Annotated in this window: 54 protein-coding genes (1 of these 54 cut by a window edge); 34 read left to right on the forward strand and 20 right to left on the reverse strand. The window is 69.8% G+C overall.

Annotated elements, in window-relative coordinates; all coding sequences use genetic code 11:
* Positions 1-345, forward strand: a 345-nt coding sequence (locus DFR41_RS17070) for a 3-hydroxyacyl-CoA dehydrogenase family protein (RefSeq protein WP_244917783.1), incomplete at its 5' end; no start/stop codon positions are given.
* 26 nt (positions 346-371) lie between these two features.
* On the opposite strand, the gene DFR41_RS17075 is transcribed toward DFR41_RS17070, so the two are convergent.
* Positions 372-1,082: a hypothetical protein gene (locus tag DFR41_RS17075; protein WP_114803621.1), complete on the reverse strand. Its 711-nt coding sequence runs from the start codon at positions 1,080-1,082 to the stop codon at positions 372-374.
* A gap of 14 nt (positions 1,083-1,096) precedes the next feature.
* Positions 1,097-2,191, reverse strand: a complete 1,095-nt coding sequence (locus DFR41_RS17080; RefSeq protein ID WP_114803622.1) for a phosphotransferase — start codon at positions 2,189-2,191, stop codon at positions 1,097-1,099.
* Positions 2,192-2,291: 100 nt separating this feature from the next.
* On the opposite strand from DFR41_RS17080, the gene DFR41_RS17085 reads away from it, so the two are divergent.
* From DFR41_RS17085 to DFR41_RS17140, 11 genes are all read left to right on the forward strand, one after another.
* On the forward strand, positions 2,292-3,194 hold the full coding sequence (locus tag DFR41_RS17085; RefSeq protein ID WP_114803623.1) for a LysR family transcriptional regulator: 903 nt from the start codon (positions 2,292-2,294) through the stop codon (positions 3,192-3,194).
* A 174-nt stretch (positions 3,195-3,368) separates the two neighbouring features.
* The gene (locus tag DFR41_RS17090) at positions 3,369-4,619 is read left to right on the forward strand and encodes an ABC transporter substrate-binding protein (protein WP_017761335.1); all 1,251 of its coding nucleotides are present in this window, start codon (positions 3,369-3,371) and stop codon (positions 4,617-4,619) included.
* 11 nt (positions 4,620-4,630) lie between these two features.
* Complete coding sequence (locus DFR41_RS17095) at positions 4,631-5,884, forward strand: ABC transporter substrate-binding protein (protein WP_114803624.1); 1,254 nt, start codon at positions 4,631-4,633, stop codon at positions 5,882-5,884.
* A 4-nt stretch (positions 5,885-5,888) separates the two neighbouring features.
* On the forward strand, positions 5,889-7,862 hold the full coding sequence (locus tag DFR41_RS27885) for an ABC transporter permease (protein ID WP_211322614.1): 1,974 nt from the start codon (positions 5,889-5,891) through the stop codon (positions 7,860-7,862).
* Entirely contained in the window at positions 7,859-8,632 is a 774-nt protein-coding gene (locus tag DFR41_RS17110; protein WP_114803625.1) for an ABC transporter ATP-binding protein, read from the forward strand. Before DFR41_RS27885 ends, DFR41_RS17110 begins: the two co-directional genes overlap by 4 nt.
* Entirely contained in the window at positions 8,625-9,329 is a 705-nt protein-coding gene (locus tag DFR41_RS17115; RefSeq protein ID WP_017759107.1) for an ABC transporter ATP-binding protein, read from the forward strand. Before DFR41_RS17110 ends, DFR41_RS17115 begins: the two co-directional genes overlap by 8 nt.
* A gap of 19 nt (positions 9,330-9,348) precedes the next feature.
* On the forward strand, positions 9,349-10,485 hold the full coding sequence (locus DFR41_RS17120; protein WP_114803626.1) for an acyl-CoA dehydrogenase family protein: 1,137 nt from the start codon (positions 9,349-9,351) through the stop codon (positions 10,483-10,485).
* A 10-nt stretch (positions 10,486-10,495) separates the two neighbouring features.
* Positions 10,496-11,695, forward strand: coding sequence for an acyl-CoA dehydrogenase family protein (locus DFR41_RS17125; protein WP_114803627.1), 1,200 nt, complete (start codon positions 10,496-10,498; stop codon positions 11,693-11,695).
* 197 nt (positions 11,696-11,892) lie between these two features.
* Positions 11,893-13,503: an AMP-binding protein gene (locus DFR41_RS17130; protein ID WP_114803628.1), complete on the forward strand. Its 1,611-nt coding sequence runs from the start codon at positions 11,893-11,895 to the stop codon at positions 13,501-13,503.
* Between the two features lie 145 nt (positions 13,504-13,648).
* Complete coding sequence (locus DFR41_RS17135; protein WP_017760970.1) at positions 13,649-13,939, forward strand: YlcI/YnfO family protein; 291 nt, start codon at positions 13,649-13,651, stop codon at positions 13,937-13,939.
* Positions 13,936-14,253 carry a type II toxin-antitoxin system RelE/ParE family toxin gene (locus DFR41_RS17140; RefSeq protein WP_114803629.1) on the forward strand — a complete coding sequence of 106 codons (318 nt, stop codon included), beginning with the start codon at positions 13,936-13,938 and terminating at the stop codon, positions 14,251-14,253. Before DFR41_RS17135 ends, DFR41_RS17140 begins: the two co-directional genes overlap by 4 nt.
* A 34-nt stretch (positions 14,254-14,287) precedes the next feature.
* On the opposite strand, the gene DFR41_RS17145 is transcribed toward DFR41_RS17140, so the two are convergent.
* From DFR41_RS17145 to DFR41_RS17185, 9 genes are read right to left on the reverse strand one after another with little or no spacing between them, the layout of a single operon-like run.
* The gene (locus tag DFR41_RS17145; RefSeq protein ID WP_017760972.1) at positions 14,288-15,214 is read right to left on the reverse strand and encodes a dihydrodipicolinate synthase family protein; all 927 of its coding nucleotides are present in this window, start codon (positions 15,212-15,214) and stop codon (positions 14,288-14,290) included.
* 38 nt (positions 15,215-15,252) lie between these two features.
* Positions 15,253-16,992 carry an IlvD/Edd family dehydratase gene (locus DFR41_RS17150; protein WP_114803630.1) on the reverse strand — a complete coding sequence of 580 codons (1,740 nt, stop codon included), beginning with the start codon at positions 16,990-16,992 and terminating at the stop codon, positions 15,253-15,255.
* A 45-nt stretch (positions 16,993-17,037) separates the two neighbouring features.
* Positions 17,038-18,069 carry a galactofuranose ABC transporter, permease protein YjfF gene (yjfF, locus tag DFR41_RS17155; protein ID WP_211322615.1) on the reverse strand — a complete coding sequence of 344 codons (1,032 nt, stop codon included), beginning with the start codon at positions 18,067-18,069 and terminating at the stop codon, positions 17,038-17,040.
* Entirely contained in the window at positions 18,066-19,106 is a 1,041-nt protein-coding gene (locus tag DFR41_RS17160) for an ABC transporter permease (protein WP_244917785.1), read from the reverse strand. Before DFR41_RS17160 ends, yjfF begins: the two co-directional genes overlap by 4 nt.
* A 1-nt stretch (position 19,107) precedes the next feature.
* Positions 19,108-20,649: a sugar ABC transporter ATP-binding protein gene (locus tag DFR41_RS17165; RefSeq protein WP_114803633.1), complete on the reverse strand. Its 1,542-nt coding sequence runs from the start codon at positions 20,647-20,649 to the stop codon at positions 19,108-19,110.
* A gap of 4 nt (positions 20,650-20,653) precedes the next feature.
* Positions 20,654-21,865 (reverse strand): multiple monosaccharide ABC transporter permease, encoded by a 1,212-nt coding sequence (gene mmsB / locus DFR41_RS17170; RefSeq protein ID WP_114803634.1) that lies wholly within the window; start codon positions 21,863-21,865, stop codon positions 20,654-20,656.
* Positions 21,862-23,427 (reverse strand): multiple monosaccharide ABC transporter ATP-binding protein, encoded by a 1,566-nt coding sequence (gene mmsA / locus DFR41_RS17175; protein WP_114803797.1) that lies wholly within the window; start codon positions 23,425-23,427, stop codon positions 21,862-21,864. Before mmsA ends, mmsB begins: the two co-directional genes overlap by 4 nt.
* Positions 23,428-23,468: 41 nt before the next feature.
* Positions 23,469-24,539: a multiple monosaccharide ABC transporter substrate-binding protein gene (gene chvE / locus DFR41_RS17180; protein ID WP_017761361.1), complete on the reverse strand. Its 1,071-nt coding sequence runs from the start codon at positions 24,537-24,539 to the stop codon at positions 23,469-23,471.
* 21 nt (positions 24,540-24,560) lie between these two features.
* Complete coding sequence (locus tag DFR41_RS17185; protein ID WP_114803635.1) at positions 24,561-25,529, reverse strand: ABC transporter substrate-binding protein; 969 nt, start codon at positions 25,527-25,529, stop codon at positions 24,561-24,563.
* Positions 25,530-25,720: 191 nt separating this feature from the next.
* Between DFR41_RS17185 and DFR41_RS17190 the strand changes: the two genes are divergently transcribed.
* Positions 25,721-26,683 (forward strand): LysR family transcriptional regulator, encoded by a 963-nt coding sequence (locus DFR41_RS17190; protein ID WP_114803636.1) that lies wholly within the window; start codon positions 25,721-25,723, stop codon positions 26,681-26,683.
* A 6-nt stretch (positions 26,684-26,689) separates the two neighbouring features.
* Here DFR41_RS17190 and DFR41_RS17195 read toward each other — a convergent pair whose 3' ends face one another.
* The gene (locus DFR41_RS17195) at positions 26,690-27,484 is read right to left on the reverse strand and encodes an SDR family NAD(P)-dependent oxidoreductase (RefSeq protein ID WP_114803637.1); all 795 of its coding nucleotides are present in this window, start codon (positions 27,482-27,484) and stop codon (positions 26,690-26,692) included.
* Positions 27,485-27,595: 111 nt separating this feature from the next.
* Between DFR41_RS17195 and DFR41_RS17200 the strand changes: the two genes are divergently transcribed.
* From DFR41_RS17200 to DFR41_RS17210, 3 genes are all read left to right on the forward strand, one after another.
* A complete protein-coding gene (locus tag DFR41_RS17200) occupies positions 27,596-28,534 on the forward strand; it encodes an SMP-30/gluconolactonase/LRE family protein (RefSeq protein WP_114803638.1) in 939 nt (312 codons plus the stop codon).
* Positions 28,531-29,514, forward strand: coding sequence for an aldose 1-epimerase (locus DFR41_RS17205; RefSeq protein WP_244917786.1), 984 nt, complete (start codon positions 28,531-28,533; stop codon positions 29,512-29,514). Before DFR41_RS17200 ends, DFR41_RS17205 begins: the two co-directional genes overlap by 4 nt.
* Positions 29,515-29,689: 175 nt before the next feature.
* Positions 29,690-30,013: a hypothetical protein gene (locus tag DFR41_RS17210; RefSeq protein ID WP_244917787.1), complete on the forward strand. Its 324-nt coding sequence runs from the start codon at positions 29,690-29,692 to the stop codon at positions 30,011-30,013.
* A 32-nt stretch (positions 30,014-30,045) separates the two neighbouring features.
* Here DFR41_RS17210 and DFR41_RS17215 read toward each other — a convergent pair whose 3' ends face one another.
* Positions 30,046-30,732, reverse strand: a complete 687-nt coding sequence (locus DFR41_RS17215) for a class II aldolase/adducin family protein (protein ID WP_017758257.1) — start codon at positions 30,730-30,732, stop codon at positions 30,046-30,048.
* Positions 30,733-30,784: 52 nt separating this feature from the next.
* Positions 30,785-32,068, reverse strand: coding sequence for a 3-oxo-tetronate kinase (gene otnK, locus DFR41_RS17220; RefSeq protein ID WP_114803639.1), 1,284 nt, complete (start codon positions 32,066-32,068; stop codon positions 30,785-30,787).
* A 112-nt stretch (positions 32,069-32,180) separates the two neighbouring features.
* Between otnK and DFR41_RS17225 the strand changes: the two genes are divergently transcribed.
* From DFR41_RS17225 to DFR41_RS17275, 11 genes are all read left to right on the forward strand, one after another.
* Positions 32,181-33,434 (forward strand): aminotransferase class III-fold pyridoxal phosphate-dependent enzyme, encoded by a 1,254-nt coding sequence (locus DFR41_RS17225; protein WP_114803640.1) that lies wholly within the window; start codon positions 32,181-32,183, stop codon positions 33,432-33,434.
* A 35-nt stretch (positions 33,435-33,469) separates the two neighbouring features.
* Positions 33,470-34,612, forward strand: coding sequence for an ABC transporter ATP-binding protein (locus DFR41_RS17230; protein ID WP_114803641.1), 1,143 nt, complete (start codon positions 33,470-33,472; stop codon positions 34,610-34,612).
* Positions 34,609-35,523 carry an ABC transporter permease gene (locus DFR41_RS17235; protein WP_017757788.1) on the forward strand — a complete coding sequence of 305 codons (915 nt, stop codon included), beginning with the start codon at positions 34,609-34,611 and terminating at the stop codon, positions 35,521-35,523. Before DFR41_RS17230 ends, DFR41_RS17235 begins: the two co-directional genes overlap by 4 nt.
* Positions 35,520-36,359, forward strand: a complete 840-nt coding sequence (locus DFR41_RS17240) for an ABC transporter permease (RefSeq protein WP_017757787.1) — start codon at positions 35,520-35,522, stop codon at positions 36,357-36,359. The genes DFR41_RS17235 and DFR41_RS17240 overlap by 4 nt, the downstream gene beginning before the upstream one ends.
* A 51-nt stretch (positions 36,360-36,410) precedes the next feature.
* Entirely contained in the window at positions 36,411-37,490 is a 1,080-nt protein-coding gene (locus tag DFR41_RS17245) for an ABC transporter substrate-binding protein (RefSeq protein ID WP_211322616.1), read from the forward strand.
* A gap of 91 nt (positions 37,491-37,581) precedes the next feature.
* A complete protein-coding gene (locus DFR41_RS17250) occupies positions 37,582-38,325 on the forward strand; it encodes a GntR family transcriptional regulator (protein WP_043116347.1) in 744 nt (247 codons plus the stop codon).
* A 2-nt stretch (positions 38,326-38,327) separates the two neighbouring features.
* Complete coding sequence (locus DFR41_RS17255; RefSeq protein WP_017757784.1) at positions 38,328-38,666, forward strand: N,N-dimethylformamidase alpha subunit family protein; 339 nt, start codon at positions 38,328-38,330, stop codon at positions 38,664-38,666.
* A gap of 29 nt (positions 38,667-38,695) precedes the next feature.
* Positions 38,696-40,963: a N,N-dimethylformamidase beta subunit family domain-containing protein gene (locus DFR41_RS17260; protein ID WP_114803642.1), complete on the forward strand. Its 2,268-nt coding sequence runs from the start codon at positions 38,696-38,698 to the stop codon at positions 40,961-40,963.
* Positions 40,960-41,889, forward strand: a complete 930-nt coding sequence (locus DFR41_RS17265) for a transketolase (protein WP_081682040.1) — start codon at positions 40,960-40,962, stop codon at positions 41,887-41,889. Before DFR41_RS17260 ends, DFR41_RS17265 begins: the two co-directional genes overlap by 4 nt.
* Positions 41,882-42,940, forward strand: a complete 1,059-nt coding sequence (locus DFR41_RS17270; protein ID WP_170159406.1) for a transketolase family protein — start codon at positions 41,882-41,884, stop codon at positions 42,938-42,940. Before DFR41_RS17265 ends, DFR41_RS17270 begins: the two co-directional genes overlap by 8 nt.
* Positions 42,937-43,743 carry a shikimate dehydrogenase family protein gene (locus tag DFR41_RS17275; protein ID WP_211322617.1) on the forward strand — a complete coding sequence of 269 codons (807 nt, stop codon included), beginning with the start codon at positions 42,937-42,939 and terminating at the stop codon, positions 43,741-43,743. Before DFR41_RS17270 ends, DFR41_RS17275 begins: the two co-directional genes overlap by 4 nt.
* A 107-nt stretch (positions 43,744-43,850) precedes the next feature.
* Here the strand turns inward: DFR41_RS17275 and DFR41_RS17280 are convergent, their stop codons facing one another.
* From DFR41_RS17280 to DFR41_RS17300, 5 genes are all read right to left on the reverse strand, one after another.
* On the reverse strand, positions 43,851-44,549 hold the full coding sequence (locus DFR41_RS17280) for an SDR family oxidoreductase (RefSeq protein ID WP_017757974.1): 699 nt from the start codon (positions 44,547-44,549) through the stop codon (positions 43,851-43,853).
* Between the two features lie 14 nt (positions 44,550-44,563).
* On the reverse strand, positions 44,564-45,466 hold the full coding sequence (gene phhA / locus DFR41_RS17285; RefSeq protein ID WP_114803644.1) for a phenylalanine 4-monooxygenase: 903 nt from the start codon (positions 45,464-45,466) through the stop codon (positions 44,564-44,566).
* Between the two features lie 9 nt (positions 45,467-45,475).
* On the reverse strand, positions 45,476-45,811 hold the full coding sequence (locus DFR41_RS17290; RefSeq protein WP_017757976.1) for a 4a-hydroxytetrahydrobiopterin dehydratase: 336 nt from the start codon (positions 45,809-45,811) through the stop codon (positions 45,476-45,478).
* The gene (gene hppD, locus DFR41_RS17295) at positions 45,808-46,917 is read right to left on the reverse strand and encodes a 4-hydroxyphenylpyruvate dioxygenase (RefSeq protein WP_114803645.1); all 1,110 of its coding nucleotides are present in this window, start codon (positions 46,915-46,917) and stop codon (positions 45,808-45,810) included. The genes DFR41_RS17290 and hppD overlap by 4 nt, the downstream gene beginning before the upstream one ends.
* 210 nt (positions 46,918-47,127) lie before the next feature.
* Complete coding sequence (locus tag DFR41_RS17300) at positions 47,128-47,958, reverse strand: HpcH/HpaI aldolase/citrate lyase family protein (RefSeq protein WP_114803646.1); 831 nt, start codon at positions 47,956-47,958, stop codon at positions 47,128-47,130.
* A 226-nt stretch (positions 47,959-48,184) separates the two neighbouring features.
* Between DFR41_RS17300 and DFR41_RS17305 the strand changes: the two genes are divergently transcribed.
* Complete coding sequence (locus tag DFR41_RS17305; RefSeq protein WP_114803647.1) at positions 48,185-49,093, forward strand: LysR family transcriptional regulator; 909 nt, start codon at positions 48,185-48,187, stop codon at positions 49,091-49,093.
* A 231-nt stretch (positions 49,094-49,324) separates the two neighbouring features.
* The gene (locus tag DFR41_RS17310; protein WP_114803648.1) at positions 49,325-50,563 is read left to right on the forward strand and encodes a CaiB/BaiF CoA transferase family protein; all 1,239 of its coding nucleotides are present in this window, start codon (positions 49,325-49,327) and stop codon (positions 50,561-50,563) included.
* Here DFR41_RS17310 and DFR41_RS17315 read toward each other — a convergent pair.
* Positions 50,534-51,265, reverse strand: coding sequence for a GntR family transcriptional regulator (locus DFR41_RS17315; protein WP_114803649.1), 732 nt, complete (start codon positions 51,263-51,265; stop codon positions 50,534-50,536). The genes DFR41_RS17310 and DFR41_RS17315 overlap by 30 nt on opposite strands.
* 137 nt (positions 51,266-51,402) lie before the next feature.
* Between DFR41_RS17315 and DFR41_RS17320 the strand changes: the two genes are divergently transcribed.
* The 5 genes from DFR41_RS17320 to DFR41_RS17340 form a co-directional block, all read left to right on the forward strand.
* The gene (locus DFR41_RS17320; protein ID WP_114803650.1) at positions 51,403-52,254 is read left to right on the forward strand and encodes an SDR family NAD(P)-dependent oxidoreductase; all 852 of its coding nucleotides are present in this window, start codon (positions 51,403-51,405) and stop codon (positions 52,252-52,254) included.
* Positions 52,255-52,292: 38 nt separating this feature from the next.
* Positions 52,293-53,501 (forward strand): ABC transporter substrate-binding protein, encoded by a 1,209-nt coding sequence (locus DFR41_RS17325; RefSeq protein WP_114803651.1) that lies wholly within the window; start codon positions 52,293-52,295, stop codon positions 53,499-53,501.
* Positions 53,502-53,571: 70 nt separating this feature from the next.
* Positions 53,572-54,474, forward strand: a complete 903-nt coding sequence (locus DFR41_RS17330) for a branched-chain amino acid ABC transporter permease (RefSeq protein ID WP_017761406.1) — start codon at positions 53,572-53,574, stop codon at positions 54,472-54,474.
* Complete coding sequence (locus tag DFR41_RS17335) at positions 54,471-55,463, forward strand: branched-chain amino acid ABC transporter permease (RefSeq protein ID WP_017761407.1); 993 nt, start codon at positions 54,471-54,473, stop codon at positions 55,461-55,463. Before DFR41_RS17330 ends, DFR41_RS17335 begins: the two co-directional genes overlap by 4 nt.
* A 62-nt stretch (positions 55,464-55,525) precedes the next feature.
* Positions 55,526-55,834, forward strand: the start of a protein-coding gene (locus DFR41_RS17340) for an ABC transporter ATP-binding protein (protein ID WP_043117402.1). The gene runs 459 nt beyond the window's last position; 309 of the gene's 768 nt are visible here — the first part of the coding sequence; its start codon is at positions 55,526-55,528; the stop codon falls past the right edge of the window.

Genomic DNA, 55,834 nt, shown 5'->3' on the forward strand with positions numbered 1-55,834 from the left:
GAGGACATGATTGCCGAGCACCGCAAGGAACTGGGCATCACGCCGCGCAAGATCAGCGACGAGGAGATCGTGCAGCGCCTGGTGTATTCGCTGGTCAACGAGGGCGCGCACATCCTGGAGGACGGCATCGCCAGCAAGGCCAGCGACATCGATATGGTCTACATCACGGGCTACGGCTTCCCGATCTTCCGCGGTGGCCCGATGCACTACGCGAGCCAGCAGGGCCTGTTCAATGTGGTGCAGGCGATGCAGCGCTTCGGGCGCAACCCCAACGACGATGGGACGTTCTGGGAGCCGGCAAAGCTGATCCGCCAGCGCGTGGCCGAGGGCCGGGGATTCGCCTGAATGGGACGGCTGGCCGTGGCGCCGGCTCAGTCGCAGCGCAGCCTCAGGCCGCCGGCCATCCAGTGGCCGGCCGGCAGGCGTCCCAGCGCGCGCTGGTGGCTCCAGCGTGACAGCAGGCCCGCCTCGGCGGGCCGCATGCGCAGGCCGTCGATGCCGGCGTCGGCCTGCTCCTGTGCCGGCAGGAAGCACAGCGTGCCACAGGGGGTGGCCACGGCGGGCAGGCCGTCCTGACGCACGATCGGCAGGCCGAGCAGGCGGCCCCAATGCGCGGCCACCCGTTCCGGCGCCCGCACGCGCAGTTCGATGGCGGCGAGCGAGTGCGGGCCCGGGCCGGGCCGGCCTTCGGACGTGAGGGTCGGCGGGGCGCACCGGCCCTCCATCCGCTCGCTGAACTCCAGCGTGCAGCCCCCCGTCTCCCCCGCGGCCAGTTGCAGGGCGCTGCCGGGGCCGAGCAGCCCGCCGTCCGTGACGCTGAGGCCCTGGCGATGGCAGTGCCGCTGCCAGTCGAGCAGATCGGGCACCTGCCAGCCCAGAAGGTCGGGGGCGCCCGTGGTGGCGGGTGGATCGGTGGGTGTCGACACCTCCACGCTGAGCCCGGGTCCATGGAAGGCCAGCCGATCCGGCGCGTGGGCGGGGGCCCAGCCCAGCAGGTCGGCGAACAGTGCGCGGGCCACGGCGGGATCGGTCATGCGCAGCCGCGCGAATCGAAGCCGGGGCAGGTGGCGGGCGGTGTCCATGCGCGGCGGGCGACTCAGGCGCCCTGGCCGACGCCGTGCCAGCCAAGCTCGGCCAGCTGCCGGGCCTGGCGGCCGGCCTGCAGGGCTTCGCTGCTGGCCGCGTTGCCGGCCAGGGCCCGGCCCATGATGCCCTGGGCGATGGCCGCCGCGCGAAAGAGGTTGAAGGCCTCATAGAAGCGCCAGGTCTGCGCGTCGACGCGGGGCAGGGCGCGGCGCTCGCAGTAGCGCGCCAGGTAGGCCGCCACCGTCGGGATGCCGGCCGCCTGCAGCTGCGCCGCGTCCAGGTCGCCGAGCCCGCGCACCGAGGGCGGCAGCCGCCAGGCCATGCAGTGGTAGGCGAAGTCGACCATGGGGTCGCCCAGCGTCGACAGCTCCCAGTCCAGCACCGCCACGACGCGCGGCGCATCCTGCGCGAAGACCAGGTTGTCCAGTCGGAAGTCGCCATGGACCAGGCGCGTGCCCGTGTCGGCAGGCTGATGGCGCGGCAGCCAGGCGATCAACTGCTCCATCGCCTCGATCGGCTCGGTCTCGCTGGCGCGGTACTGGCGGGTCCAGCGGTCCAACTGCCGGGCGATGTAGCCGCCGGTGCGTCCGTAGTCGGCCAGGCCGACCGCCGCCACATCCACCTCGTGCAGGGCGGCGAGGGTGCGGTTCATGTCGTCGTAGAGCGCGGCGCGCTCCCTGCTGGCCATGCCGGGCAGGTGCGGGTCCCAGAGGATGCGGCCGGGCACGCAGTCCATCACGTAGAACATGGTGCCGATCACCGCCGCGTCGGTGCACAGCGCATGCACCCGCGGCACAGGGACCCCGCTGCCGGCCAGCGCCCGCATGACGCGGAACTCGCGGTCCACCGCATGGGCCGAGGGCAGCAGCGTGCCGGCGGGCTTGCGCCGCAGCACATAGCGGCCGTCGGGTGTCTCGACCAGGAAGGTGGGGTTGGACTGGCCGCCCTTGAACTGCGCCAGGCCGAAGCGCTGGCGGGCGCTGCTGTCGACATGGTCGATCCACCATTCGCGCAGGGCCTGCTCGTCCAGGCGGTGGCCGGGTCGCACCGCGGTGGTGTCTGCAGAGGTGTCGGTCTGGGGCAAGGGGCTGTCTCCGGAGGGCATGCAGGGCGCCCCGCTTGCGGGCATCATCGGGGGCCGCCAAGGCTAAGCGCCCCGGCCCGTGCTGCCCAATGAAAGCGCGGCATGCCCGCCGATACAGTCCATGCATATTTCGAGGGTCGATCTCAACCTGCTGGTCGTGCTGGACACGATCTACACCGAGGGCGGCATCACCAAGGCTGCCGACAAGCTGCACCTGACGCAGCCGGCGATCAGCCATGCGCTGGCGCGGTTGCGCGACCTGTTCAACGACCCGCTGTTCGAACGCCAGGGCCACCGCATGGTGCCCACGGCACTGACCAAGCGCATCATCGATCCGCTGCGCGGCTCGCTGCAGTCGCTGGGCTCGCTGCTGAACGACACCCAGAGCTTCGATGCGGCCACCAGCACCAAGCGCTTCGTGATCGGGCTGCGCGACTTCATGGAATCGACCGTGATGCCGCCGCTGATGCGCACGCTGGCCCGCGAGGCGCCAGGCGTCGAGGTGGCCAGCGTGCGTGCCAGCCGTCGCAGCCTCGAGGGTGAGCTGGCGGCCGGCACGCTGGACCTCGCCGTCGACGTGCTGCTGCCCGTGTCGGACGCCGTCAAGTTCACCCGCATCACGGTCGACGGCGCGGCCGTGGTCGCGCGGCAGGGTCACCCGGCCATCCAGGGCAGCGTGGACATCGACACCTACCTTGCGCAGCGGCATGTGCTGGTCACCACGCGGCGCCAGGGGCCGGGCTTCGAGGACATCGAGCTGCGCCGCCTGGGCATGCAGCGACAGGTGGCGCTGCGCTGCCAGTATTACTTCGCGGCCTGCCGCACCGTGTCGCAGACCGACCTGGTGCTCACCATGCCCGAGAGCTACGCCCACATGGTCAACAAGACCTTCGGCAACCAGGTGCTGCCCATGCCGGCGCCGCTGTCCTCCATGGACGCCTACCTGTACTGGCATGCCAGCGCCGACAACGACGCCGCCAACCGCTGGCTGCGCTCGGTGATGCTGAGCTGCTACGCCCGCTGAGGGCGTCTTCGCCTCCTCGCACTTCCACCGCCGCGGCCAAGCGCCGCGGCTTCGCTTCGCCCGTTGCCGGCGACCCTTAGGGGTTAATGCCGGTGACAGCGCACGCATGCATGCCCACCATCGCAAATCTGTTATAACAAATACGCCGACCCAAGGCGGAACTGGAGACATGCGATGAAGACCGATCGACGTCACTTCCTTCAGGCGACTGCGGCGGCTGCCGTCCTCGGCAGCGTCGGGGTCCGTCCCGTGAGGGCCCAGGGCGGACCGATCCGCATCGGGCTGATGCTGCCCATGAGCGGCATCGGCGCCGAGGCGGGCGCCGCCTGGCTGGCCGGGGCCCGCGTGGCCGTGGCGCAGTGGAACGCCAAGGGCGGGGTGCTCAAGCGCCAGGTGGAGCTGGTGGTGCGCGACGACAAGTTCAGCAGTGCCGGCGCCGTCGCCGCGGCGCGCGAGCTGGCAGGCAGTGGCGTCAACCTGCTCATTGGCGGCTCGCAGTCGCCCATGGCGCTGGCGACCGCGCCGATCCTGCCCGAACTCAAGGCGCTGATGGTGGCGCCTTGTCCCACCGTCATGTCGCTCACGCACGAGGGCTTCCAGCGCAACTTCTTCCGCCTGTCCTGGAACGCCTACATCGCCTTCGCCGGCATCGGCAACATGCTGACCGACCGCTTCAAGGAGGTGCAGACCTGGTCGTGCATCGTGCCCGACAGCGAAAACGGCCGCGACATGGCGCGCTTCTTCAGCGTCGGCGTGCAGCGTGCGGCGCAGAAGGCCGGTCGCACGGTCAAGGTGCTCGACCCCGTCTTCGCCAGCCTCAACAAGGCCGACTACAAGGTGGAGATCAACAGCCTGATGAACGCGCCCTCGCAGGGGCTGTTCGTCGGCCTCACCGCGGCGCCCTGCATCAGCCTGCTGCAGCAGGGCCGCGCGGTGGGCATGGACCGCAAGTTCAAGGTGATCGGCGATGCGGGTACCGAGCTGATGATCGCCAAGGCGATGCAGAAGTCGACGCCGGCCAACCTCTGGAGCATCAGCTACTGGGTGCCCGGCACCGAGGCCGGCCGCCGCCATGCGATGAGCAACGCGCTGTACGAGGACTACGTCAAGCTCACGGGCGACCGCAATCCGCCCAGCATCGTGCAGTCCAGCCACCGCTGCGCGCTGGCGCTGTTCAACGGCATCGAGAAGGCCGGCGGCACCGACACCGACGCCGTCATCGCCGCGCTCGAAGGCCTGGAGTTCGACACCGCGGTGGGCCGCTACCACATCCGCAAGGAAGACCACCAGGGCCTGGGCGAGGCCTACATCGCCCAGGTGGGCGCCCGCGAGGCCGACCCCGGCTACGGCATCGTCGATGCCATCGCCTACCGCGAGGCCGACGTGGCCGAGCCGCCGAGCCCCGGCAAGCCGCTGTCGATGTGAGGAGCAGGACCATGTCGCTGCGACGCAGAACCTTGATCCAGGGCGCCGGTGCAGGCGCCGTGCTGGCCGCGACGGCGGCGCCATGGGTGCGCGCCCAGCCCGGACCGCTGCGCATCGGTGCCATGCTGCCCATGAGCGGCATCGGCGCCGAGGCCGGTGCCAACTGGCTGGCCGGCATCCGTGCCGCCCAGATGCAATGGAACGACCAGGGCGGGCTCCTGGGTCGCCCGATCGAGATCGTGGTGCGCGACGACAAGTTCACCAGCGCGGGCGCGGTGGCGGCCGTGCGCGAGCTGGCGGGCGAAGGCGTCAACCTGTCGGTGGGTGCGGGCCAGTCGCCCATGGCCCTGGCCATCGCGCCGATCCTGGCCGAGCTCAAGGCGGTGGTGGCGGCGCCTGCGCCGACGGTGATGTCGGTCACGCACGAGAACTTCAGCCGCCACTTCTTCCGCGTGGCGTCCAACGCGCTGATGCTCTTCGGCGGCATCGGCAACATGCTGGCGACCAAGTTCCCGCAGGTGGGCAGCTGGGCGCTGATCCTGCCCGACAGCGAGAACGGCCGCGACATGGCGCGCTATTTCCGCCTGGGCGTGGAGCGGGCCGCCAAGGCCGGCGGCACCACGCCGAAGGTGCTGGAGCCGGTGTATGCCTCGCTCAACAAGGCCGACTACAAGGTCGAGATCAACAGCCTGATGAATTCCGGCGCGGAAGGGCTCTTCGTGGGCCTGACGGCCGCGCCCTGCGTGAGCCTGCTGCAGCAGGGCCGCGCCGTCGGCATGGACCGCCGCTTCAAGGTGATCGGCGAAGCCGGCACCGAGCTGATGATCGCCAAGGCCATGGGCCGCTCCACGCCGCAAAACCTGTGGGGCGTGAGCTTCTGGGCGCCCGAGCTGGAGCCCTTCAAGAGCCAGTATCCGCTCAGCCGCCAGTTGTCCGAGTACATCGTCAAGGTCACCGGCACGCCCCATGTGCCGGGCATTGTGCAGGCCTCGCACCGGTCGGCGCTGGCGCTGTTCAATGCGGTGAAGAAGGCGGGCAGCACCGAGACCGAGGCCGTGATCCCGGCGCTGGAGGGGCTGGCTTTCGACACGGCGGCGGGCCCCTACCGCATCCGCAAGGAGGATCACCAGGGCATCGGCTATGCCTACTTCGCGAAGATTGGCGCGCGCGAGGCGGCGCCCGGCTATGGCCTGGAGCAGGTGATCCGCCTGGACGAATCCGAGATCGTCGAGCCGCCGTCGCCCGGCCGCAAGTACGAGGCCTGACGCGATGGCCAACGAGATCCTCTTTGCCTTCTTCAATGCCGCCGCCTTCGGCATGGCCATTTTCCTGGTGGCGGCCGGGCTGACGCTCATCTTTGGGTTGCTGCGGCTGCTCAACATGGCGCAGGGCGGCTTCTTCATGATCGGCGCCTACACGGCCTATTCGGTCATGGGCCGCGACGTGCAGTCGCTGGGCATGTTCCTGCTGGCGGCCCTGGCGGGCGGCGTGGTGGTGGCGGTGCTGGGGCTGGTCACCGACCGGCTCGTGCTGCGGCGGCTGCGCCATGTCGATCCGCACTATGTGCTGATCGCCACCTTCGCGCTCATGATGGTGTGCACCGGCGTCACCAAGCTGGTGTGGGGGGTGGACTTCTTCTCCGTCAACCCGCCGCCGGGGCTGGATCAGCCGCTCAATCCCTTCGGGCTGTTCTTCTCGGCCTACCAGATCTTCGTGATCGCGGCCGGCCTGGTGATCTACGTGCTGCTCGAGATCGCCATCCACCGCATGTGGTTCGGCAAGCTCATGCAGGCGCTGGCGGCCGATCCGTGGATGTCGGGCGTGCTGGGGCTGAACGTGTCCTTCGGGGTGGCGCTCAGCGTGATGGCCAGCTTCATGCTCGCCGGCCTGGCGGGCGGGCTGCTGCTGCCCAACCAGAGCCTGTCGACCGGCCTGGGCGACTCCTACCTCATGTATGCCTTCTTCGCCGTCATCATCGGCGGGCTCGGCAACATCCGCGGTGCCTTCATCGGCTCGCTGGTGCTGGGGCTGGTGCAGAGCCTGAACACGGTGCTGCTCCCGCAGGTGCCGGGTCTGGCGGTGTACGTGGTGCTGGCGATCTTCCTGCTGTGCAGGCCCAGCGGCCTGTTCCCCGCGGTGGGCAGCCAGGACGCCGGCCACCACGAGGCCGGCAGTGGCGGCAGCCTGCACCGTCCGCAGGTGCCGCGCCGGGTCTGGCAGGCGCTGGGCACGGCCCTGGTGCTGCTGCTGGCCACGCTGCCCTGGTGGGTGGGCGCCGGCCCGCTCTATGTGGTGGGCACAGTGCTGATCCAGGTGGTGTTCGCGCTGTCGTGGAACATCCTCTTCGGCTACACCGGCCTGGTCTCCTTCGGCCATGCGGGCTTCTTCGCCATCGGCGCCTACCTGACGGCGCTGGCGCTGCGGCACGTGGCCGGCGTGCCCTTCCTGCTGGTGATGGGCGGCGCTGCGCTGCTGGGTGCGGCGGCGGCCTGGCTGGTCGGCGTGCTGGCACTGCGCCGCATGAGCGGCGTGTTCCTGGCGGTGCTGACCGTGGCGCTGGCCGAGGCCCTGCGGCTGGTCATCGGCTTCAGCGCCTTCCTGGGGCGCGAGGACGGCATCACTGACATTCCGCGGCCGGTGCTCGACCTGCTGCTGCTGCGCGTGGACCTGGGCAGCTCCAACGCCTACTACCTGTTCCTGCTGGCGACCTGCGTGCTGATCACCGGCGCCTTGTGGTGGCTGCTGCACAGCCGCTTCGGGCGCACGCTGCAGACCATCCGCCAGGACCCGGAGCGTGCGGCCTTCATGGGCACGCCCGTGGCCAGCTATCGGCTGGCCGCCTTCGTCATCTCCGGGGCCGTGGCCGCGGTGGCCGGCTGCCTGTACGCGCCCTGGTCGCGCATCGTGACGGTGGAAGAGGTGCACTGGCTGGCCTCGGCCCAGCCGATGCTCAACACGCTGCTGGGCGGCGTCAGCTCCTTCTGGGGACCGGTGGTGGGGGCGGGGCTGTTCGCCGCCATCGCCTATGCCACGCGCACCCTGGTCGGGCTGTCGGAGCTGATCGTGGGCTGCGGCCTGCTGGCCATCATCCTGCTGGCGCCGAACGGGGCGGTGGGCCTGTGGCGCAGCCTGGAGGCGCGGCTGTGGGGCGAGCGCGCCCGCACCCCCGCGCCGCCCGAGCCGCATTCACAGGCCGCGCCTCGGGCCGCCGGCCAGCCGCTGCGCGCGGGAGGCACGCCATGAGCACCGCACTGCTGGAAGTGAGCCAGGTCCGCAAGAACTACGGCCCCATCGAAGTCCTGCGCGGCGTCAGCCTGGCGGTGGAGCCGGGCCAGGTGTTCGCCATCATCGGACCCAACGGCGCGGGCAAGACCACCATGTTCCGGGTGATGACCGGCGAGGTCGCCTGCAACGGCGGCAGCATCCGCTTCAAGGGCGAGGACGTCACCCGCCTGTCGTCGCATGAGCGGGTGCGCCGCGGCTTCGGCCGCACCTTCCAGGTGGCGCGCGTGTTCGCCGACTTCGATGTGCTGGACAACGTCGTCGTCGCCATCGAGGCGCGGCGGCGCCACACCGGCGAGCCGCTCGGCGCGTGGCGGCGCTGCGCACCGTCGCCCGACATCCGGGACGAGGCGATGGCGCTGCTGGCCGATCTGCGCCTCGCCGGGCATGCGCAGCAGGGCGCGCGCTTCCTGTCGCATGGCGACAAGAAGCGGCTGGAGTTCGCCATCGCCCTGGCGGGCCGGCCCGCCATCCTGATGCTGGACGAGCCCACCGCGGGCATGTCCCCGAGCGACCGCGCCGACGTGGCCGCGCTGATCGCCCGCATGCGGCGCGAGCGCGGCATCACGGTGGTGATGACCGAACACGACATGGACGTGGTCTTCGGCCTGGCCGACCGGATCATGGTGATGAACTATGGCGAGGTGGTCTCCACCGGCAGCGTCGAGGCCGTGCGCGCCGATCCGCGCGTGCGCGAGGTCTACCTCGGCAAGGAGATGGTCCATGCTTGACCTGCGCGACCTCGACGCCTTCTATGGCGACAGCCACATCCTCTTCGGCCTGCGGCTGTCGGTGGCGGCGGGCCAGCGCGTGGCGCTGCTGGGGCGCAACGGCGCCGGCAAGTCGACGCTGCTCAAGAGCATCATGAACGCTGGTCCGCGCGTGCGCGGCACGGTGCGCTTCGACGGCCAGGACCTGGCCGCGCTGCCCACGCACCGGCGCACCCGCCTGGGCCTGTCGCTGGTGCCCGAGGACCGCCGCATCTTCACCCACCTCACCGTGGCCGAGAACATCGCCATGGCCCGCTATGGAGCCGGACCGGGCCGCCCTGCGGTGCCCGTGGACGAGATCGTGCAGCGCTTTCCCATGCTGGCCAGCCTGCTGCAGCGTCATGGCGGCCAGCTCAGCGGCGGGCAGCAGCAGCTGCTGGCGGTGGCCCGGGCCATGGCGGCGCATCCGCGGCTGCTGCTGCTGGACGAACCCACCGAGGGCCTGGCGCCCATCATCGTGGAGGAGATGGCCCACGACCTGGTCCGCAGCTGCACCGACAACGGCGTGGCCCTGCTGCTGTGCGAGCAGAACATCTGGTTCGCCCGCCGCTGCACCGACCACGTCTACGTCATCGACACCGGCCGCCTCGTCTTCGAGGGCGACTGGGCCGCCTTCGACCGCCATCCCGAGATCCAGCAGCGCTACCTGGCGCTGTGAATGCCAAGCGACACCGACCATGGACCTGCAATACACCCCCGAACAACTCCAGCTGCGCGAAAGCGTGGAGCGCTTCGTGCGCGAGGCCTACGACTTCAGCCACCGGCGGCGCGTGGCGGCCAGCGACCTCGGCCATGACGCCGCCTGCTGGCGCCGCTATGCCGACTTCGGCTGGCTGGCGATTCCCTTCTCCGAGGCCGAGGGCGGCATCGGCGGCGATGCGGTGGACACCGGCATCGTCATGGAGGGCGTGGGCCGCGGCCTGCTGCTCGAGCCCTACCTGGCAAGCGTCGTGCTGGGCGGCGGCCTGCTCAGCCTGATCGGCAGCGAGGCGCAGAAGGCGGAGTGGCTGCAGCCCATGATGGCGGGCGAGCTGCGCCTGGCCCTGGCCTATGCCGAGCCGGCCTCGCGCTACGACCCCTTCCACATCGCCGCGACGGCACGCCAGGAAGGCGGCGTCTGGCGCCTGGATGGCACCAAGACTCTGGTCTACGGCGGCGACTGCGCCGATGCGATCATGGTCGTTGCCCGCAGCGCCGGCGCGCCCGGGGAGCGCGCGGGGCTGCAGGCCTTCGTGGTCCCTGCGGATGCGCCGGGCCTGTCGCGCACGCCCTATGCCATGCACGACGGCCAGCGCGCGGCCGACCTGCGCCTGGACGGCGTGACGGTGGATGCATCGCGCCGGCTGGTGCCGGCCGATGGCACGGAGGTGGGCGATGCGCTGGAGCGGGTGATCGACCATGGCATCGCGGCGCTGGCCGCCGAGGCGGTCGGCGCGATGGCGGTCCTGGTCGACACGACGCTGGACTACCTCAAGACCCGCCAGCAGTTCGGACGGCCCATCGGCACCAACCAGGCGCTGCAGCACCGCATGGTCGACATGACCATCGCGCTGGACGAGGCCCGCTCCATGGCGCTGTATGCCGCGCTGATGCTGCGCGACGCCGACGCCCCGGCCCGCCGCCGCGCGCTGTCCGCCGCCAAGATGGAGATCGACCGCACGGCCCGGCTGGTCGGCCAGGAGGCGGTGCAGATGCACGGGGCGATGGGCGTGACCGAAGAGCTGGCCGTGGGGCACTACTTCAAGCGCCTGTCGATGATCCGCCTGGGCTTCGGCGACGCCGACTGGCATGCCGAGCGCTACATGGCGCAGTGAGGCCCGCACGATGGACCTCCGCCTGAGCGACCAGGACCGTGCCTTCGAAGCCGAGGTGCGGGCCTTCATTGCCGCCGAACTGCCGGTGGACATCCGCGAGAAAGTGCGGCTGGACCGCACCCTGGCGCGCGACGACTTCATGCGCTGGCAGCAGATCCTCGCCCGGCGCGGCTGGTTCACCGGCGCGTGGCCGCGGGCCCAGGGCGGCCTGGACTGGAGCGCCCTGCACACGTTGATCTTCAACCGCGTGGCCGGCGAGATGCACTGCCCCGAGCTGCAGGTCTTCGGCCCCGCGATGGTCGGGCCGGTGATCTACACCTTCGGCACCGAGGCGCAGAAGGCGAAGCACCTGCCCGCCATCCGCGACTCCTCCGTGTGGTGGTGCCAGGGCTATTCGGAGCCGGGTGCCGGTTCGGACCTGGCCGCGCTCAAGACGCAGGCGCTGGATCGGGGCGATCACTTCCTCGTCAACGGCCAGAAGATCTGGACCTCGTACGCGCACTTCGCCGACTGGATGTTCTGCCTGGTGCGCACCAGCACCGAAGGGCCGAAGCAGGCCGGCATCTCCTTCCTGCTGATCGACATGAAGACACCGGGCGTGCAGGTGCAGCCGATCCGCATGATGGATGGCCGGCACTACCTCAACGCGGTCTTCTTCGACGACGTGCGCGTGCCGCGCGAGAACCTCATCGGCGAGGTCGACCGCGGCTGGACCTACGCCAAGTTCCTGCTCGCCCATGAGCGGGTGGAAAACGCGAACCTGCGCTTCATCACCCAGGAGCTCGCGCGCCTGCGCGAAGTGGCGGCCGAGGTGGGCAGCGGCGGCCGGCGACTGATCGACGAGCCCGCCTTCGCGCGCGAACTGGCGCAGGTGGAGGCGCAGTTCAAGGCGCTGGAGATCGGGCTGCTGCGCCTGCTCTCCGACGCGCAGGCGGGCCAGGCGGCGGCGCCGGGCACCTCGTCCTTCATCAAGATCCGCGGCACCGAGATCGCCCAGCGCATCACCGAGCTGAGGGTCATGGCCAGCGGACCCGATGCGCAGCGCTTCCAGCCCGACTGGCTGTTCGGCGATGGCGAGACGCCGCTGCTGGGGCCCGAGCATGCGCTGGGGCCGGTCGCGAGCTACCAGTTCTGCCGGGCCATGACCATCTACGGCGGCAGCACCGAAGTGCAGAAGAACATCATGGCCAAGCATGTGCTGGGCCTTTGAAATGAAACCACCCCGTTTGGACTTCCTCACTGCGTGTGGAAGTCCAATCTCCCTCAAGGGGCGCACCCGGCGGCCGGGCCAAGCCCGTTCCGCGGGTGCACTGGCATGGCCTGCTCCGCGGCCCTTCGATCAGAAAAGCGGCGCCGGTTTCATGCCTCGCGTGTGGCGCGACAGCGCTATGGAAAGCTGACATCCTCATGAGCCCAACCCCCATCGACTATCCGCTCGGCGAGCAGCCGTTGCATGAATACCTGCGTGCCCACGCGCGCCACCAGCCCGACAAGCCGGCTATCGTCTGGTACGGGCGGGCGCTGAGCTATGCCGAGCTCGACCGCATGAGCGATGCCTTCGCGCAGACGCTGCACGACGTGGGTGTCGGGCCGGGCGACCGGGTGGCGCTCTTCCTGCAGAACTGCCCCCAGTACCTGATCGCCCATTTCGGCATCCAGAAGCTGGGCGCCATCGTCAGCCCCTGCAGCCCCATGTTCAAGGCGCACGAGTTCGCCTACCAGGTGGGCGACCTTGGCGCCAAGGCCCTCGTGGCGGCGGACCATCTGCTGCCCATCGTGATGTCGGTGCGCGAGCGGGTGGCGGTGCCGCATGTGTATGCGGTGCGCTATGCGGACCTGCTGCCGCCGGATCCGCCGGTGCAGGTGCCACCGGAGTTGCTCGCCCGCATGCCGCTGCCCGACGGCGTGGTCGACTTCGGCGAGGCCGTGGCCGACGCCCATCCACAGCCGCCGCGGCCCGTGCTCTCGATGGACGAAGTGGCCCTGATGACCTACACCTCGGGCACCACCGGCATGCCCAAGGGTGCGATGCTGAGCTACCGCAACGCGCTCTACAAGACGGCCGTGGGCGCGCAGATGTTCGGCATCCGTGCCGAGGACACGATGCTGGCGGTCGCGCCGGTCTACCACATCGCCGGCATGATCTGCGGCGTCACACTGCTGGCCTACACCGGCGCCACCATCGTGCTGCTCAACCGCATGGACCCGATCGCGGTGCTGCAGAGCATCGAGCGCTTCCGCGTCACCTGGTGGTACGCGATGGCGCCCATGCTCGAGGCCGCGATGAAGGCGCCCGGCGCGGCCGAGTTCGACCTGTCGAGCCTGAAGACCACCATGGCCACCAGCTTCGGCATCAAGCTGACCCAGGAGCTGGCCGAACGCTGGAGCGCCTTCGCCAACGACTGCCTGGTGTACGAGGCGGGCTATGGCCTGTCGGAGACCCACACCAACGATGTGCTGATGCCGCGCGATGCCGTGCGCTGGGGCACCAACGGCGTGCCGGGCCCGGGCGTGGAGCTGCGCATCCTCGACGAGGCCGGCGAGCCGGTGCCGGTCGGGGAGAGCGGACAGATCGTGGTGCGCAGCCAGGGCGTGTTCCATGGCTACTGGAACCGGCCCGAGGCCACCACCGAGGTGCTCCGGGATGGCTGGGTGCACACGGGCGACATCGGCCGGTTGGACGCGCAGGGCTACCTCAGCTTCATCGGCAGGGTCAAGGAGATGATCAAGGTGTCGGGCTACAGCGTCTTCCCGGAAGAGGTGGAGTCGATCCTGATCCTGCATCCGGATGTGGCCCAGGTGGCCGTGATCGGCGTGCCCGACGCCGACAAGGGCGAGGTGGTCAAGGCCTTCGTGGTGCCGTCGGCTGCTGCCGGCGACCCCTTCGACCGGGACGCGCTGCTGGCCTGGGCGCGCGAGAACATGTCCCACTACAAGGTGCCGCGCCAGCTGGAGCTGCTGGATGCGCTGCCCGCCACGGGCACGGGCAAGCTGCTGCGGCGCCTGCTGCGGGGCTGAGGCTGCCGGCAGAAGGTGCGCTGGTCAGCGCCCCCAAGCGAAGCACCAGCGGATGCCTGTCGCTACGCCGGTCTGCCGAAGTCTGCTGCCATCGAATGGGCCGCGCGCACTTGCCGTTGCAACGCATTTGCAGCACAATTTTCGGATGAAGTCAGCCATCCTTCCGCAGGTGCGCGTCGATCCCGAACTTCGCGCCGACCTGGAATCCATGCTTCGCGAGGGCGAGTCCCTGTCCGGCTTCATCGAAGACAGCGTCCGCAGTGCCGTGGCATACCGGCGCGCCCAGGCGGAGTTCTACGCGCGGGGGGAGGCGGCCTGGCAGGCGTATTCGCGCACGGGTGTGGCGCATCCTGCCGATGAGGTGATCGGCGAGATGCGTCAGCGTCTAGAAAGCAAGCGCAAGGAGTTGGGGGCTGGCCGAGCCAAAGCGCGATGACCTTTGCCGTGGTGTTTGCGCCGCAGGCCCGCGCGGACTTGCTGAGACTCTTCGGATACCTGATCGATCAGGCTGAGACGGCGGCGGACCTCGATCTGGCAGAGCGCGCCATCGCGGCGGTCGAATCGGCTGCGCAACTGCACCTGTCCCGGACGCCCTTCATCTACCGCAAGGCGGCCCAAGGCGGGGGGCTGCGTCGCGAGCTGATCGTTCCCTTTGGGGCCAGTGGCTATGTGCTTCTCTACGAAATCGCTGATGCCACCACGGTCGTGATCCTGGCCGTGCGGCATCAGTTGGAGCAGGACTACCACTAGCCTCGGTGGTCCGGCGCCTTTCACGCCCGAACCTTCACCGCCCCCAGCGCAGCACCAGCGGATCCAGCCGCCGCGCGATGTCGATCAGCTCGCGGCGCGTGGCCGGGTGCATGGGCGGCAGCGGGTGTCGCGGCGCCTCGCAGGCGATCACGCCGCCTTCCTTCATCAGTGCCTTGGCGGCCAGCATGCCGGCCTGGCGGTTCTCGTGGTTGATCAGGGGCAGCCAGCGCTGATAGAGCGCGAAGGCGCCGTCCATGTCCCCGCGGCGATGCGCCTCCAGGATGGGGCGGATGCCGTCCGGAAAGCCGCCACCCGTCATCGCGCCCGTGGCGCCGGCATGCAGGTCGGCCAGCAGGGTGATGGCCTCCTCGCCGTCCCACGGGCCTTCGATGGCATCGCCGCCCAGCTGGATCAGCTCGCGCAGCTTGTTGGCGGCGCCGGCGGTCTCCATCTTGAAGTACGACACATGGTCGATCTCGCGCGCCATGCGGGCCAGGAAGCTTGGGCTCAGCACCGTGCCGCTGGCCGGCGCGTCCTGGACCATGATGGGGATGTCGATGGCGTCGGACACCTGCTGGTAGAAAGCCTGGATCTGCGCCTCGGGCACGCGGAAGGTGGCGCCATGGTAGGGCGGCATCACCATCACCATGGCGGCGCCCATGTCCTGCGCGCGGCGGCTGCGCTCGGCGCAGATGCGCGTGGCGTAGTGCGAGGTGGTGACGATCACCGGCACGCGGCCGGCCACATGCTCCAGCGCCGTGCGGGTGAGCACCTCGCGCTCCTGGTCCGACAGCGAGAACTGCTCCGAGAAGTTGGCCAGGATGGCCAGACCATCCACGCCGGCGTCGATCATGAAGTCGAGCGCGCGCTTCTGGCTGGGCAGGTCCAGCTCGCCGCTCTCGGTGAAGGTGGTGGGCACCACCGGGAAGATGCCGCGGTACGGGGTGGCGGGATGGGCCATGGGCGGGTCGCGTGTGGGCTGGTTTGAAGGGGGAAGACTCAGTGCGAATGGCGCGGCACCGCGGCGCCGCGGCAGCCCACCAGGAAGTCCAGGTCGCAGCCCTCGTCCGCCTGCAGCACATGCTCCACGTACAGCTTGCGGTAGCCGCCGCCGGGGGGGGGCAGGCTCTTCTGCACGTCAGCCATGCGGCTCGCGTATTCCTCGTCGGAGATGTCCAGGTGCAGCCGGCCGGCGTCGCTGTCCAGCTCGATCCAGTCGCCATCGCGCACCATGGCCAGGGGCCCCCCGGCCGCGGCCTCCGGGGCCACGTGCAGCACCACGGTGCCGTAGGCGGTGCCGCTCATGCGGGCATCCGAGATGCGCACCATGTCCTTGATGCCCTGGCGCAGGAGCTTGGGCGGAAGGCCCATGTTGCCCACCTCGGCCATGCCGGGGTAGCCGCGCGGGCCGCAGTTCTTGAGCACCAGCACCGAGTCGGCGTCGACGTCCAGGTCTTCGTCGACGATGCGCTCCTTGTAGTGCTCCAGGTTCTCGAACACCACGGCGCGGCCGCGGTGCTTGAGCAGGGTGGGCGTGGCGGCCGAGGGCTTGAGCACGGCGCCGCGCGGCGACAGGTTGCCGCGCAGCACGCGGATGCTGCCGTCGGCGATGAGGGGCTTGTCCAGCGGGCGGATGACCTCGGGGTCGTGGATGGGCGCCTCCCGCACGTTGTCCCACAGGCTGTGGCCGTTCACCGTCAGGGCCTCGGGATGCGGCAGCAGCCCGGCCTCGCCCATGCGGCGCAGCACGCCGGGCAGGCCGCCCGCGTAATAGAACTCCTCCATCAGGAAGCGGCCCGAAGGCATCAGGTCCACCAGTGTGGGCATGCCCTGGCCGACCCGCGTCCAGTCCTCCAGTTCCAGGTCCACGCCGATGCGTCCGGCGATGGCCTTGAGGTGGATCACTGCGTTGGTCGAGCCGCCGATGGCCGCGTTGGTGCGGATGGCGTTCTCGAAGGCCTGGCGGGTGAGGATCTTCGACAACGTGAGGTCGTCCTTGGCCATCTGCACGATGCGCTGGCCGGACAGGTGCGCCAGCACGTAGCGCCGCGCGTCCACGGCCGGAATGGCGGCGTTGTGCGGCAGCGTGACGCCCAGCGACTCGGCCATGCAGGCCATGGTCGAGGCCGTGCCCATGGTGTTGCAGGTGCCGGCCGAGCGCGACATGCCGGCTTCGGCCGAGAGGAACTTGTGCAGGTCGATCTCGCCCGCCTTGAGCGACTCGTGCAGCTGCCACACCGAGGTGCCCGAGCCGATGTTCTTGCCGTCGAGCTTGCCATTGAGCATGGGCCCGCCCGACACGACGATGGCCGGCACGTCGCAGCTGGCCGCGCCCATCAGCAGCGCGGGCGTGGTCTTGTCGCAGCCGGCCAGCAGCACCACCGCGTCGATGGGGTTGCCGCGGATGGCCTCTTCCACATCCATGGCCGCGAGGTTGCGGGTGAGCATGGCGGTGGGCCGCAGGTTGGACTCGCCGTTGGAGAACACCGGGAACTCCACCGGAAAGCCGCCTGCCTCGTACACGCCGCGCCGCACATGCTCGGCGATCTTGCGGAAGTGCGCATTGCAGGGCGTCAGCTCCGACCAGGTGTTGCAGATGCCGATCACCGGCCGGCCGTCGAACTCATGGTCGGGGAAGCCCTGGTTCTTCATCCAGCTGCGGTACATGAAGCCGTTCTTGTCGTTGTGGCCGAACCACTCGGTGGAGCGCAGCTTTTTCTTGGGGGTTGTGTCGGACATGGTGGCTTTCAGGAGGACGGAGGCGACGGTCGGAAAGGAATGGGTTCAACGGCGGCCGGCACGCAGCGACACCACGCGCTGCAGCAGGCAGAAGGCGAAGAGCAGCAGGCCGACGACGATGCGCGTCCACCACGAGCTCAGGGTGCCGTCGAAGGCGATGAGGGTCTGGATCACGCCCAGCATCAGCACGCCGAACAGCGTGCCGGCCACATAGCCGACGCCGCCGCTCAGCAGCGTGCCGCCGATCACCACCGCGGCGATGGCGTCCAGCTCCAGCCCCACGGCATGAAGGCCGTAGCCGGAGAGCATGTAGAAGGTGAACAGCACACCGGCCAGCGCCGAGCACAGGCCCGACAGCGCATAGACGCCGACGAGGGTGCGGCGCACCGGCAGTCCCATGAGGTGGGCCGAATGCTCGTTGCCGCCGATGGCGTACACCGTGCGGCCGAAGGGCGTGCAGTGGGCCACGTACATCGCCACCAGCAGCACCGCCACGCCGATCACGGCGCCGAGCGACAGCGACGTCTCCGCGAAGAAGGGCACACGCAGCTGGGCCAGCTCGGTGTAGGCCTCGCTGGTGATGCTGATCGAATCGATGCTGATCAGGTAGCACAGCCCGCGCGCCAGGAACATGCCGGCCAGCGTGACGATGAAGGGCTGAAGCCGGAAGCGCTCGATCAGGAGGCCCATGAAAGCACCGAAGGCCGTGCCCATCACCAGCACCACGGCGATGGCGGGTGCGGGGCTCCAGCCGTGTTGCTCCACCAGCGTGGCTAGCACCATGGTCGAGAAGGCAATCACCGAGCCCACCGACAGGTCGATGCCGCCGGTGAGGATGACGAAGGTCATGCCCACCGCCACCACCAGCAGGAAGCTGTTGTCGATCAGCAGGTTCAAGAAGACCTGCAGCGAGAAGAAGCCGTCGTAGCGCAACGAGCCGGCCAGCACCACCGCCGCGAAGAGCGAGATGGTGGCGGCCAGGGGCAGGTACTTGGGGTCGAGCCGGCGGCGTGGTCGTGCCGGCGTCATGGACCTTGCCTTGTCGGCGGCGCGGGCGGTGGGCAACACGGCGCTCATCGCAGCTGCTCCCGCGGCGCCGGCCGCACCGCCAGGGTGCGCAACATGGCGCGGAATTCGGCGGACTGCAGCAGCATCACGACGAATACCACCGCCGCCTTGACCACCAGGTTGATCTCGGGCGGCACGCCCAGCGAGTAGATGGCATAGGTCAGCGTCTGGATGATCAGCGCACCGATGGCGCTGCCCACCAGGCTGAAGCGCCCGCCGGTGAGCAGCGTGCCGCCCAGCGTCACGGCCAGGATGGCGTCCAGCTCCATCAGCTGGCCGGCGTTGTTGCCGTCCGCGCTCTTGACGTTGGAGCTGATCAGCAGCCCCGCGATGCCGGCGCACACCCCGCACACCGCATAGCAGCCGACGATCAGCCGCCGCGCCTTCACGCCCGCCACCCGCGCCGCCGTCGGGTTGATGCCCACGGCCTGGATGAACAGGCCCAGCGCCGTGCGGGTGCAGGCCAGGCCCAGCAGCGCGAGCACGGCCGCCGCCACGTACACCGAGAAAGGCAGGCCGAGCAGGTAGCCGCCGCCGATGAAGAAGAAGGGCTTGTAGTAGATGGTCAGGATCTGCCCGTCGGTGATCAGCTGCGCCAGGCCGCGGCCGGCCACCATCAGGATCAGCGTCGCAATGATGGGCTGCATGCCGATGGCGCCCACCAGCAGGCCGTTCCACAGCCCGCACAGCAGGGCCACGCCCAGGGCGCCGGCCACCGCCAGCGGCAGGCCGAAGCGGGCGTTCTGGCCATCGACCGCGCCGCCGATCAGCCAGGCAGCCACGGCCGCGCAGATGGCGACCACCGCGCCCACCGAGATGTCGATGCCCCGCGTGGCGATCACCAGCGTCATGCCCAGCGACACCACCACCAGCGGCGCCGCGCGGTTGAGGATGTCGACCAGGCTGCCGTAGAGGTGGCCGTCGCGCCACTCCAGGTGCAGGAAGCCCGGGTTGAAGCCGGCGTTGACGGCCAGCAGCAGCGCCAGCGTGAGCAGCGGCCAGGCCAGGCGGTGCTGCATCAGTCGTGAGAGGAGGGAAGGAGGCATGTCAGTGCGCCGGCTCCGCGGCGATGAGTTCGTACACGTCGTCCTCGCTGCTGCCGGCGGGCAGCTCGCCCACCTTCGCGCGGTCGCGCAGCACGACGATGCGGTGGGCGACGCGCACCACCTCGCTGATCTCGGACGAGATGAACAGCACCGCCATGCCCGCCTTCGCGAGCTGGAGGATCTGTTCCATGATTTCCTGCTTGGCCGCCACATCGATGCCGCGCGTGGGCTCGTCCAGGATCAGCAGCCGCGGCGCCGTGGCCAGCCAGCGCGCGATCACGGCCTTCTGCTGGTTGCCGCCGGAAAGCAGCCCGATCGGCGTGTCGATGCTGGCGGTCTTGATGCCCAGCGCCGCGACGTAATGCTCGGCCATGCGCACCTGCTCGGCATGGGGAATGAAGTGCAGCGCGCCGCGCCGGGCCTGCAGGGCCAGCGCGATGTTCTCGCGCACCGACAGCTCGGCCACGATGCCGTCGGTCTTGCGCTCCTCGGGGCACAGCGCCAGGCCGGCGGCGATGGCCTCGGTGGGGCTGCCGAAGCGCTGCGCCTGGCCGTCGATCCACAGCGTGCCGCTGTCGGCCGCCTCCAGCCCGAAGAGCAGACGGGCCAGCTCGGTGCGGCCCGCGCCCAGCAGGCCGGCCAGGCCCACCACCTCGCCGGCGCGCACCTGCAGGTCGACGGGATGCAGTTGCGCCTTCTGGCCCAGGCCTTCGGCCTTGAGCAGCGGCGTCTCACCGACAGCAGCCGCTGGCAGCGCGGCCGACTGGCCCTGCGCCGCGGCCAGCTCGCGGCCCACCATGGCCGAGATCAGCGCCGGCGCCGGCAGCTCGGCCGTCGGCCATTCGCCCACGAAGCGGCCGTTGCGCAGCACGGTGATGCGGTCCGACACGGCATACACCTGGTTCATGAAATGGGTGACGAAGACGATGGCCAGGCCCTCGTCCCGCAGCCGGCGCATCACCTCGAAGAGCTTGCGCACCTCGTCGTCGTCCAGGCTGGAGGTGGGCTCGTCCAGGATCAGCACCCGCGCATCCACCCCCAGCGCGCGGGCGATGGAGACCAGCTGCTGCACCGCTACCGGGTAGCTGGCCAGCAGCCGCGTCACGTCGATGTCCAGCCCCACCCGCGCCAGCAGCGCGCGGGCGCCTTTGTTGACCGCGGCCCAGTCGATGCGCCGGCCCTGCATCAGGCCGCGGCGCGGGTAGCGGCCGGCGAACACGTTCTCGGCCACCGACAGGTTGGGGCAGAGGTTCACTTCCTGGTAGACGGTGCTGATGCCCAGCGCCTGCGCATGCGCGGGCGAGGTCGGCACGATGGGCGCGCCCGCCAGCACCATGCGGCCGTCGTTGGCCGGGAAGACGCCGGTGAGCACCTTGATCAGCGTGGACTTGCCCGCGCCGTTCTGGCCCATCAGCGCATGGATCTCGCCGGGGTACAGGCGCAGCTGCACGTCCTGCAGCACCGGAACGCTGCCGAAGCGCTTGCCGATGCCGCTCAGTTCAAGCACCGGCGCGGCGGTTGGGAAAGAGGGGACAGCAGCCATGGCTTCAGCGGTTCTTGTGCCAGACGTCGATGAACACGGCGGCCAGCAGCACCAGCCCCTTGATCACCTGCTGGTAGTCGATGCCGATGCCCATGATCGACATGCCGTTGTTCATCACGCCCATGACGAAGGCGCCGATCACCGCGCCGGTGACCTTGCCCACGCCACCCGAGGCCGAGGCGCCGCCGATGAAGCAGGCGGCGATCACGTCCAGCTCGAAACCCAGGCCGGCCTTGGGCGTGGCCGTGTTCAGGCGCGCCGCGAACACCAGGCCGGCCAGCGCCGCCAGCACGCCCATGTTGACGAAGGCATAGAAGCTCAGCCGCCGCGTGTCGATGCCCGACAGCCGTGCCGCCTTCTCGTTGCCGCCGAGGGCGTACACGCGCCGGCCCAGCACCGTGCGGCGCGTGACGAAGTCGAACAGCACGATCAGCACTGCCATCACCACCAGCACATTGGGCAGGCCGCGGTACGAGGCCATCATCCAGGCGAAGCCGATCAGCAGGCCCGCAAAGATCAGCGTCTTGGCGGCGAAGAAGCCGGCCGGCTCGCCGGCGATGCCGTGCGCCTGCTGGCGCTGCCGCGCCCGCCAGCCGGCGATCGCGAAGGCCGCCGCCATGGCCGCGCCCAGTAGCACAGACGTCAGCCGCAGCCCCTGGTTGCCGAAGGCGTCGGGGATGAAGCCCGAACTCAGCCGCTGAAACGTGTCGGGAAAGGGCCCCACCGACTGGCCCTGCAGCAGCGCCAGCGCCAGGCCCTTGAACACCAGCATGCCGGCCAGCGTGACGATGAAGGAGGGAATGCGCGCATAGGCCACGAACCAGCCCTGCGCGGCCCCGATCAGCGCGCCGCCCACCAGGCAGGCCAGCGCGGCGGGGATCACCGGCCAGTCGTGGTTGACCATCAGCACCGCCGCCAGCGCGCCGATGAAGCCGCTGACCGAGCCGACCGACAGGTCGATGTGGCCCGCCACGATCACCAGCAGCATGCCCAGCGCCATGATGACGATGTAGCTGTTCTGCAGCACCAGGTTGGTGAGGTTGAGCGGCTGCATCAGCGTGCCGTCGGTCAGCACCTGGAACAGCACCATGATCGCGACCAGGCACACCAGCATGCCGTACTCGCGGAAGTTGTGGCGCAGGAAGGCGGCGGTGGAAGGTGCCGGCGCGGCCACCGGTGCGGTGGCGCGGGGGAGGGAGGCGGCGTTGTCGGTCATGCAAGGGCTTCCGTCTTGAGCGCCGGCCCGCGTGCGGCGGCATGGCCGCGCACGATGGCGCCCATGATCCGCTCCTGCGTGGCCTCGGCCGTGGGCATCTCGCCGACGAAGCGGCCTTCGTTCATCACGTAGATGCGGTCGGTGATGCCCAGCAGCTCGGGCATCTCGGAGGAAATGACGATCACGCAGCGGCCCTGGGCGGCCAACTCGGCGACGAGCGTGTAGATCTCGTACTTGGCGCCGACGTCGATGCCGCGCGTCGGCTCGTCGAGGATCAGCACCCGGGGCTCGGTGAACAGCCACTTGCCCAGCACCACCTTCTGCTGGTTGCCGCCCGACAGGTTGAGCGTTTTCTGCAGCACGTCGGGCGTGCGGATGCGCATGGCGCGGCGGAAGCGCTCGGCCACGGCCGTGTCCTGAAGCGGGTCGATCACGCCGGCGCGCGACACGCCCTTCAGGTGGGCGAGAGACGTGTTGAAGCGGATGCTCTCGTCCAGCACCAGGCCGGCGCCCTTGCGGTCCTCGGTCACATAGGCCAGACCCTGGGCGATGGCTCTGCCGACGGTGCTGACGTCGACCTCGCGGCCGTCGATGCGCACCGTGCCGGCGATGCGCTGGCCCCAGCTGCGGCCGAACACGCTCATGGCGAACTCGGTGCGGCCGGCGCCCATCAGGCCGGCGATGCCCACCACCTCGCCGCGGCGCACATGCAGATTCAGTTCCTGCAGGAACGGGCGCTCGGGCCGCTGCGGATGGTGCGCATGCCAGTCGCGCACCTCGAAGCCCACGTCGCCGATGGTCGGCGTGCGCGGCGGATAGCGGTCGGCCATGGCGCGGCCGACCATGGCGCGGATCACCTCGTTCTCGTCCACCGGGCCGGCGCTGCAGTCGAGGGTCTGCACGCTGCTGCCGTCGCGCAGCACGGTCACCGCGTCGGCCACGCGGGCGATCTCATTGAGCTTGTGCGAGATCAGGATGCAGGTAATGCCCTGCGCGCGCAGCTCCATCAGCAGGTCCAGCAGGGCCTGGCTGTCGTTTTCGTTGAGGCTGGCGGTGGGTTCGTCCAGGATCAGCAGGCGCACCTGCTTGGCCAGGGCCTTGGCGATCTCCACCAGTTGCTGCTGGCCGATGCCCAGGTCGCCCACCGGCGTCTCCGGCGACATCCGCAGGCCCACCTTGGCCAGCAGCGCGCGGGTGCGGCGGTGCGCCTCGGTCCAGTCGATGATGCCGCCCCGTGCCACCTCGTTGCCCAGGAACAGGTTCTCCGCGATGGAGAGCATGGGCACCAGCGCCAGCTCCTGGTGGATGATGATGATGCCGGCGCGCTCGCTGTCGTGGATGCCGCCGAAGCGCTGCACCTGGCCGTCGTAGACGATGTCGCCCTCGTACTCGCCGTGCGGATAGACGCCGCTGAGCACCTTCATCAGCGTGGACTTGCCGGCGCCGTTCTCGCCGACCAGTGCGTGGATCTTTCCGGCTTCCACACCCAGCTCCACCCGGTCCAGGGCCACGACCCCGGGAAAGGTCTTGCGGATGTGGCGCATCTCAAGCAGGAATGTCATGGCATGCGGCCGGTGCACGTCGCCGCGCACCGGCGCCTGGGTCACTTGAACTGCGAGGCCTTGTAGTAGCCGCTGCCCACCAGCACCGACTCCCAGTTGCTCTTGTCCACGCTCACGGGTTTGAGCAGGTACGACGGCACCACCTTCACGCCGTTGTTGTAGGTCTTGGTGTCGTTGACCTGCGGCTGCTTGCCCGAGACGACGGCGTCCACCATGTCGGCCGTGACCTTGGCCAGCTCGCGCGTGTCCTTGAACACGCTAGAGGACTGCTCGCCGCGCAGGATCGACTTGACCGAGGGCACCTCGGCGTCCTGCCCGCTCACCACGGGGCAGGGCTGCTGCGCGGTGCAGTAGCCCACGCCCTTGAGCGAGGAGAGGATGCCGATGGACAGCCCGTCGTACGGCGAGAGCACGGCGTCGACGCGGGCGTTGCCGTAGAAGGCCGACAGCAGGTTGTCCATGCGGGCCTGCGCCACCGCGCCGTCCCAGCGCAGCGTGCCCACCTTGTCCATGCCCATCTGCTTGCTGCGCACCACCAGCTTGCCGCTGTCGATGTAGGGCTTGAGCACGCTCATCGCCCCGTCGTAGAAGAAGAAGGCGTTGTTGTCGTCGGGCGAGCCGCCGAACAGCTCGATGTTGAAGGGGCCCTTGCCCTGCTTGAGGCCCAGCTTGTCGACGATGGAATTGGCCTGCAGCACGCCGACCTGGAAGTTGTCGAAGGTCGCGTAGTAGTCGACGTTCTTGCTGTTGCGGATCAACCGGTCGTAGGCGATGACCTTGATGCCCCGGTCGGCCGCATTCTGCAGCGCCTTGCCGAGCGTGGTGCCGTCGATGGAGGCGATCACCAGCACCTTGGCGCCGCGGGTGATCATGTTCTCGATCTGCGCCAGCTGGTTGGGGATGTCGTCCTCGGCGTACTGCAGGTCGGTCTTGTAGCCCCGATCCTTCAGCACCTTGACCATGTTGTCGCCGTCGGCAATCCATCGGGCCGAGGACTTGGTCGGCATGGCGATGCCGACCAGGCCCTTGTCCTGGGCATGGGCGAAGGGTGTCAGCAAGGTGGTGGCCAGCGCTGCGCCGGCCATGATCGACTTGAGGAAGGTGCGCTTCATGTTGTTGTGCTCCCTCGGCGATCAGTACTTGCGTTTCGGGAACTCGGCGGCGGCCGTTTCCATGGGGAAGATGCCCTCTTCCGTCACGATGCGCTTGGCCACCGGCTTGCCTGCCACGATGTCCTTGACGGCCGTCATCAGCTGCGGGCCCAACAGCGGCGAGCACTCGACGGACACGTTGAGCTTGCCGGCCATCATGGCCTCGAAGGCGCCCTTGACCGCGTCGACCGAGATGATGGTGATGTCCTTGGCCGGCTTCAGGCCCGCCTCCTCGATGGCCTGGATGGCGCCGATGGCCATGTCGTCGTTGTGCGCGTAGAGCACGTTGATGCCGTTCTTGCCCTCGGCCTTCAGGAAGGCTTCCATCACCTCCTTGCCCTTGGCGCGGGTGAAGTCGCCGGTCTGCGAGCGCACGATCTTGAACTTGGGATCGGCCTTGATGATTTCCTCGAAGCCCTTCTTGCGGTCGATGGCGGGGGCCGAGCCCACGGTGCCCTGCAGCTCGACGATGCGCACCTCGCCCTTCTGGTCCTTCATCTTTTCCACCAGCCAGCGGCCGGCCTTGCGGCCTTCCTCGACGAAGTCGGAGCCCATGAAGGTGACGTAGAGCGAGGTGTCCTTGGTGTTGACGGCGCGGTCCGTCAGCACCACCGGGATCTTGGCGGCCTTGGCTTCGCGCAGCACGTTGTCCCAGCCGGTCTCGACCACGGGCGAGAAGGCGATCACGTCCACCTTCTGCGCGATGAAGGCGCGGATGGCCTTGATCTGGTTTTCCTGCTTCTGCTGCGCGTCGGAGAACTTGAGCTCGATGCCCGCGTCCTTGGCGGCCGACTTGATCGATTCCGTATTGGCGGTGCGCCATTCGCTTTCGGCGCCCACCTGGCTGAAGCCGAGCACGATCTTCTTCTGGGCCCAGGCGGCGCTGGGCAGCGCCATGGCGAGGGGCAGGCCGGCGGCCAGGGCGACGATCTGACGACGGGAGGGGCGCATGGGTTGTCTCCTGATGAAGGAATCGATGGTGTTGTGGGCGCCGTGCGGCGCACCCGCACCGCATCGAACGTGTGGGCAGTGTATGAAGCAAAAAAATATCCATCCAATGGTTTTTTGAAGAGAATGGATATCAATCGGAGCATTCGCACAAACCCTCGCCGCCCGTCGGTGACACCGCCATTCCTTCCTCGATGACCAGCCCCTCGACGTCCAACCCGCACTGGTTCCTGCGCGCCCGCCTCAAGACGCGGCAGCTGCTGCTGCTCACGGCCCTGGCCGACGAGGGCAACATCCACGCCGCCGCCCGCGCGCTCAACATCACACAGCCCGCGGCCAGCAAGCTGCTCAAGGACCTGGAGGACGTGCTGGAGGTGCCGCTGTTCGAGCGCCTGCCCCGGGGCATGCGGCCCACCTGGTACGGCGAGACCATGATCCGCCACGCCCGTCAGGCGCTGGCCAGCCTCAACCAGGCGCATGAAGAGCTGATGTCGCTCAAGGCGGGCCGCTACGGCCAGGTGGGCGTGGGCGCGATCACCTCACCCGGCCTTGCGCTGCTGCCGCAGGCGGTGGCGGCCGTGAAGCGCGAGCAGCCGAGCCTGCGCGTGGTGCTGGAGATCGAGACCAGCCCGGTGCTGGTCGACTACCTGCGCCAGGGCCGGCTGGACATCCTGGTGGCGCGCATCTTTGCCGACGACGACAAGTCCAACCTGCGCTACGAGCCGCTGACGGGCGAGCCCGTATGTGCGGTGGCGCGGCCCGGCCATCCGCTGTCGAGCGCGGCCGGGCTCACGCTGGGCGACGTGGCGACCCGGCCGTGGATCGTGCCGCCCGCGGGCAGCGTGCTGCGGCACCGCTTCGACCTGATGTTCCAGGAGGCCGGCCTTGCCCCGCCCTTCGACGTGGTCGAGACCGCGGCCCTGCTGTTCATCACCCGCATGCTGCAGCAGAGCGACATGCTGTGCGTGATGGCCACGGAAGTGGCGCGCTATTACGCGGGCCACGGCATCCTGAGCATCCTGCCGCTGGACATGCCCTGCCACATGGACGACTTCGGCCTCATCACCCGCACCGACCGCCAGCTGTCGCCGGGCGCCACGCTGCTGATGCAGGCACTGCGCACCGCCTGCCGGCCCGTCTACGGCCTCAGTCCCTGAAAGGGGTCAAACCCACCCCGCATCCACGGTGAACTCCTGCGCCGTGCACATGCGCCCCGCGTCGCTGGCCAGGAAGGCCACCATGTGCGCGATGTCCTGCGGCGCCAGGCGGTCGGGCAGGCACTGGTTGCGGGCGAGCTCCTTTTCGCCTTCGGCATCCAGCCACAGCGCGATCTGCCGCTCGGTCATCACCCAGCCCGGCGAGACGGTGTTGATGCGGATGCGGTCCTGCCCCAGCGTGCGGGCCAGCCCGCGCGTCAGGCCATTCACCGACGACTTGGCGATGGCATAGCAGGGATAGCCGCTGCCCTTGCCCTGCCAGCCGGTGGAGCCCAGGTTGATCACCGATCCGCCGCCCAGCCGGCGCATGCCGGGCACCACCGACTGGATCGCGAAGAAGGCCGGTCGCTCGTTGATGGCCATGCGCTCGTCGTAGTACTGCGGCGTCACCGATTCGAGCGTGTGCCGGTCGTCGCTGGCCACGTTGTTGACGAGCACATGGAAGTCGCCCAGTGCCGTGGCGGCGTCGGCGATGGCGGCCTGCAGCGCGGGCACGTCGCGCACATCGCAGCGCCGCCACCAGGGCGTCGGCAGGCCTTCGGCGGCCAGCGCCTCCGCCACCGCCCGGCTCGGTGCCTCGGCGATGTCGACGAAAGCGACCTGCATGCCCTGGCGGGCCAGCTCGCCCACGATGGCGGCGCCGATGCCGCTGCCCCCGCCGGTAACGAAGGCGCGGCGGCCCTGAAGACCCGGGTAGCGAGCGGAAGCGGTGCCGGAGGTGTTCGATGATGGGATATTCATTGTTGTATCGAAGGAGGTCAATAAATCATGCAACGATCATCAATATGCCCGGCTAGCATCGATGGCGTCAAGACGAGACAAACACGAGACAACCATGGCAAGGCCCTGCGCATGACTTCCTCCTCCCTGTTGCCCGCCGCCCGCGGGCCGGCGCTGCATGCCGGCCCGGCGCGGTGCGTGCTCGATGCCCGCGCCCAATTGGGCGAGGGCGCGCTGTGGTCGCCGCGCCGGCAGGCGCTGTGGTGGGTCGACATCCTGTCGCATCGGCTCTTCAGCTGGCGCCCGTCCGATGGCGAGGCCCTGTGCTGGCAGTTCGACGAAGAGGTCTCGGCCGTGGCCGAGCGGCGCGACGGCACCGGCCTGATGCTGGCGCTGCGCCGGGGCATGGCGCACTTCGATCCCGAGGCGCCGGGCACGCAGCCGGTCTATCTGCATCAGCCCGCGGGCGAGCCGGCCGGCAACCGCTTCAACGACGGCCGCTGCGACCGGCATGGGCGCTTCTGGGCCGGCAGCATGGATTTCGACGCGCGCGAGCCCACTGGCCACCTGTACTGCTACGACGAGGCGGGCCGCTGCGACCGTCTGCTGCTGGGCTTGCGCGTGACCAACGGTCCGGCCTGGTCGCTGGACGGGCGGCGCATGTATGTGAACGACACGGTGGGCCGGCATGTGCTGGCCTGCGAGGTGGACCCCGTCAGCGGCCCGCGTGTGCCGCTTCGCCCCTGGTTGAGCTTCGGCGCTGGCGATGGCCATCCCGACGGCATGACGGTCGATGCGCAGGGGCGCCTGTGGATCGCGCACTGGGGCGGCGGCTGCGTCAGCGCCCACGACCCCGACACGGGCGAGGAACTGGACCGCATCGCCGTGCCCGCCAGCCAGGTCACGCACTGCGCCTTCGGCGGCGAGGACCTGCGCACGCTCTACATCACGACCGCGCGCGTGGGCCTGGACGAGGTGGCACTGCATGCCGAGCCTCTGGCGGGTGGGCTCTTCGCCGTCTCCATGAACGTGGCCGGCCTGCCGGCCCATGCCTTTGGAGCTCCCGCATGAACATCTCCGCGATCGCCGGTTCCTCGGCTGCAACTGCCGATTCGATCCACGGCGCCGGCCCGGGGCAGCTCATGCCCGACGCCGAAGGCCGCCACTGGCTGCAGCATGCCGGCCAGCGACTGGCGGTCGTTCCCACCCGCGGTGGCGCAGTGGCCGCCTGGCAGTGGCTGCCGCCGCAGGGCGCGCCGCTGGACCTCTGGCGGCCGTGGGACGGCAGCGACGACCTCTACCGCCAGGCCTCCTTCGCGATGGTGCCGTGGTCCAACCGCATCGCGCAGGGCGGCTTCGAGGTGGCGGGGCGTTTTCATGCCATGCATCCCAACCGCGAGGGCGAGCCCTATCCGATCCATGGCGACGGCTGGCTGCAGCCCTGGCAGCTGCGGCAGACGGGGCCCGGCGAGATCGAGATGACGCTGCACTCCGGCGGCTTCGGTGGCAGCCCCTATCGCTTCAGCGCGCGCCAGGGGCTGCGCTTGCGCGAGGGCGGGCTCGACCAGTGGGTCGAGGTGCGTCACGAAGGCGCCGAGCCGCTGCCCTACGGCCTGGGTCTGCATCCGTGGTTCATGCGCGCGGCCGACACCCGCATCCACGCCGCGGTAAAGGGGGTATGGCTGAGCGGCGCCGATCCCATTCCCACCGGGCGCAGCGCCGTGCTGCCGCCCGACTGGAACCTGCCGGCCGGCATGCCCGCCCATGGCAGCTTCATCGACAACGCCTTCCACGGCTGGGACGGCGTGGCCACGGTGCGCTGGCCCTCGTGGGGTCTGCAGGTGCAGCTTCGGCAGATCGAGCCGGCAGTGCAGGGTGACGGCCACTGCCTGGTCTACCGGCCGCCGCACGGGGAGGCCTTCTGCCTGGAGCCGATCACACACCCGATCGACGCCTTCCACCTGCCGGGCCAGGAGGGCCTGCGGCTGCTGGAGCGGGGTGGATCGATGCGGCTGTCCGTCGCGTGGAACGTGTTGCCGGACGGCGTCTGACAAACGCGCGACGGCGGGACGCCCCGCCGGCGATGCGTCGTGCTTCTCGGCTGATCGCTCTGATACACGGGGCCTTTTGGTGATCTTGTCCGATGCCGGCCGTTGAACTTGGCCGACCCGGCCGCCGGACGTCGCCTCTATGCTGCCGCCGCAAGAGTCACCATCGCCGCGCACCATGACGACACATCGCCTCCTCGCCTGCCTCGTCGGCAGCCTGCTCATCGCCCCCACGCTCGCGCTGGCCGATCCACCGCACGGCCGCGGCCACGGCAAGGGCCACGGCCCCGGCCACAAAGAGACCTACTGGGACGGCCCCTGCAAGATCGAGCGCAAGTGGAAGAAGAACGGCGACTTCGACGAGAAGCGCAAATGCAAGGACGGCGGGCCGGTCGGGTACGCGCCCGTGCCGGCGCCGGCCTATGTGCCCGTGCCGGTCCCCGTCTACCCGGTGCAGCGCGAGCCGGGCGTGGTCATCCAGGGCACGGTGCGACTGCCCTGATCGCTGTCAGCAGCGCTATGTAGCGCCAGGCTTCAGACGGTGCCCGGCGTGCGGCTGAGCCGGGCCTTGCCGTAGCTGCGGTAGCGGTCGCGCACCGTCGCCATCTCCGCAGCATCCAGCACCACCGGTGTGCCCAGCTGGGCGCTCATCCAATACTGCCGCGCCAGCGTCTCCAGCTTGGCCGCATTGGCAACGGCCTTCTCGAGGGAGAGGGCGTGGCAGATCATGCCGTGGTTGGCCAAGAGGCAGGCCGTGTGCCCGGCCAGTGCCTCGACGGCCGACGCCGCCAGCGCATCCGTGCCGAAAGTCGCATAGGCGGCGCAGGGCACCTCGTCGCCACCGAAGCCCGCCAGCATGTAGTGGAAGGCCGGAATGGGGCGGCGCTGGGCCGACACGGCCACGCAGGCATCCGAGTGGGTGTGGACCACCGCCATCGCTTGCGGAAAGTGCCGGTAGATGGCCGTGTGCATGGACCATTCGCTCGACGGGATCCCCGGCGAGCGGTTCTCGCCGTCCATGGTGATCGACACGATGGCCTGAGCGTCGATGTTGTGGGCGTCGGCGCCTGCGGGGCTGATCAGCGCACCGCCATCGAAGCGGCAGCTGATGTTGCCGGCGCTGCCTGTGTTGAGGCCCAGGTCGGCCAGCCGGCGGTAGCTGTCGGCCAGCGCCTGGCGAAGGGTGTCCTCGGAAATCGGGGCAGGGGTGGAAGTCGTCATCGGTCGGCTTTCTGATGAGAGGTGAGGTTGCAGCAGGGGGCGGAGACTTCCGCTACCCGCCGTGGGCCATGCTCTGGAGCATGGGCAGCAGCATGTCGGCGGGGCCGAGCTTGCCGGACTTGAGGCACAGCGCGAGGCGGGCTTCGCGCGCGTCGTCGGTCACGGCGCGGGCCACGCCCGGGCCTTCATAGGCGCCCACGACCAGGCGGTTCACATCCAGGTGGCGGAGCACCGCGCCGGAGGTCTCTCCGCCGGAAATGACGAATCGCCGCACGCCTGCGTCGCGCAGGCGCAGGGCCAGGCGTCCCAGCACCTCCTCGGCCAGGGCGGCGGCGCCCAGCTTGCCGGCGCGGGCCTGTACGCGCTCGACCTCGGCGGCATCGGCGGACGTGGCGATGGCGACCGGCCCCGCCTCGAGCAGGGGCAGCGCCCAGGCAAGGGCCTCGCCCACCACGTCGGCGCCTTCGAGCGCGCGGACCATGTCGAGCCAGAGCACCGGCCGGTGCAGGGCGAAGGCGCGCAACTGCTCGATGGAGCGGCCGGCGCAGCTGCCGGCCAGCACGACGGCGGGGCCTGCCACGGGTGGCAGCGCCTGGTCGGCCGGCGCTTGCGCCAGCCAGCCGTTGCGCCGCCAGTGCGCCGGGTAGTAGGCGCCGATGGAGGAATTGCCGGTCATGAGCGGCCAATCCCAGGTGAGGGCCGCAAGCGCCGCGAGATCGTCCGGTTCGGCCGCATCGGCAATGGCAAAGCCCACGCCCGCCGCCTGGAGCTGGGCGACGTGCGTGCGCATGGCCTGCACGCCGGCATGCACCACCTGCTGGGGCAGCAGCCCCACTCGGGTCGCCGTCTGGCGCTGCAGCGTGCGCACGAGGTTGGGGTCGAGCATGGGCGTCAGCGGATCGAATCGCTTGGGCGACTCGGAGATCAGCATGTCGTCCGCGAACAGATGCCCCTGGAAGACGCGGCGCCCCGCCTCCGGAAAAGAAGGGCAGAAGGCCGTGAAGCGGGCGCCCGTCATCTCGCGCAGCACGTCGGCGCAGGGGCCGATGTTGCCGGCGTCCGTCGAGTCGAAGGTGGCGCAGTACTTGAAGAAGAGCTGGCGCACGCCCCGCGCCTGCAGCGCCCGGGCGCCCTCGGCAAAGGCCTGCACGGCCTCGTGCGCCGGCACCACGCGGGTCTTGCCGGCGATGACGGCGGCCTCGATGTCGCGGGGCAGGGCGTCCAGCGCCGAGGGATGCGTCACGAAGCCGCAGCGCACCCCCTGGGCCACGAGCATGGCGGCGAGTTCCATGCCGCCGGTCAGGTCATCGGCGAGGGCGCCGAAGAGAAGGGCCATTCAAGTCTCCTTGCGTTGGAAAAAAAGCGCCCGCGGCATCCAAGGGCTATTGCGTTACATAAAACATGATATATCCTACGGCCGAAATCGACGACCACCAAGGCTTCTTCCCATGTCTTCCGAAACTTCCAGCGCCGGTGCCGGCGAGCGGGACCACCTTCTGCGCCAGCGCGCCCTCAAGGTGGTGCCGGGCGGCATGACCGGGCATCTGAACGCGGCCCAGCTGCCCGCGGGCTATCCGCAGTACTTCGCCCGCGGGCAGGGCTGCCGCGTGTGGGACGTCGATGGCCGCGAGTACATCGACTTCATGTGCAGCTGGGGCCCCAACCTGCTGGGCCATGCCCATCCGCAGGTGGACGAGGCGGCCCGCCGCCAGCAGGCGCTGGGCGATTGCCTCAACGGCCCGACCGAGCGCTTCGTCGAGTTGGCCGAGCGCTTCGTGGCCCGCACCGCCCATGCGGACTGGGCGCTGTTCCAGAAGAACGGCACCGATGCCACCACCATCTGCCTGATGGTGGCCCGTGCCGCCACCGGCAAGCGCAAGGTGCTGGTGGCCACCAAGGCCTATCACGGCGCCGACCCGTGGTGCACGCCGGTACCGGTGGGCATCACCGCCGAGGACCGGGCGCATCTCATCTACTACACCTACAACGACACGGCGAGCCTGGACGCCGCCGTGGCCAAGGCCGGCGACGACCTGGCCGCCATCGTGTGCGCGGCCTTCAAGCACGACCTGGGTGTCGACCAGGAGCTGCCCACCGCCGCGTTCGCCCGCCACGCCCGCCAGCTGTGCGACAAGGCCGGGGCAGCCCTGATCGTGGACGAGGTGCGTGCGGGCATGCGCGTGCATGCTGGTGGCAGCTGGGAAACGGTGGGCGTGCGGCCCGACCTGTGCGCCTGGAGCAAGTCCATCGCCAACGGCTACGCCCTGGCGGCCGTCACCGGCGTGGACAGCCTGCGCGATGCCGCCACCCGCATCTATGCGACGGGCTCCTTCTGGTCGGGCGGCGTGGCCATGGCGGCCAGCCTGGCCACGCTGGACGTGGCCGATGCGCAGGACGTGGTCGGCCATGTACAGGCCATGGGCCAGCGTCTGCGCGACGGCATCGCCGCCCAGGCCGCCAGCCACGGCATGCCGGTGCGCCAGACCGGCCCGGCCGCGCTGCCGCTGATCCTGTTCGAGGACGATCCGGCCTTCGAGAAGGGCTCGGCCTTCACCGTCGAGGCCCTGCGCCGCGGGGTCTACCTGCATCCCCGGCACAACATGTTCCTGTCGCTCGCGCACACCGAGGCCGACATCGACCAGGCACTCGAAGCCACCGACGCCGCCTTCGCCGCCGTGTCCCGGCGCTACGGGTCCCGATGACGTTGCCGGACTCCATGATTGAAGGAGAGATGCACATGGCATCCGCCCCCCGTCCCACGCCCGCCGGCGCGGCCGACCCTGTCGGCGGCGCCTCCATCGAGATCACGCGGCTGGCCAAGCGCTTCGGTGCCGTCCGCGCCGTGGACGATGTCTCGCTGCATGTCCGGCCGGGCGAGTTCCTGGCGCTGCTGGGCCCCAGCGGCTCCGGCAAGACCTCCATCCTCATGAGCATCGCCGGCTTCGAGCTGCCCGATGCCGGTCAGATCGCCATCGACGGTCGCGACGTGACCTACCTGCCGGCCAACCATCGCAACCTGGGCATGGTCTTCCAGAAGTACACGCTGTTCCCGCACCTGACGGTGCTGGACAACGTGGCCTTCGGCCTCAAGATGCGCGGCGTGGCCAAAGGCGAGCGCCATCGCCTGGCCGAGCAGGCACTGGCCACCGTGCGACTCGCCGGCCTGGGCGCGCGCATGCCGGCCCAACTGTCGGGCGGGCAGCAGCAGCGCGTGGCCCTGGCCCGGGCCATCGTCTACCGGCCGAAGGTGCTGCTGATGGACGAGCCACTCAGCGCCCTCGACAAGAACCTGCGCGAGGAGATGCAACTGGAGATCAAGCGCCTGCAGTCGCAGCTGGGCATCACCGTCGTCTTCGTGACCCACGATCAGGGGGAGGCGCTGACCATGGCCGACCGCGTCGCCATCCTCAACCAGGGCCGCATCCAGCAGCTGGACGAGCCCAAGGCGCTGTACGAACGGCCGCGCAACCGCTTCGTCGCCGGCTTCATCGGCGAGACCAACTTCATCCCCGTCGGCGTGGGGCCGTTGCGGGGCGATGCGGCCACGGTGCAGCTGCCCGGCGGCGCGCACCACTGCGAGGTGGGTGCGCAGGCGCTGGTGGGCCTGGACGCTGCGGGCGGCCGGGGCGTGGCGGCGCTGCGGCCGGAGCAGATCGCGCTGGTGAATCCCGAAGACCCGTCCGCACTGCGCGCCCGCGTGGCCGGCGTGATCTACAGCGGCTCCACCGTGCTGTGCATCGCCAACCTGGACGACGGCACCGAGCTGCGTGCCCGCCTGTCCGATCCGAGCCGGGTGAACGTGCAGGCCGGTGACCAGGTCGGCCTGCGCTGGTCGCCCGAGGCGCTGCGCGTCTATGGCGAAGAGGCGGCCACGGCATGAGCGCCGTCGCCCCTCCCGTGGCGGCATCGGCCCTGGCGCCACCGTCGCCGCTGCGTCGGCTCTGGCTGGGCGGCCGGCAGCTCAGTGGTGGCTGGACGGCCTTGCTGCTCGCGCCTTTCTTTGCGCTGCTGCTGATCGTGTTCCTGTATCCGCTGCTGAGCCTGCTGTCGCTCAGCGTGCTGGAGCCGCACCCCACGCTGGACAACTACGCCCGCGTGTTCGACAACCCCGTCTATCTGCGGGTGATGGTGCGCACCGGCTGGATCAGCCTGCTCACCACCGTGCTGGCGTTGGTGCTGGGCTTTCCCATCGCCTACATGATGACGCGCGTGAAGGGCGCCGTTGCCCTGCTGCTGACGGCCTGTGTGCTGCTGCCGCTGTGGTCCAGCGTGCTGGTGCGCACCGCGGCGTGGATCGTGCTGCTGCGCCGTGACGGCATCGTCAACAACGCCCTGCAGTGGCTGGGCCTGACGGGCGAGCCCATGAAGCTGCTCTACACCGAGGGCGCCGTCGTGCTGGCCATGGCCCATGTGCTGCTGCCCTTCCTGATCCTGCCGATCTACTCGGCGCTCAAGAACATTCCTGACGACTACATGCGGGCGGCCGCCATGCTGGGCGCCAACCGTCGGCGCGCCTTCTTCGAGGTGCTGCTGCCCATGAGCCGGGCCGGCATCTGGAGCGGCTGCCTGATGGTCTTCCTCTCGGCGCTGGGCTTCTTCGTCACGCCCGCGCTGGTGGGCAGCCCGCAGGAACTGATGATCGCCACGCTGGTGTCGCAGCAGGTGCGCGAGATGCTCGACTGGCCTTTTGCGGCCGCGCTGATCGGCGTGCTGATGGTGGTCGTGGCCACCCTGACGATGGTCTTCAACAAGGCCGTGAGCTTCAACCGTCTGATGGGAGGCGGCGCATGACCGACACCCCGAGCGCCCTGCCGGCCCCCCGCAACAAGGCCCGCTTCGACCTGGGCAGCCTTTCCCTGCGCGTCTATGTGTGGCTGGTGGTGCTGTTCATCATGCTGCCCACGCTGATCATCGTGCCGATGTCCTTCAGCCCGGCGGACTATCTCGAGTTCCCGCCGCGCGGCTTCACGCTGCACTGGTACGAGGAGTTCTTCGCCGATCCGCAATGGCAGCGCGCCACGCTGCTGAGCCTGCGCGTGGCGGCGCTCACCATGGTCTGCTCGGTCGTGATCGGCACCATGGTGGCGTACGCCATCGTGCGCGGCGCCGCCCGCCTGCGTCCGGCCACGCAGCTCATGGTCATCGGTCCGGTGATCGCGCCGCACATCGCGGTGGCGGTGGCCTGCTACCTGTTCTACCAGCGCCTGGGCGTGGTGGGCACGATGACCGGCTTCGTCGCGGCGCACACCGTGCTGGCGCTGCCCTTCGTCGTCTTCACCGTCTCGGCTGCGCTGTCGCGCGTGGACCCCGACCTGGAGTCGGCCGCCATGAGCTGCGGCGCCAGCCGGCTGCGCGCCTTCTTCCTGGTGACGCTGCCGCTGATCGTGCCGGGCCTGCTGAGCGGTGCGCTCTTCGCGTTCATCATTTCCTTCGATGAGCCGGTGGTGTCCTTCTTCGTCTCCAGCGTGCGTCAGCGCACGCTGCCGCGCCGGATGTTCGAGGACATCGAGCAGAACCTCACGCCGGTCATTCCCGCCATCGCGACGCTGCTGACCCTGCTGTCGATCGCGGTGCTCGTCGCCGCCGCGCTGTTGCGCGTCATGGAGGCCCGGCGGCGCAGCCGCTGAGCCCTCTGCCTTCTCTCCCTATCCCTGGTCTTCACTCGCAAGGAGTTCGTGATGATGAATTGGCTCGATCCACGCAAGGGCGCCCGCGCGCTCGTCCTCGGCGGCGCGGCGCTGCTCGGTGCCGCTGGCGCCTCGGCCCAGGCCCTCGAGAAGGAGCTGGTGATCGCCACCACCGGCGGTCTGATCGAGAAGGCGCTGGTGCAGTCCTTCTACACGCCGTTCTCCAAGGCCAAGGGCGTCGAGGTGATCCCCGCCGCCATCGAGGTGCCCGACCAGTGGGCCAAGGTGCAGGCCATGTCGCGCAGCGGCGGCATGGAGTTCGACATCGTCACCGCCACGCCGCCCGACCTGGTGCAGAAGAAGGACCTGCTGCAGCCCATCGACTGCAGCAAGCTGCCCAGCGTGACGGCCAACGGCGTCAAGGGCGCCTGCACGCCCTACGGCGTGATGCGCACCGTGGGCGGCATGCAGATCGGCTACAACACCGACGTCTTCAAGGACGGCAAGGGCCCCAAGACCTGGGCCGACTTCTGGGACACCGCCAAGTTCCCCGGCCCGCGTGGGCTGCCCGACACCGGCGACCGCGAATGGTGGGTGCCCGTGGCCGCCCTGCTGGCCGATGGCGTCGCGCCCGACAAGCTCTTCCCGCTCGACCTGGACCGCGCCTACAAGAAGCTCGACAAGCTGCGCCCCAGCATCGCCGTCTGGTGGAAGAGCGGCGATCAGCTCCAGCAGACCATGCGCAGCAAGGAGGTGGTCATGACCATGGGCTACTCGGGCCGCCTCATCTCGCTGATCAATGCCAAGGTGCCGCTGGCCGTGTCGTGGGACGGCGCCATCCGCGACGTGGGCTACATGGCCATCCCCAAGGGGGCGCCGCACCCCAAGGCCGCCATGGCCTACCTGGACTTCTTCTACAGCCTGCCGCCGGAGCAGCACGTGAAGTTCGTCGATGCCGTCAGCTACGACACCGGCAACGCCAAGACCGCCAGCCTGTTCCCGCCCGAACGGCGGGCCATGCTGGCCACCTCGGCCGAGAACTTCGACAAGCTGATCGTGGCCGACTACGAGTGGATCGGCAACAACCGCCAGATGCTGCGCGACCGCTGGATCGCCTGGCTGGGCCGCTGAGCCGGAAGGCCGGGCAGGCGGTGCGCAGCGGCCCCGATACTCGCTGCGCCGCCGCCCCGGCGGCTTCCTTCGCAGCCCCACAGAGATGAACATGTCCACCCCTGGTCTCAACGTCGTCGGCCGAACCAACCTCGCCAGCCAGATCTACGAAAGCCTGCGCGAGAAGCTCATGTCCGCGGTCTTCCAGCCCGGGCAGCGGCTCAAGATCCGCGAGCTGGCCAAGGAGATCGGCACCAGCGAGACGCCCGTGCGCGAGGCCCTCATCCAGCTGGTGCGCGACCGCGCCCTGGAGATGAAGGAGGGCTACTTCATCCGCGTGCGGCAGCTGAGCCTGGCCGAATACCTGGAGTTGCGCGACATCCGGCTGGCGCTGGAGCCGCTGGCGGCCGAGCGGGCGATCCCGCTGCTCGACGACGCGGCGATCCGGCAGTTGACCGAGTCGCACCGCCTGCTGATGCGGGCGGAGAAGACGCGCGACTACCGCGCCGCGCTTCAGCACAACTTCGACTTCCACTTCGGCATCTATCGCCGCTCGGGCATGCCGCAGCTCACCGAGTTGCTCGACCGCATTTGGGTGCAGGTGGGGCCGATGCTCAACTTCCTGTACCCGCACGGCCATCCCAGCTACGACGCCGAGCACCAGCACATGAACGTCCTCAAGGGCCTGCAGGCGCGCGACGTAGCCGTGGTCACCCAGGCCATCCGCGACGACCTGGTCGAAGGCGGACGCAACTTCGTGAAGGTGCTCACCGAGATCGACCACAACCCCGAGCGCGCGGCAGAGCTGCTGGCGCTTCGCAACCAGCCGGCGCCCCCCGGCAAGACACCGCCCTGACCATGATGGACCACACCAGCGACCCCCAGGCCGCGCGCTATGTGCTGGACCCGAGCCGCACCGAGCTCGCCAGCGAGTTCCGCCGCAACATCCGAGGCCCCCACAGCGAAGAGCTGCGCAAGCTGCTGCACCGCATGCGCTGGGGCGCCTTTCCGGGTCGCTACCTGCTGCTGACGGTCGAGCCCGGCCGCCGCTGGGCGCTGGCGCAGATGCCCGATGAGCGGGGGCAGAAGGTGAAGGTCTTCCACGACGTGGTCTTCGAGTCGCTGGACGAGGCCGAATGGCATGTCTTCAAGCTGCGCTGGCAGGCGCTCGCCGGCACCCCGCTGGACATCGACTGAGCCTCACGCACGCACCGCATTCCTCCACCATGACCTTTCCCATCGAGACCAACGCCTTCGTCGGCTACCCCGACCAACTCAGCGTGCGCGCGGGCGAGCGCATCCGCTTCCACCTCAGCAGCGCGCAGCAGACACAGGCCGACGTGAAGTTCGTGCGCGTGCGCTGCGCCGATGCCGACGCCACCGGCCCGGGCATCAAGTACCAGGAGATGGCGTCGCCGCTCGACGGCCTGCATGCGGTGGCGCACCGCGAGGTGCCCTGCGGCTCCTTCCTGCATGTGCCGGAGGATGCGCGTCTGGCGCCCGCCGGGGCCTTCACCTTCGGCGCCTACATCTGGCCCACCCGCCTGACCGACACGCCGCAGACCGTGATGGCACGCTGGTGCGACGACACGGGCCGGGGCTATGCGCTGCAGGTGAGCCGGGCCGGCGTGGCGCTGCGCGTGGGCAGCGATGCCGGAAACGCCGAGCTGGGGACGGGCGTGGCCTTGGAGCAGCGACGCTGGTACTGGGTGCAGGCCAGCCTGGACCCGGCCACGGGCGAGATGCACGTGCTGCAGTGCCGCCTGGCCGAGGGCGTGCTGCCCGAGCAGCGCCACGAGGCGCGGCGCACGGCGCCGGGCCCGTGGCAGATCGACGCCCGATGCGGGTTGACGGTGGGCGCACATCTGCGCACCCGCACGGAGGTCCGCTGCGCCGGCCACTACGACGGCAAGATCGAAGGTCCGCGGATCGTGCTGGGAATCATGGAGGCCGACGCACTGCGCCGCTGCGACGAGGCGCCGCGGCCCGGCCAGGCCGATCCACAGCTGGTGGCCTGCTGGGACTTCTCGCAGGGCATCGAGACGCTCGACGTGCTCGACCTCTCGGCCAACCGCCTGCACGGCCGCCTGCACCAGTTGCCCTGCCGCGCCATGACCGGCGTGCGCTGGACGGGCGACGTGCACGACTGGCGCGCCGCGCCGCAGCAGTACGGCGCCATCCATTTCCACAGCGACGACATCTACGACTGCGAATGGCCGGCGACGCTGGAGCTGGACGTGCCGCGCACATGGAAGTCCGGCTTCTACGCCCTGCGCCTGCGCCCTCCGGGCGAGGGCGGGGCGCGCGCCGCGGACGATGCCGAGACCTTCATCACCTTCTTCATCACGCCCGCGGCCGATGCGGCACGAGCACCGCTGGCGGTGCTGGCGGCCAGCATGACCTACATGGCCTATGCCAACAGTGCGCTGCGGCTGCATGCCGTGCACTTCGAGGTGCTGACCGAGCGGCTGCTGATGCTGACCGGCGACGACGTCTACCTGCAGGAGCATCCGGAAGTCGGTCAGTCCACCTACGACCACCACATCGACGGCAGTGGTCGCGCCTACAGCTCCTGGCTGCGGCCGGTGCTGAACATGCGGCCCCGCTCCACGCCCGGCAACCTGGCCATCGACAGCCACTTCCTGGACTGGCTGGAGGAGAAGGGCATCGACTACGACGTCATCACCGACGTCGAGCTGGACCGCCAGGGCCCGGGCGCGCTGGCCGGCTACCGCACGCTTGCCACGCTGTCCCATCCCGAGTACTACAGCGAGGCCATGATGAACGGCATCATGGCCTTCCAGAACGCGGGCGGCCGCCACCTGGCCCTGGGCGCCAACGGCTTCTACTGGCGCTGCGCCTTCCATCCGCAGGCCCCTGCGGCGGTGGAAGTGCGCCGCGGCATGGCCGGCACCCGCACCTGGGAATCGCAGCCCGGCGAGGTGCACCTGGCCGGCACTGGCGAGCCGGGGGCGCTGTGGCGCCACAGCGGCTTCGCGCCGCAAAAGCTGATCGGCGTGGGCTTCGCGGCCATGGTCTACGACCATGCCGGCTACTACCTGCTGACGCCCGAGGCGGCCAACCCGCGGGTGGCCTTCGCCGTCGAGGGCATCGCGCCCGGCGAGCGCATCGGCGACTACGGTGTGCGCATCGGCGGTGCCGTAGGCATCGAGATCGACCGCTTCGACGTCGGCCTGGGCTCCCCGCCGCATGCGGTGATGCTGGCCACTTCGCACGGCCTCGGGCCGGGCGCGCTGCCCACGCCGGAGGAATACCGCACCACGGTGCACGGCCTGGATGGCGAGCAGAACGCGCTGGTGCGTGCGGACATGGTGTTCTTCGAGACGGCCAACGGCGGCGCGGTCTTTGCGACGGGCTCGATCTCGTACGTGCTTTCGCTCAGCCACAACGGCTACGACAACAACATCAGCCGCATCACGGGCAATGTGCTGCAGCGCTTCCTGGACCCGACGCCTTTCGAGGTGCCGGCATGAGCGCCGGCTCCGTCTTGGCGGAGGGCGTCCCTGACGCCGGTGACGCCGCACCACGCCCTGTGGCGACCGGTGCCGATCCGCGCTGGCAGGCGGCAGGCCGCCTGGCCCTGCCGACCTCCGAGTTGCGCGAGGTGGCCCGCATGCTGCGCCGCCAGGTGGTGCAGTTGGTGCGCCGCCACGGCCAGGGCTACGTGCAGCAGGGCCTGGGTGCCGCCGAGCTGTTCGCGAGCCTCTACTTCCACGAGGCGACCATCGATCCGGCCGACCCGCGCTGGTCGCGGCGTGACCGCTGCATCCTCTCGACCGCCCACAACTCGGCGCTCTTCCATGCGGCATTGGCGCTGCGCGGGATGATTCCCGAGGCCGATCTGGCCGGCTACGTCGTGGACGGCTCCGCGCTGGAGATCAATGTCTCCGAGCGCCTGGGGCCCGTGGTCGAAGGCACCTTCGGCTCGCTGGGGCAGGGCGTCTCGGCCGCCGCCGGCATGGCCCTGGCCTCGCGGCTGTCGGGTGAGGACTGGCGGGTCAACGTCATCCTCGGCGACGGCGAGCTCGAAGAGGGCCAGGTGTGGGAGGCCGCGATGTTCGCGGGCTCGCAGAAGCTGGGCAACCTCTGCGTGATCCTGGACCTGAACTGGATGCAGGTGGAGGGCCACACCGACCAGGTGCTGAAGCTCGCGCCCATCGCCGACAAGTGGCGGGCCTTCGGCTGGCAGGCCATCGAGGTCGACGGCCATGATCTGGATGCCCTGGTCGCGGCCTTCGGCCTGGCCCGGGCCAACCGGGCGCAGCCCACCATCCTCATCGCCACCACCGTGCCGGGCAAGGGCGTGCGGGCGCTGGAGGGGGTGATCAGCCACAACGCCAAGCTGCCCGCCGATCTGGCCGATGCGGCCCTGGCCGAACTGGAGGCCCCCCATGCGTGATGCCACCCTTTTCCCGTCGGTGCAGGCGGATGCCGTCGTCGTCGACGACTTCACCCAGGGCGGCGCCCATGCCGTCGCGCCGGCCGCGGGCGCATCGGCCGCCAGCCCCGCCGCCGTGCCACGCTATTACGGAGAGACGCTGCTGGCCCTGGCGCGCGAGCGCGGCCACATCGTGGCGCTGTCGGCCGACCTGAGCAGCTCCACCGAGACCGACCTGTTCCGCGATGCGCTGCCCGAGCGCTTCATCAACGCCGGCATTGCCGAGGCCAACATGGTCGGCGTGGCGGGCGGACTGGCGCGCAGCGGCATGCAGGCCTGGGTCCACACCTTCTGCGTCTTCGCCACCCGGCGGCCTTACGACCAGGTGGCCATGCAGGTGGCCTACCCCAAGGCCGACGTGAAGATCGTGGGCTTCCTGCCCGGGCTCGCCACCATCCTCGGCGTGAGCCACCAGGCCATCGACGACGTGGCGCTGATGCGGGCCCTGCCGAACATGACGGTGATCGAGCCCGCGGGCCCGGCGCAGGTGCCCGCCGCCGTGCGAGCGGCGGCCGACCACAAGGGGCCCGTCTACCTGCGCCTGCTGCGCGCCAGCCAGGCCTTGCCCGCGGGCACGCCCTGGATGCCGGTGCGCATCGGAGAGATCCAGCCGCTGGAAGCCGCCGAAGGCGAGGTGCTGCTGATCGCCAGCGGCCTGATGGTCGAGGTGGCGCTGGCCGCCGCGGCCCGCCTGCGGGCCCAGGGGTTGGGCGTGGCCGTGGCCAACGCCCACACGCTCAAGCCTTTCGACGACGACTTCGTGCGTGCACAGGCCCGCCAGCGCCGGCTGATCGTCACGCTGGAGAACCATTCGGTGATCGGCGGACTGGGCTCGGCCGTCGCCGAGGCGATGGCCGAAGCCGGGGGCGGCGCGCGCCTGCTGCGCCTGGGCGTGCGCGACCGGTTCGCGCAGGGCGCCTCGATGCCCTGGCTGTTCGAGCGCCACGGCCTCACGCCGCCGGCCGTGGCCGAGGCGGTCGGCCGCGCGCTGGCTGCCGGAGACGCGCGTTGAGCGCCGAGCAGCGCATCACCGGCCGCACCGGAATCCTGTTCATCCTGGCCGATCCGGTCGCGCATGTGGTCGGCTCGGACCGGCTCAACGCGCGCTTCGCGGCCGAGGGGCTGGACATGGCGGTGTCGCCGCTGCATGTGCAGCCGAAGGACCTGGCGGCCGTCATTGGCACGTTGCGCCTGCTGCAGAACGTGCGGGGCTTCGGCGTGACCATCCCGCACAAGATCGCGGTGATGCCGCTGCTGGATGCGGTCACGCCGCGTGCGCGCCTGATCGGCGCGGTCAACTTCGTCCGCCGCAATCCCGGAGGCCGCCTCACGGGCGACAACCTCGACGGTCAGGGCTTCGTGGACGGACTGGCGGCCAGCGGCATCGGCCTGGCCGGCCGCCGCGTGCTGCAGCTGGGCGCGGGCGGTGCAGGCCGTGCGGTGGCCTTCGCCGTCGCCGAGGCGGGCGCGAGCGCGCTCTTCATCCACAACCGCACGGCGGCGCGCGCGCAGGCGCTGGCCGAGGCGGTGGGCGCGGCCTGGCCGGGCTGTGCGGCCGCGTCGGGGCCGGACGATCCGCGTGGATTCGACGTGGTGATCAACACCACCTCGATGGGCATGCACGAGGGCGATCCGCTGCCCATGGACGTCGGTCGGCTCGCCGCTTCCACCGATGTGGCAGAAATCATCATGACGCCCGCGCTCACGCCGCTGCTGGTGGCGGCGCAGGCCCGCGGCTGCCGGATCTCGCTCGGCACCTCGATGCTCGATGCGCAGTACGGGCTGGTGAAGCAGTTGCTGGGCATTCCGAGCTGAGCCGAATGGGGTAGCGGCTCGATCAATGGGGTAACGACGACGCAACTACCCCGATGCCAGGCCGCGAGCGAGCGGGCCGCCGCTCGCGCCGAGCGCCTGGGCGGCCGTCAGACCCGACCGCTGACCGGGATCGCCGCGCCGTGGATCGCGCGCGCCGCGTCGGAGGCCAGGAAGGCGATCACCTCCGCCAGGGCCTGTGGCGCCACCCAGCGTGCGAAGTCGGCATCGGGCATCGACTGCCGGTTGTCCGGCGTGTCGATGATCGAGGGCAGCACGCAATTGACGCGGATGCCCTGGTCTTTCAGTTCCGCCGACATCGATTCGGTCAGGCGGATCAGCGCGCTCTTGGACGCACTGTAGGCACCCATCTGCGCACCGCCGCGGGCGGCAGCGCCGGCGCCCACCGTCACGATCTGGCCGCCGCCCTGCTCGAGCAGCAGCGGCACGGTGGCCGCGGCCACGTGCAGCAGCGAGCGGGCGTTGAGGTCCATCAGGAGGTCCCAGGTCGCGGCGCTGGTCTCGTGCACCGCCTCGCCCATGCGGAAGCCGCCGGCGATGTGGCAGACCGTGTGCAGGCCGCCCATCTGCGCGGTGGCCTCGCCGATGCGCTGCACGACCTGCGCGCGGTCGGCAAGGTCCGCCGTCACATGGCGCAGGTCCTTGCCATCGGGCAGCTCGCCGCGGTGACGGTCCAGCAGGATGAGCCGCGCGCCCTGGTCGAGGAAGGCCTGCGCGACGGCGCGGCCCAACTGGCCGGAAGCACCAGTGATCAGCACGATCTTCCGGGTGGGGAATGGCGTCGTCATGGATTAGCGTTCCTTCAGGCCGTGCCCGCGTTGCGGCGCGCCGCGTGGTAGTGGCCGCTGCCGCGGGTGAGCACCGCGTCGCCGGGCAGCACGTCGCCCGGCTCATGCTCGGGCGCACCGGCCAGGCGCTGGTAGAGCGGTGCGAAGTCGATGCGGGCCAGCTCCAGCAGTTCGTCCAGGTGACCCAGCACGAAGTAGGTCTCCTGGAAGTCGTCGATGCGGTAGTGCGTCTGCATCACCCGCGCAAGCTCGAAGCGGACGCGGTTGGGCGATTCGTCCTCGACCGCGAAGCGCGTCTCGCTGAAGGATGACGCGATGCCCGCGCCATAGATGCGAAGGCCGTCGCTCTGCTGCACCAGGCCGAACTCCACCGTGTACCAGTACACCCGGGCCAGCTTCTCCAGCATGCCCAGGCGGTTGGCCTTGAGGCCGCCTTCGCCGTAGGCCTGTATGTAGTCGGCGATCACCGGGTTCATCAGCATCGGCACGTGGCCGAACACGTCATGGAAGACGTCGGGCTCTTCCAGGTAGTCCAGCTCGTGCGGCTTGCGGATGAACTGGCCGGCCGGAAAGCGGCGGTTGGCCAGGTGCTCGAAGAACACGTCGTCGGGCACCAGGCCGGGCACGGCCACCACCTCCCAGCCGGTGCGCTGGCGCAGCACCTTGGACATCTGTTCGAAGTCGGGAATTTGCTCGGGGCCGATGGGCAGGTCCTGCATGCCGCGAATGAATTCGTCGCAGGCGCGGCCGGGCAGCAGCCGGCTCTGGCGCTCGAAGAGCGTGCGCCACACGCCGTGCTCCTCGGCGGTGTAGCGTCCCCAGTCCTGGTCGATGGTCCAGTCGGGTCGGGCCGGGGCGTGGCCCGTCCCCGCCGCCAGGCCATGCTTGGCCGGCGCGGTGTTGGAGGTCTGCAGCATGGAGGGCTCCTAGGTGGAGGAGGCGGGGGCGCGTGCGCCCAGGGCAGTGGCCAGCCGGTCCATCAGGCCGGCCATCTCGATGTCCTTGGCCGACAGGCCGTTGGCATCGTGGGTGGTCAGGGTGACCTGCACGCGGTTGTAGACGTTGAACCACTCGGGATGGTGGTTCATGCGCTCCGCATGCAGGGCCGCCTGGGCCATGAAGCCGAAGGCGGCCACGAAATCGGCGAAGACGAATTCGCGCACGATCAGGCCGCCGCGATCCGGCGCATGGCGCCAGTGCGGCAGCGCCTGGAGCTGCGCGGTCAATGCCTCGCCGTCGAGCCGAGCGGGCGCTGCGCTCACGCGGCTTCCTTCTCGGCGGCCTTGTCGTCCACCTTCAGCACGCCGCGGTTGATCTGGTCGCGCTCCAGCGACTCGAACAGGGCCTTGAAGTTGCCCTCGCCGAAGCCTTCGCGGTAGTCGCCCTTGCGTTCGATGAATTCGAAGAAGACCGGGCCCAGCGTGGGCTCCGAGAAGATTTGGAGCAGGAGGCGCGGCTGGCCGCCTTCCGTGGTGCCGTCCAGCAGGATGCCGCGGGCCTGCAGTTCGCCGACGGGCTGGCCGTGACCGGGCAGGCGCTTGTCCAGGTTCTGGTAGTAGATGTCGTTGGGCGCCGTGAGCAGCGGCACGCCGGCCATCTGCAGCCGGTCGATGGAGTCGAGCAGGTTGTCCGTCAGCAGGGCGATGTGCTGGATGCCCTCGCCGTTGAACTGCATCAGGAACTCCTCGATCTGGCCGCCGCCCTGGCGCGATTCCTCGTTCAGCGGAATGCGCACCAGGCCGTCGGGCGCGGTCATGGCCTTGGAGGTGAGGCCGGTGTACTCGCCGCTGATGTCGAAGTAGCGGATCTCGCGGAAGTTGAAGAGCTTGCTGTAGAAGTCCGCCCAGTAGGTCATGCGGCCGCGGTAGACGTTGTGCGTCAGGTGGTCCACCACCTGGAAGCCGTGGCCTTGCGGATGGCGCTCGACGCCGGGCAGGAACTCGAAGTCGATGTCGTAGATGGACTTGCCGTCCTCGTAGCGGTCGATCAGGTACAGCGGCGCGCCGCCGATGCCCTTGATGGCCGGCAGGCGCAGCTCCATGGGACCGGTGGCGATCTCGACGGGCTGGGCGCCCAGCTCCAGGGCGCGCTTGTAGGCCTGGTGCGAGTCCTTCACGCGGAAGGCGAGGCCGCAGGCCGAGGGGCCGTGCTCGGCGGCGAAGTAGGCGGCCGGGCTGCGCGGCTCGCGATTGACGATGAAGTTGATGCCGCCCTGGCGGTAGAGCAGCACGTCCTTGGAGCGGTGCCTGGCCACCAGCGTGAAGCCCATCTTCTCGAACAGCGGCTCCAGGACGTTCGGCGTGGGCGAGGCGAATTCGACGAATTCGAAGCCGCACAGGCCCATGGGGTTGTCGAAGAGGTCGGACATCGTTGGCTCCAGAGTCGTAGGGATGGTCGTAAAGGCTCTACTGTAGGCAGAGGGCCGCGCACATATCCTGCAACTTCTGGATCGATTTCGACCAGAATCAACGATTTCCTGCGGATGTTGAGGTAGGGATGCGTGTATGGAGCGTGATTGGCCTTTGTTGTGCAGGGAAAACGCTCAGGCGGCCAGGCCGCCTGCACGCGCCCGCGCCCGTCAGCCGCCGCGCGCGCGCCGCCCCGTGTCCGCCGCGTCCAGCCACTGGCGGGCCCGGATCAGCACGGGCTGGTCGACCATCCTGCCGTCCACGCGCACGGCGCTGCCGCCGCTGGCGGCCATGGCCTCGACCACGCGCCGGGCCCACGCCTGTTCGGCCGGTGTGGGCGCCCAGGCGGCATGCACGGTGCCCACCTGCTTCGGATGGATGCACAGCCGGCCCCCGAAGCCCAGGGCGCGCGAGCGGCGACTGTCGGCGTCCAGCACGGTGGCGTCGTCCAGCGCCGTGCAGACGCCGTCCACGGGCGGCGGCAGGCCTGCCAGCCGCGAAGCCAGCACCAGCATGCTGCGAAACGGCAGCAGGCCTTCCTCGCTCTCGATGCCGAGGTCGGCCTGGAAGTCGATGCTGCCGAAGGCCAGCCGTGCCACGCCCGGCGCGCGGGCGATCTCCTGGGCCAGGGCGATGCCACGGGCCGTCTCCACCAGGGCGAGCAGCGGGCAGTCGGCCGCCGTGGCCGCGGCGAGCAGGGCGGGCGGAAGCACCTCGGCCTTGGGCACCATCAGCCCCGCCAGACCCGGCCGGCCGATGAGCTGCAGGTCGCCCGCGAAGGCCGCCGTGTCGCAGGCATTGATGCGCACCCACACCGGTCGCTCGGCCGACAGCCAGCCGGCCACCGCCGCCCGGGCGGCGTCCTTGTCGTGCGGCGCGACGGCGTCCTCCAGGTCGAGGATGACGGCGTCGGCGTCGCTGTCCCAGGCCTTGGCGAAGCGCTCGGGCCGGTCGCCCGGCACGAAGAGGTAGCTGCGCGGCGGACGGTGCGGGGCGGCCATCAGACGGTGCGCCCGCCGTCCACTGGCGACGGCACGGATGGCAGGGGAGCGTGCGTCGCGCCCGTTCGCGGGCAGCCAATGAATCTCTGTCGCATGTCGGGCCTCCTCTGGTGCATGGAACGTCGTGCAATGTAGGCAGCACGGCCGCAGCCGTGAATTGGAAAGCGATCAACGCCGCCTTGCACGAACGGCAAGACAAGCCGGTAGGGCGGCAGAATCGGCCGCCATGCTCCCGGACATCGATTCCCTGGCCCTCTTCGTGCGCGCGGCCGAGCTGCGCAACCTCACCCGCGCGGCCGAGGCCAGCCACATCACCGTGCCGGCGGCCAGTCGCCGGCTCACGCAGCTGGAGCACCAGTTCAATGCCACGCTCTTCGCGCGCCATTCGCGCGGCCTGGAGCTCACGCCGGCCGGCGAGCACCTGCTGCGCCTGGCGCGCAACGTGATCGCCGACGTCCAGCACATGCGCGCCGAGATGGTCAACTACGCGGCCGGCAACTTCGCGGTGCTGCGGGTGCACGGCAACACCTCGGCCATGTCGCAGTTCCTGCCCGGCGACGTGGCGCGCTTCCAGGGCGACCATGCCGGGGCGCGCATCGTGCTGGAGGAATGCTGGAGCGACGAGGCCGCCCGCCGCGTGCGCGCCGGCGAGGCCGACGTGGGCGTGGTGGTGGAAGGCTGCGACGTGTCGGGCCTGTGGGTGCGGCCCTACCGCAGCGACCGGCTGGCCGCCGTCACCCGCGAAGCCGATGCGCCGGTGGGCGAGACGGTGGCCTTCGCCGACCTGCTGGACCGCGACCTTGTGGGCCTGGAGGGCAGCAGCACGCTCACGCGCCTCATCACCGCCCAGGCCTCGGCGCAGAGCCGGCCGATGGCGCTGCGGGTGCAGGTGCGCAGCTTCGAGGCCGTGTGCCGCGCAGTGCAGGCCGGCCTGGGCGTCGGCATCCTGCCCCTGGCGGCGGCGGGCAGCTTCGCGCATGCGCTGCAGCTCAAGGTGCTGCCGCTCGCCGACGACTGGGCGGTGCGCCGCATGCAGCTGTGCACGCGCGCCCAGCCGGCCGCGCAGACGCCGCTGGACACGCTGCTGGCGCACCTGGAGGCCTGCGCGGCGACGCCCCAGGAGCGGGGCGGCTGAGGGGTGCCCGCAGGCGCAGGGGCACTTCAGCGGTCAACTGCGCGGGCTCACCCCGTTCTCGCTCTGCAGGGCCGGCACCCGCTCGAACGCCGACACCTTGTCGGTGCCCATGCAGCCGGCCAGATACCGGCTCGTCCCGCTTTGGGGAAGGGCTGCCTTGCCTGCCCCGCAAGGCTGGATTTGCACGAAAGCAATTCCGGCGCAGGGCGGCGCGCTTCCAGAATCCAGCCCATGACGACCCATGACCAAGCCCCGGACCCGACTTCCTCCCGCGCCGCCGACCGCCGGCCCGCCGGCCCGCTGGAGGGCGTCCTCGTGGTGGCCCTGGAACAGGCCGTGGCCGCGCCCTACTGCAGCAGCCGCCTGGCCGATGCCGGCGCCCGGGTCATCAAGATCGAACGCAGCGAGGGCGACTTCGCCCGCGGCTACGACCGCACCGTGGGCGGCGAATCGTCGTACTGGGTGTGGATCAACCGGGGCAAGGAATCCATCGCGCTCGACGTCAAGAAGGCCGACGACCTGGCCCTGCTGAAGCGCCTGCTCGCCCGCGCCGACGTGTTCATCCAGAACCTGGCGCCCGGCGCCACGGAGCGCCTGGGCATCGGCTCGGCCACGCTGCGCGAGCGCCACCCGCGCCTCATCACCTGCGACATCACCGGCTACGGCGACGAGGGCGCGCTGCGCGAGCTCAAGGCCTACGACCTGCTGGTGCAGGCCGAGAGCGGCCTGGTGTCGGTGAGCGGTGCGCCGGGCGAATGGGGCCGCATCGGCGTGTCGCTGTGCGACATCGCGGCGGGCATGAATGCGCTGATCGGCATTCATCAGGCGCTGATGCAGCGCGAGCGCACCGGGGAGGGCGCGGCGGTGAAGGTGTCGCTGTTCGGCTCGGCCGCCGAGCTGATGAGCGTGCCCTACCTGCAGACCCGCTACGGCGGCAGCGCGCCCCAGCGGGTGGGCCTCAGGCATCCGACCATTGCGCCCTATGGTGCCTTCCGCTGTGCCGATGGCCGCGACATCGTGCTGTCGATCCAGAACGAGCGCGAGTGGGCCGACTTCTGCCGCACCGTGCTGCAGCGGCCCGAGCTGCTGCAGGACCCGCGCTGCGCCGGCAACGCGGTGCGCGTGGCCAACCGGGCCTATGTGGACGGCGCGGTGGCCGAGGTGTTCGCCGCCCAGACCAGCGAGGAGATGCGCCGGCGCCTGAGGCAGGCCCAGACCGCCTACGGCAGCATCAATTCGGTGGACGACCTGATCGCCCACCCCCAGCTGAAGACGCGGCCCATGGCCGTCAACGGCATGACGGCCCAGGTGCCCGCATCGCCCTGGTCGGTGCCGTGGGAGTCCGCCGAGTTCGCGCCTGCACCCGCGCTGGATGCGCAGGGCAGTGCGATCCGCCGCGAGTTCGGGAACGCCGCTGCGACTGTGGACGCCTCGCCCGTCTCAGCCGGCGGCCGGGGCGCCATCGTCTGAACGGCGCGAAGGGCGCAGCCCCGGCGCGTCCTTGCCGGCGTCGAGCAACGCCTCGTAGTTGCGACGGAGGATGAGGCCGGCGTAGTAGACGTGCTCGCGCATCAGCAGCTCGGCACGCGCGGCGTCGCCGCCGATCACTGCCTCGACGATGCGGTGATGGTCGCCGTGCGAGCGCAGGATGATCGGATGGTCGTCCCACAGGATGATGCGGTCCGACGCGAAAGGGATGTTCTGCGCCTGCTCGGCGAAGCGGCAGACCCAGTCGTTGCCCGAGGCCTCGAGCAGCGTGTCGTGGATCTCGACATTCATCCGCTGGTAGGGCTCGTGGTCCGCCGGCTCCAACCGGCCCTTGGCCAGGATCGCGTCGCCGATGGCCAGGTTCTCGCGCAGGCGCCCGACCTGTGCGGCGTCCAGACCGCGCTGGGCCGCATTGCGGCAGGCCAGCCCCTCCAGCACCGACCGCACCTCGTAGGCCGCCGCGATCGCCTCCAGGTCGAAGCCGCGCACCACATAGCCGCGCTTGGGCTGGTGGTCGATGAGGCCTTCGCTGGCGAGCGTGGCCAGTGCCGCGCGCACGGGCGTGCGCGACACCTGCAGCTGCTGTGCAAGCGGCAGTTCCTCCAGCCGGGTCAGGGGCTTGAACTGGCCATGGAGGATCCAGTCGCGGAGCGTGTCCGTGACGTTCTGAGCCAGCGTCTTCATCGGAATACCCTCTGTTCCTAGTCGGCATTGAGTATACATGTAAGGCCTAAAACGCCGATTCAACGGGTTAACCCGGACGTTTTATTCGTATCAGGTATACATAATCCGCCGCCTGTGACGAACCGACGGAGACAACGTTGAACGATTCCCCGGCCGCTGGCCCGAATTGGCTTGGCCTGACCGACCGCGTCTGCGTGGTGACCGGCGCCGCTGGCGGCATCGGCACCGAGGTGGCGCGGCAGCTGCTGGGCGCCGGCGCGCGCGTGGCCCTGCTCGACCTCGACGGTGCCCAGGCGGCCCGCGCGCTGGACACGCTGGGCGCCCCCGCCGGCCGCGCCATCGCGCTGGCCTGCGACGTGAGCCGGGAAGCCAGCGTGCAGGCCGCGGCCGAGGCCGTGCACCGCCAGCTCGGGCCCGCGCAGGTGCTGGTCAACAACGCCGGTGCGCTGTACGCGGGCGCGTTGCTGGACCTGCCCATCGATCGGTGGAACCAGCTGCTGGCCGTCAACCTGGGCGGCTATCTGCTGTGCGCCCAGCAGTTCGGCCGCCAGATGCGCGAGCAGGGCGGCGGGGCGATGGTGCATGTGGGCTCCATATCCGGCAGCGTGCCCCAGCCCTTCAGCGGTGCCTACAGCGTCAGCAAGGCCGGTGTGGCCATGCTGTCGCGCCTGCTGGCGGTGGAGCTGGCCGAAAGCCGCATCCGCAGCAACCTCGTCAGCCCCGCCATGATCCGCACCCCCATGAGCGAGGGCATCTATGCCCAGGACGCCGTGCGCACGCTGCGCGAGCGCATCGTGCCGGCCGGCCGCATCGGCACGCCCGCAGACATCGCCCAGGCGGTGCTGTTCCTGGCGAGCGACCAGGCCGCCTATGTCAACGGCCAGGAGATCCTGGTCGACGGCGGCCTCACCCAGACCTGGCTGGGGCTGATCCCCCGGCCCGGATTCCAGAAAGAGGACGCCGCAGCGCCTGCCGCCGTGCAGGCCTGACGCCGCGTTCCGCCCCCATCCATCCCAAGGAGACACGCATGACCCCCCTGTTCAAGAGACTGCTTGCCGCCGCGCTCACGGCCGCGGCCTTCGGCGCCCAGGCGCAGGCCGAGCCCGGCCTGACCGACAAGACCATCCGCATCGGCATGTTCGGCCCGCTCTCGGGCAACTCGATGGCCTACGGCTTCGACGTGATCAACGCCGCCAAGATGTACTACGACAAGGTCAACAAGGAAGGCGGCATCCACGGCCGGCAGATCGAGCTGGTGGTCGAGGACGACCGCTGCAATGCCAACGACCTGCTGGCCGCGGTCAAGAAGCTGACCGAACAGGACAAGGTCTTCCTGCTCAATGGCGGCTCGTGCTCGGGCCCGGTGGTGGGCGCGCGCGAGTACGTGGAGCGCTCGCAGATCCCGATGGTGATGCTCAACGCCTCGGGCGACGGCGCGCTGTATCCGCCGTCCAAGTACATCTACGGCGCCTTCTCGATCTCCCAGCGTGCGGTGGGCGGCTCCATGGTGCAGTTCGCGGCCGAGCACCTCAAGGCCAAGAAGATCGGCTACCTCAACCATGACGACGCCTACGGCGGCTGGAACCTGGAGGCCGCCGAATTCCAGGCCAAGAAGGTGGGCGCCACGCTGCAGGTGCAGTCCATCAATCCCAACATCACCGACGTAACGGCGCCGATGCTCAAGATCCGCGCCGCCAACCCCGACGTGCTGCTGGTCACCACCTACGCCCGTCCCGTGAGCCTGCTGGTCAAGAAGGCGCAGGAGCTGGGCTGGAACAAGCCCATCGTGATCGCCGTCAACGGCACGGCCGACCTCAAGCAGCTGGTCGAGAACGTGGGCAGCAAGGACGCCTTCAAGAACGTCTACCTGCAGGAGGTGATGCTGGACGTGGCCGGGGGCGACAAGCTCAAGTGGGTGTACGACATGTACAAGCAGTACTACCCCGAGCTGGCCGCCAAGCCCGGCTATCCGCAGACCTACATGCCCTACGGCATCCCCTCGGCGATGGCGGTGGTCAATGCGCTGAAGGCCGCCGGCCCGCAGCCCACGCGCGAGAAGTTCCTGGACGCCATGTCGAAGACCAACTTCGACTCCAAGGTGATGGCCGGCCCCATCGTCTTCACGCCGTCGGACCATGCGGCGCAGAAGTCCGCCATCTACCTGAAGTTCGACGGCGAGAACAAGACGGTCGTGCCCGGCAGCTATGCCAGCGCCTGGACCTACCAGCCCAAGTGAGCGCCCCGCATCGCCACCACCGGCCGCCCCGCGGGGCGGTCCCCTTGCCACCGACGAACAGGGTCCGTGCATGAGCCTCGATGAAGTCTGGCTGTTCCTCCAGCAGGGTCTGCTGTCGGGCCTGGTGACCGGCAGCGTGTACGCGCTGCTGGCGCTGGCCATCGTCGCCATCTTCAAGACCACCGACGTGCCCAACTTCGCCCAGGGCGAGATGTTGATGATGGCGGGCTACGTCGCCCTCAGCCTGCTGCTGCTGGTCAAGCTGCCCTATGCCGCGGTGATCCCCATCACGCTGGTCGCCATGGCCGTGGGCGGGGCGCTGTTCCAGCGCGTGGTGATGGAACGCGTCACCCGCTCGCGCGGCGTCGGCGTGCAACTGGTCATCGCGACGCTGGGCCTGGCCTACCTGCTCAAGGGCCTGGTGCGGCAGACCGGCCTGGGCGACACGCCCCGGTCGCTGCCGTCCCTGGTCTCCAACGACACGGTGATGATCGGCGACGCTGCGCTCACGCACCTGGACATCGCCATCTTCGGCGTGGCCGTGGCGGTGATGCTGCTGATCTACTTCATGTTCACGCACACCCGCATCGGCAAGGCCATGCGCGCGGTGGGCATGAACCCCAAGGCGGCGCAGATCGTGGGCATCCGGCTGTCGAGCATCCGCATGATGGTGTGGGCGCTCGCGGGCCTGATCGCCGGCATTGCCGCGCTGCTGATCACGCCGAAAGTGCTGGTCACGCCCGACATCGCGCACATCGCCATCCTGGCTTATGCGGCGGCCATCGTGGGCGGCTTCACCAGCCTGCCGGGCGCCGTGCTGGGTGGCCTGCTGATCGGCGTGGTCGAGAACATGGTGGGCCTGTTCATCTCGACGAACGCCATCGTGGTCGCGCCCTTCCTGGCGATCCTCGTGACGCTGATCGTGCGGCCCCAGGGCCTGCTCGGCGGCAAGGTGCAGGTGAAGAAAGTATGACGACCCCCACCCGACGTTTCCCCCTGGACGCCTGGGCCCTGGCCGTGCTGGCCGCGGTGCTCTGTGCGATTCCCTTCTTCGCCAGCGGCTACGTGCTGTACGTGGTGAACCTGCTGATGGTCTTCGTGATCCTGGCGCTGGGCATGCACGTGGTGATCGGCGAGGCCGGACAGTTCGCCCTTTCGCACACGGCCTTCTACGGCATCGGCATCTATGTCGCCGGGCTCATCAACACGCACTGGCATCCGCCCTTCGTGCTGTCGATCCTGGCGGGCGGTCTGGTCTCGGCGGCCCTGGGCTACGTGATCGGTCTGCTGGCGCTGCGCATGCGCGACATCTACCTCGCGCTGGCCACCTTCGCCTTCGGCGAGGCCATGCAGTGGGTATTCCTCAACTGGGAGTCGGTGACGGGCGGCTCCAACGGCATGCGCATGCAGCCGGCGCAGATGCTGGGCCTCACGCTCACCAACGACCTGCAGGCCTACCCCTTCGTGGTGGGCATCGCGGCCTTGATGCTGGGCGTGACGGTGTGGCTGTCGCGCTCGCAGTTCGGCTCGGCCCTGCGCGCGGTGCGCGAAAGCGACGTTGCTGCGATGGCCATGGGCATCGATGCGCGGGCGATGAAGCAGTCGGCCTTCGCGGTGTCGGCCGCCTTCGCCGGCATCGCGGGCGGCACCTACACGCTGTTCATCTCCTTCATCCATCCGGAAAGCCTGGGCTTCCAGACCACGATCCTCATCCTCACGATGGTGGTGGTCGGCGGCATCGGCTCGGTGCGCGGCGCGGTGGCGGGCGCGCTGGCCTTCGGCATCATCTCCGAGATGCTGCGCCAGGCACTGTCGATCCAGGAGATCCTGTACGGCGCCATCCTGCTGGGCTTCATGATGTTCAGGCCGCGCGGGCTCTTCGCCGATGCGAAGAAGCGCATTGCACGTTCGCACGGGCAGGCGGCCGCCGGCGCCGCCGCACTCAAGGGCGGTGCCGCATGAACGCCCTGGTCATGGACGCCGGGCTGCAGGCCCAGGCCCCCACGCGGGCCGCTGGCGCACAGATGGCGACGACGACGCCCTTCCTCGATGTGCGCGGCATCACCGTGCGCTTCGGCGGCCTGACGGCAGTGAACAACCTGTCCTTCCAGGTGGCGCAGGGCACGGTGCATGCACTGATCGGCCCCAACGGCGCCGGCAAGTCGACCACCTTCAACTGCATCTCGCGCTACTACCAGCCCACCGAGGGTGCCATCGTGCTCGATGGCGTGGACGTGAGCCGGGCACGGCCCCATCAGATGGCCGGCATGGGCGTGGCCCGCACCTTCCAGAACCTGGAGCTGTTCGGCGAGCTGAGCGTGTACGAGAACGTG

Origin of the sequence: Pseudacidovorax intermedius, from assembly GCF_003350475.1 — a bacterium.
In the GTDB taxonomy this organism is placed as follows: Bacteria; Pseudomonadota; Gammaproteobacteria; order Burkholderiales; family Burkholderiaceae_C; genus Xenophilus; species Xenophilus intermedius.

Bases quoted from the DNA above. Each gene is read 5' to 3' on its own strand.
- DFR41_RS17315 (WP_114803649.1), bottom strand. From the start codon at position 51,265: ATGAAGACGCTGGCTCAGAACGTCACGGACACGCTCCGCGACTGGATC.
- DFR41_RS17270 (WP_170159406.1), top strand. From the start codon at position 41,882: ATGCGTGATGCCACCCTTTTCCCGTCGGTGCAGGCGGATGCCGTCGTC.
- DFR41_RS17245 (WP_211322616.1), top strand. From the start codon at position 36,411: ATGATGAATTGGCTCGATCCACGCAAGGGCGCCCGCGCGCTCGTCCTC.
- DFR41_RS17130 (WP_114803628.1), top strand. From the start codon at position 11,893: ATGAGCCCAACCCCCATCGACTATCCGCTCGGCGAGCAGCCGTTGCAT.
- DFR41_RS17120 (WP_114803626.1), top strand. From the start codon at position 9,349: ATGGACCTGCAATACACCCCCGAACAACTCCAGCTGCGCGAAAGCGTG.
- DFR41_RS17075 (WP_114803621.1), bottom strand. From the start codon at position 1,082: ATGGACACCGCCCGCCACCTGCCCCGGCTTCGATTCGCGCGGCTGCGC.
- DFR41_RS17305 (WP_114803647.1), top strand. From the start codon at position 48,185: ATGCTCCCGGACATCGATTCCCTGGCCCTCTTCGTGCGCGCGGCCGAG.
- mmsA (WP_114803797.1), bottom strand. From the start codon at position 23,427: ATGACATTCCTGCTTGAGATGCGCCACATCCGCAAGACCTTTCCCGGG.
- DFR41_RS17200 (WP_114803638.1), top strand. From the start codon at position 27,596: ATGACTTCCTCCTCCCTGTTGCCCGCCGCCCGCGGGCCGGCGCTGCAT.
- DFR41_RS17150 (WP_114803630.1), bottom strand. From the start codon at position 16,992: ATGTCCGACACAACCCCCAAGAAAAAGCTGCGCTCCACCGAGTGGTTC.
- DFR41_RS17230 (WP_114803641.1), top strand. From the start codon at position 33,470: ATGGCATCCGCCCCCCGTCCCACGCCCGCCGGCGCGGCCGACCCTGTC.
- DFR41_RS17125 (WP_114803627.1), top strand. From the start codon at position 10,496: ATGGACCTCCGCCTGAGCGACCAGGACCGTGCCTTCGAAGCCGAGGTG.
- otnK (WP_114803639.1), bottom strand. From the start codon at position 32,068: ATGGCCCTTCTCTTCGGCGCCCTCGCCGATGACCTGACCGGCGGCATG.
- DFR41_RS17255 (WP_017757784.1), top strand. From the start codon at position 38,328: ATGATGGACCACACCAGCGACCCCCAGGCCGCGCGCTATGTGCTGGAC.
- DFR41_RS17335 (WP_017761407.1), top strand. From the start codon at position 54,471: ATGACGACCCCCACCCGACGTTTCCCCCTGGACGCCTGGGCCCTGGCC.
- DFR41_RS17235 (WP_017757788.1), top strand. From the start codon at position 34,609: ATGAGCGCCGTCGCCCCTCCCGTGGCGGCATCGGCCCTGGCGCCACCG.
- chvE (WP_017761361.1), bottom strand. From the start codon at position 24,539: ATGAAGCGCACCTTCCTCAAGTCGATCATGGCCGGCGCAGCGCTGGCC.
- DFR41_RS17160 (WP_244917785.1), bottom strand. From the start codon at position 19,106: ATGCCTCCTTCCCTCCTCTCACGACTGATGCAGCACCGCCTGGCCTGG.
- DFR41_RS17080 (WP_114803622.1), bottom strand. From the start codon at position 2,191: ATGCCCTCCGGAGACAGCCCCTTGCCCCAGACCGACACCTCTGCAGAC.
- DFR41_RS17110 (WP_114803625.1), top strand. From the start codon at position 7,859: ATGAGCACCGCACTGCTGGAAGTGAGCCAGGTCCGCAAGAACTACGGC.
- hppD (WP_114803645.1), bottom strand. From the start codon at position 46,917: ATGTCCGACCTCTTCGACAACCCCATGGGCCTGTGCGGCTTCGAATTC.
- DFR41_RS17300 (WP_114803646.1), bottom strand. From the start codon at position 47,958: ATGGCCGCCCCGCACCGTCCGCCGCGCAGCTACCTCTTCGTGCCGGGC.
- DFR41_RS17265 (WP_081682040.1), top strand. From the start codon at position 40,960: ATGAGCGCCGGCTCCGTCTTGGCGGAGGGCGTCCCTGACGCCGGTGAC.
- DFR41_RS17190 (WP_114803636.1), top strand. From the start codon at position 25,721: ATGACCAGCCCCTCGACGTCCAACCCGCACTGGTTCCTGCGCGCCCGC.
- DFR41_RS17225 (WP_114803640.1), top strand. From the start codon at position 32,181: ATGTCTTCCGAAACTTCCAGCGCCGGTGCCGGCGAGCGGGACCACCTT.
- DFR41_RS17090 (WP_017761335.1), top strand. From the start codon at position 3,369: ATGAAGACCGATCGACGTCACTTCCTTCAGGCGACTGCGGCGGCTGCC.
- DFR41_RS17140 (WP_114803629.1), top strand. From the start codon at position 13,936: ATGACCTTTGCCGTGGTGTTTGCGCCGCAGGCCCGCGCGGACTTGCTG.
- DFR41_RS17240 (WP_017757787.1), top strand. From the start codon at position 35,520: ATGACCGACACCCCGAGCGCCCTGCCGGCCCCCCGCAACAAGGCCCGC.
- DFR41_RS17185 (WP_114803635.1), bottom strand. From the start codon at position 25,529: ATGCGCCCCTCCCGTCGTCAGATCGTCGCCCTGGCCGCCGGCCTGCCC.
- DFR41_RS17085 (WP_114803623.1), top strand. From the start codon at position 2,292: ATGCATATTTCGAGGGTCGATCTCAACCTGCTGGTCGTGCTGGACACG.
- DFR41_RS17280 (WP_017757974.1), bottom strand. From the start codon at position 44,549: ATGACGACGCCATTCCCCACCCGGAAGATCGTGCTGATCACTGGTGCT.
- phhA (WP_114803644.1), bottom strand. From the start codon at position 45,466: ATGCTGCAGACCTCCAACACCGCGCCGGCCAAGCATGGCCTGGCGGCG.
- DFR41_RS17095 (WP_114803624.1), top strand. From the start codon at position 4,631: ATGTCGCTGCGACGCAGAACCTTGATCCAGGGCGCCGGTGCAGGCGCC.
- DFR41_RS17195 (WP_114803637.1), bottom strand. From the start codon at position 27,484: ATGAATATCCCATCATCGAACACCTCCGGCACCGCTTCCGCTCGCTAC.
- DFR41_RS27885 (WP_211322614.1), top strand. From the start codon at position 5,889: ATGGCCAACGAGATCCTCTTTGCCTTCTTCAATGCCGCCGCCTTCGGC.
- DFR41_RS17115 (WP_017759107.1), top strand. From the start codon at position 8,625: ATGCTTGACCTGCGCGACCTCGACGCCTTCTATGGCGACAGCCACATC.
- DFR41_RS17260 (WP_114803642.1), top strand. From the start codon at position 38,696: ATGACCTTTCCCATCGAGACCAACGCCTTCGTCGGCTACCCCGACCAA.
- yjfF (WP_211322615.1), bottom strand. From the start codon at position 18,069: ATGAGCGCCGTGTTGCCCACCGCCCGCGCCGCCGACAAGGCAAGGTCC.
- DFR41_RS17135 (WP_017760970.1), top strand. From the start codon at position 13,649: ATGAAGTCAGCCATCCTTCCGCAGGTGCGCGTCGATCCCGAACTTCGC.
- mmsB (WP_114803634.1), bottom strand. From the start codon at position 21,865: ATGACCGACAACGCCGCCTCCCTCCCCCGCGCCACCGCACCGGTGGCC.
- DFR41_RS17165 (WP_114803633.1), bottom strand. From the start codon at position 20,649: ATGGCTGCTGTCCCCTCTTTCCCAACCGCCGCGCCGGTGCTTGAACTG.
- DFR41_RS17330 (WP_017761406.1), top strand. From the start codon at position 53,572: ATGAGCCTCGATGAAGTCTGGCTGTTCCTCCAGCAGGGTCTGCTGTCG.
- DFR41_RS17250 (WP_043116347.1), top strand. From the start codon at position 37,582: ATGTCCACCCCTGGTCTCAACGTCGTCGGCCGAACCAACCTCGCCAGC.
- DFR41_RS17215 (WP_017758257.1), bottom strand. From the start codon at position 30,732: ATGACGACTTCCACCCCTGCCCCGATTTCCGAGGACACCCTTCGCCAG.
- DFR41_RS17310 (WP_114803648.1), top strand. From the start codon at position 49,325: ATGACGACCCATGACCAAGCCCCGGACCCGACTTCCTCCCGCGCCGCC.
- DFR41_RS17210 (WP_244917787.1), top strand. From the start codon at position 29,690: ATGACGACACATCGCCTCCTCGCCTGCCTCGTCGGCAGCCTGCTCATC.
- DFR41_RS17145 (WP_017760972.1), bottom strand. From the start codon at position 15,214: ATGGCCCATCCCGCCACCCCGTACCGCGGCATCTTCCCGGTGGTGCCC.
- DFR41_RS17325 (WP_114803651.1), top strand. From the start codon at position 52,293: ATGACCCCCCTGTTCAAGAGACTGCTTGCCGCCGCGCTCACGGCCGCG.
- DFR41_RS17205 (WP_244917786.1), top strand. From the start codon at position 28,531: ATGAACATCTCCGCGATCGCCGGTTCCTCGGCTGCAACTGCCGATTCG.